The 57,671-nt window shown below is 26.1% G+C and carries 48 protein-coding genes and 1 tRNA gene (2 of these 49 cut by a window edge); 14 read left to right on the top strand and 35 right to left on the bottom strand.

All coding sequences use genetic code 11. The features are described from left to right. From ACA135_RS07880 to ACA135_RS07905, 6 genes are all read left to right on the top strand, one after another. Positions 1 to 293 carry the end of a tRNA pseudouridine(54/55) synthase Pus10 gene (locus tag ACA135_RS07880; RefSeq protein WP_409198201.1) on the top strand. Its footprint begins 979 nt before the window's first position, so the window shows 293 of its 1,272 coding nt (coding positions 980-1,272); the start codon falls outside the window, past its left edge; it ends in the stop codon at positions 291 to 293. A gap of 353 nt (positions 294 to 646) precedes the next feature. Then, complete coding sequence (locus ACA135_RS07885; protein ID WP_409198202.1) at positions 647 to 937, top strand: 50S ribosomal protein L21e; 291 nt, start codon at positions 647 to 649, stop codon at positions 935 to 937. A 5-nt stretch (positions 938 to 942) separates the two neighbouring features. After that, positions 943 to 1,281, top strand: a complete 339-nt coding sequence (locus ACA135_RS07890) for an RNA polymerase Rpb4 family protein (RefSeq protein WP_409198203.1) — start codon at positions 943 to 945, stop codon at positions 1,279 to 1,281. 293 nt (positions 1,282 to 1,574) lie between these two features. Beyond that, positions 1,575 to 2,222, top strand: a complete 648-nt coding sequence (locus tag ACA135_RS07895; protein WP_409198204.1) for a DUF655 domain-containing protein — start codon at positions 1,575 to 1,577, stop codon at positions 2,220 to 2,222. A 91-nt stretch (positions 2,223 to 2,313) separates the two neighbouring features. Then, positions 2,314 to 3,189 (top strand): 16S rRNA (adenine(1518)-N(6)/adenine(1519)-N(6))-dimethyltransferase RsmA, encoded by an 876-nt coding sequence (gene rsmA / locus ACA135_RS07900; protein ID WP_409198205.1) that lies wholly within the window; start codon positions 2,314 to 2,316, stop codon positions 3,187 to 3,189. A gap of 21 nt (positions 3,190 to 3,210) precedes the next feature. Next, positions 3,211 to 3,801 carry a HemK2/MTQ2 family protein methyltransferase gene (locus tag ACA135_RS07905; RefSeq protein ID WP_409198206.1) on the top strand — a complete coding sequence of 197 codons (591 nt, stop codon included), beginning with the start codon at positions 3,211 to 3,213 and terminating at the stop codon, positions 3,799 to 3,801. Positions 3,802 to 3,825: 24 nt separating this feature from the next. On the opposite strand, the gene dapF is transcribed toward ACA135_RS07905, so the two are convergent. Both dapF and lysA read right to left on the bottom strand, forming a co-directional pair. Next, complete coding sequence (gene dapF / locus ACA135_RS07910) at positions 3,826 to 4,686, bottom strand: diaminopimelate epimerase (protein ID WP_409198207.1); 861 nt, start codon at positions 4,684 to 4,686, stop codon at positions 3,826 to 3,828. A gap of 15 nt (positions 4,687 to 4,701) precedes the next feature. Beyond that, the gene (lysA, locus tag ACA135_RS07915) at positions 4,702 to 5,988 is read right to left on the bottom strand and encodes a diaminopimelate decarboxylase (RefSeq protein WP_409198208.1); all 1,287 of its coding nucleotides are present in this window, start codon (positions 5,986 to 5,988) and stop codon (positions 4,702 to 4,704) included. A gap of 438 nt (positions 5,989 to 6,426) precedes the next feature. On the opposite strand from lysA, the gene ACA135_RS07920 reads away from it, so the two are divergent. After that, a complete protein-coding gene (locus tag ACA135_RS07920) occupies positions 6,427 to 6,828 on the top strand; it encodes an NUDIX hydrolase (protein ID WP_409198209.1) in 402 nt (133 codons plus the stop codon). Between the two features lie 22 nt (positions 6,829 to 6,850). On the opposite strand, the gene ACA135_RS07925 is transcribed toward ACA135_RS07920, so the two are convergent. Next, positions 6,851 to 8,026 carry an aspartate aminotransferase family protein gene (locus ACA135_RS07925; protein WP_409198210.1) on the bottom strand — a complete coding sequence of 392 codons (1,176 nt, stop codon included), beginning with the start codon at positions 8,024 to 8,026 and terminating at the stop codon, positions 6,851 to 6,853. Positions 8,027 to 8,168: 142 nt separating this feature from the next. Here ACA135_RS07925 and ACA135_RS07930 point away from each other — a divergent pair, with 142 nt between their 5' ends. Then, positions 8,169 to 9,209, top strand: coding sequence for an aldo/keto reductase (locus ACA135_RS07930; protein WP_409198211.1), 1,041 nt, complete (start codon positions 8,169 to 8,171; stop codon positions 9,207 to 9,209). A gap of 77 nt (positions 9,210 to 9,286) precedes the next feature. After that, positions 9,287 to 9,715 carry a peptidylprolyl isomerase gene (locus ACA135_RS07935; protein WP_409198212.1) on the top strand — a complete coding sequence of 143 codons (429 nt, stop codon included), beginning with the start codon at positions 9,287 to 9,289 and terminating at the stop codon, positions 9,713 to 9,715. Between the two features lie 50 nt (positions 9,716 to 9,765). On the opposite strand, the gene ACA135_RS07940 is transcribed toward ACA135_RS07935, so the two are convergent. The 3 genes from ACA135_RS07940 to hisF are packed head-to-tail and all read right to left on the bottom strand — an operon-like array spanning position 9,766 to position 12,360. Beyond that, positions 9,766 to 10,530, bottom strand: coding sequence for a hypothetical protein (locus ACA135_RS07940; protein WP_409198213.1), 765 nt, complete (start codon positions 10,528 to 10,530; stop codon positions 9,766 to 9,768). Between the two features lie 15 nt (positions 10,531 to 10,545). Next, positions 10,546 to 11,520, bottom strand: a complete 975-nt coding sequence (locus ACA135_RS07945; protein ID WP_409199110.1) for a DNA glycosylase — start codon at positions 11,518 to 11,520, stop codon at positions 10,546 to 10,548. Positions 11,521 to 11,535: 15 nt separating this feature from the next. Continuing rightward, positions 11,536 to 12,360, bottom strand: coding sequence for an imidazole glycerol phosphate synthase subunit HisF (gene hisF / locus ACA135_RS07950; RefSeq protein WP_409198214.1), 825 nt, complete (start codon positions 12,358 to 12,360; stop codon positions 11,536 to 11,538). Between the two features lie 174 nt (positions 12,361 to 12,534). Here hisF and ACA135_RS07955 point away from each other — a divergent pair. Then, a tRNA-Arg gene (locus ACA135_RS07955) sits at positions 12,535 to 12,608 on the top strand. Between the two features lie 18 nt (positions 12,609 to 12,626). Here ACA135_RS07955 and ACA135_RS07960 read toward each other — a convergent pair. Further along, positions 12,627 to 14,405, bottom strand: coding sequence for a helicase C-terminal domain-containing protein (locus ACA135_RS07960; protein WP_409198215.1), 1,779 nt, complete (start codon positions 14,403 to 14,405; stop codon positions 12,627 to 12,629). 267 nt (positions 14,406 to 14,672) lie between these two features. On the opposite strand from ACA135_RS07960, the gene cobI reads away from it, so the two are divergent. Next, the gene (cobI, locus tag ACA135_RS07965) at positions 14,673 to 15,383 is read left to right on the top strand and encodes a precorrin-2 C(20)-methyltransferase (protein WP_409198216.1); all 711 of its coding nucleotides are present in this window, start codon (positions 14,673 to 14,675) and stop codon (positions 15,381 to 15,383) included. Positions 15,384 to 15,412: 29 nt separating this feature from the next. Here the strand turns inward: cobI and ACA135_RS07970 are convergent, their stop codons facing one another. Then, entirely contained in the window at positions 15,413 to 16,228 is an 816-nt protein-coding gene (locus ACA135_RS07970; RefSeq protein ID WP_409198217.1) for a V4R domain-containing protein, read from the bottom strand. Positions 16,229 to 16,608: 380 nt separating this feature from the next. Between ACA135_RS07970 and ACA135_RS07975 the strand changes: the two genes are divergently transcribed. Together ACA135_RS07975 and ACA135_RS07980 are read left to right on the top strand one after the other, a co-directional pair. Further along, entirely contained in the window at positions 16,609 to 17,841 is a 1,233-nt protein-coding gene (locus ACA135_RS07975) for an FprA family A-type flavoprotein (protein ID WP_409198218.1), read from the top strand. 71 nt (positions 17,842 to 17,912) lie between these two features. Then, the gene (locus tag ACA135_RS07980; protein WP_409198219.1) at positions 17,913 to 18,329 is read left to right on the top strand and encodes a ferritin-like domain-containing protein; all 417 of its coding nucleotides are present in this window, start codon (positions 17,913 to 17,915) and stop codon (positions 18,327 to 18,329) included. Between the two features lie 247 nt (positions 18,330 to 18,576). Here the strand turns inward: ACA135_RS07980 and ACA135_RS07985 are convergent, their stop codons facing one another. The 27 genes from ACA135_RS07985 to ACA135_RS08115 all read right to left on the bottom strand — a co-directional run bounded on the left by ACA135_RS07985 (position 18,577) and on the right by ACA135_RS08115 (position 56,476). Then, on the bottom strand, positions 18,577 to 19,734 hold the full coding sequence (locus ACA135_RS07985) for a site-2 protease family protein (protein ID WP_409198220.1): 1,158 nt from the start codon (positions 19,732 to 19,734) through the stop codon (positions 18,577 to 18,579). A gap of 45 nt (positions 19,735 to 19,779) precedes the next feature. Further along, positions 19,780 to 21,009, bottom strand: coding sequence for a gephyrin-like molybdotransferase Glp (glp, locus tag ACA135_RS07990; protein ID WP_409198221.1), 1,230 nt, complete (start codon positions 21,007 to 21,009; stop codon positions 19,780 to 19,782). 28 nt (positions 21,010 to 21,037) lie between these two features. Beyond that, complete coding sequence (gene purL, locus ACA135_RS07995) at positions 21,038 to 23,191, bottom strand: phosphoribosylformylglycinamidine synthase subunit PurL (RefSeq protein ID WP_409198222.1); 2,154 nt, start codon at positions 23,189 to 23,191, stop codon at positions 21,038 to 21,040. Between the two features lie 26 nt (positions 23,192 to 23,217). Beyond that, on the bottom strand, positions 23,218 to 26,544 hold the full coding sequence (gene ileS / locus ACA135_RS08000; RefSeq protein ID WP_409198223.1) for an isoleucine--tRNA ligase: 3,327 nt from the start codon (positions 26,542 to 26,544) through the stop codon (positions 23,218 to 23,220). 148 nt (positions 26,545 to 26,692) lie between these two features. Further along, on the bottom strand, positions 26,693 to 27,898 hold the full coding sequence (locus ACA135_RS08005) for a methionine adenosyltransferase (protein ID WP_409198224.1): 1,206 nt from the start codon (positions 27,896 to 27,898) through the stop codon (positions 26,693 to 26,695). 245 nt (positions 27,899 to 28,143) lie between these two features. Then, positions 28,144 to 28,851 carry a dihydromethanopterin reductase (acceptor) gene (locus ACA135_RS08010; RefSeq protein WP_409198225.1) on the bottom strand — a complete coding sequence of 236 codons (708 nt, stop codon included), beginning with the start codon at positions 28,849 to 28,851 and terminating at the stop codon, positions 28,144 to 28,146. A 41-nt stretch (positions 28,852 to 28,892) separates the two neighbouring features. Beyond that, on the bottom strand, positions 28,893 to 30,161 hold the full coding sequence (gene glyA, locus ACA135_RS08015; RefSeq protein ID WP_409198226.1) for a serine hydroxymethyltransferase: 1,269 nt from the start codon (positions 30,159 to 30,161) through the stop codon (positions 28,893 to 28,895). Positions 30,162 to 30,376: 215 nt separating this feature from the next. Continuing rightward, complete coding sequence (locus ACA135_RS08020) at positions 30,377 to 32,365, bottom strand: 4Fe-4S binding protein (RefSeq protein ID WP_409198227.1); 1,989 nt, start codon at positions 32,363 to 32,365, stop codon at positions 30,377 to 30,379. Positions 32,366 to 32,605: 240 nt separating this feature from the next. Then, a complete protein-coding gene (locus tag ACA135_RS08025; protein ID WP_409198228.1) occupies positions 32,606 to 33,511 on the bottom strand; it encodes an AEC family transporter in 906 nt (301 codons plus the stop codon). A gap of 199 nt (positions 33,512 to 33,710) precedes the next feature. After that, a complete protein-coding gene (gene radA, locus ACA135_RS08030) occupies positions 33,711 to 34,661 on the bottom strand; it encodes a DNA repair and recombination protein RadA (protein WP_409198229.1) in 951 nt (316 codons plus the stop codon). A gap of 35 nt (positions 34,662 to 34,696) precedes the next feature. Further along, on the bottom strand, positions 34,697 to 37,078 hold the full coding sequence (locus ACA135_RS08035) for an OB-fold nucleic acid binding domain-containing protein (protein WP_409198230.1): 2,382 nt from the start codon (positions 37,076 to 37,078) through the stop codon (positions 34,697 to 34,699). 309 nt (positions 37,079 to 37,387) lie between these two features. After that, positions 37,388 to 38,791, bottom strand: coding sequence for an undecaprenyl-phosphate glucose phosphotransferase (locus tag ACA135_RS08040; RefSeq protein WP_409198231.1), 1,404 nt, complete (start codon positions 38,789 to 38,791; stop codon positions 37,388 to 37,390). 132 nt (positions 38,792 to 38,923) lie between these two features. Then, complete coding sequence (locus ACA135_RS08045) at positions 38,924 to 40,030, bottom strand: acyltransferase (protein WP_409198232.1); 1,107 nt, start codon at positions 40,028 to 40,030, stop codon at positions 38,924 to 38,926. 161 nt (positions 40,031 to 40,191) lie between these two features. After that, on the bottom strand, positions 40,192 to 41,061 hold the full coding sequence (locus ACA135_RS08050; protein ID WP_409198233.1) for a glycosyltransferase family 2 protein: 870 nt from the start codon (positions 41,059 to 41,061) through the stop codon (positions 40,192 to 40,194). A 35-nt stretch (positions 41,062 to 41,096) separates the two neighbouring features. Continuing rightward, the gene (locus ACA135_RS08055; RefSeq protein WP_409198234.1) at positions 41,097 to 42,068 is read right to left on the bottom strand and encodes a glycosyltransferase family 2 protein; all 972 of its coding nucleotides are present in this window, start codon (positions 42,066 to 42,068) and stop codon (positions 41,097 to 41,099) included. A gap of 23 nt (positions 42,069 to 42,091) precedes the next feature. Continuing rightward, positions 42,092 to 43,120, bottom strand: coding sequence for a glycosyltransferase family 2 protein (locus ACA135_RS08060; protein WP_409198235.1), 1,029 nt, complete (start codon positions 43,118 to 43,120; stop codon positions 42,092 to 42,094). 27 nt (positions 43,121 to 43,147) lie between these two features. Continuing rightward, on the bottom strand, positions 43,148 to 44,173 hold the full coding sequence (locus tag ACA135_RS08065) for an alcohol dehydrogenase catalytic domain-containing protein (protein ID WP_409198236.1): 1,026 nt from the start codon (positions 44,171 to 44,173) through the stop codon (positions 43,148 to 43,150). 22 nt (positions 44,174 to 44,195) lie between these two features. After that, positions 44,196 to 44,900, bottom strand: coding sequence for a 2-C-methyl-D-erythritol 4-phosphate cytidylyltransferase (locus ACA135_RS08070; RefSeq protein WP_409198237.1), 705 nt, complete (start codon positions 44,898 to 44,900; stop codon positions 44,196 to 44,198). Between the two features lie 144 nt (positions 44,901 to 45,044). Beyond that, positions 45,045 to 46,160, bottom strand: a complete 1,116-nt coding sequence (locus tag ACA135_RS08075; RefSeq protein WP_409198238.1) for a CDP-glycerol glycerophosphotransferase family protein — start codon at positions 46,158 to 46,160, stop codon at positions 45,045 to 45,047. Positions 46,161 to 46,194: 34 nt separating this feature from the next. Further along, entirely contained in the window at positions 46,195 to 47,229 is a 1,035-nt protein-coding gene (locus ACA135_RS08080) for an ABC transporter ATP-binding protein (protein WP_409198239.1), read from the bottom strand. A 32-nt stretch (positions 47,230 to 47,261) separates the two neighbouring features. Continuing rightward, positions 47,262 to 48,044 carry an ABC transporter permease gene (locus ACA135_RS08085; RefSeq protein WP_409198240.1) on the bottom strand — a complete coding sequence of 261 codons (783 nt, stop codon included), beginning with the start codon at positions 48,042 to 48,044 and terminating at the stop codon, positions 47,262 to 47,264. 166 nt (positions 48,045 to 48,210) lie between these two features. Continuing rightward, the gene (locus tag ACA135_RS08090; RefSeq protein WP_409198241.1) at positions 48,211 to 49,263 is read right to left on the bottom strand and encodes a glycosyltransferase family 2 protein; all 1,053 of its coding nucleotides are present in this window, start codon (positions 49,261 to 49,263) and stop codon (positions 48,211 to 48,213) included. 8 nt (positions 49,264 to 49,271) lie between these two features. After that, entirely contained in the window at positions 49,272 to 50,378 is a 1,107-nt protein-coding gene (locus tag ACA135_RS08095) for a glycosyltransferase family 2 protein (RefSeq protein ID WP_409198242.1), read from the bottom strand. Further along, the gene (locus ACA135_RS08100) at positions 50,371 to 52,128 is read right to left on the bottom strand and encodes a glycosyltransferase (protein ID WP_409198243.1); all 1,758 of its coding nucleotides are present in this window, start codon (positions 52,126 to 52,128) and stop codon (positions 50,371 to 50,373) included. The genes ACA135_RS08095 and ACA135_RS08100 overlap by 8 nt, the downstream gene beginning before the upstream one ends. 23 nt (positions 52,129 to 52,151) lie before the next feature. Continuing rightward, on the bottom strand, positions 52,152 to 53,810 hold the full coding sequence (locus tag ACA135_RS08105; RefSeq protein WP_409198244.1) for a glycosyltransferase family 2 protein: 1,659 nt from the start codon (positions 53,808 to 53,810) through the stop codon (positions 52,152 to 52,154). 25 nt (positions 53,811 to 53,835) lie between these two features. Continuing rightward, the gene (locus ACA135_RS08110) at positions 53,836 to 55,416 is read right to left on the bottom strand and encodes a hypothetical protein (RefSeq protein ID WP_409198245.1); all 1,581 of its coding nucleotides are present in this window, start codon (positions 55,414 to 55,416) and stop codon (positions 53,836 to 53,838) included. A 34-nt stretch (positions 55,417 to 55,450) separates the two neighbouring features. Then, positions 55,451 to 56,476 (bottom strand): glycosyltransferase domain-containing protein, encoded by a 1,026-nt coding sequence (locus ACA135_RS08115; RefSeq protein WP_409198246.1) that lies wholly within the window; start codon positions 56,474 to 56,476, stop codon positions 55,451 to 55,453. A gap of 172 nt (positions 56,477 to 56,648) precedes the next feature. On the opposite strand from ACA135_RS08115, the gene ACA135_RS08120 reads away from it, so the two are divergent. Beyond that, on the top strand, positions 56,649 to 57,671 hold the 5' portion of the coding sequence (locus ACA135_RS08120) for a glycosyltransferase family 2 protein (protein WP_409198247.1). The gene runs 51 nt beyond the window's last position; 1,023 of the gene's 1,074 nt are visible here — the first part of the coding sequence; it begins with the start codon at positions 56,649 to 56,651; its stop codon lies beyond the right edge, outside the window.

A 57,671-nucleotide genomic window follows, 5' to 3' on the forward strand; every position in this document is an offset into this window, starting at 1 on the left:
TTAATAAAAATGATTTAAAAAAATTAAATAAATTACATATAATTGAACAAAGAACTCCTATTAGAGTAGCTCACAGAAGAGCAGACAAAATTAGAATCAAGGAAGTTAAAAATATTAAAACTAATTACATTGATTTTCATAGCTTTGAAATGATAATAAAAACTCAAGGCGGACTTTATATCAAAGAACTCATTTCAGGAGATGAAGGTAGAAGCCAACCCAATATAAGTGAATTATTAAATAATAAATCTATTTGCGAAGAATTAGATGTAATTGAAGTAGGAATGGAATGAAATAATTTTAAATATTTTCTTAAAAATGAAAAAGTTTTTATATAATTTGAACTAAATAAGAAATTGTTAAAATAGTAAACTATATTAACATGTTAATAACAATAATTTATTATTATCAATTTACTAAAATTTCATTTATTTTAATAATTTTTTTATTCTGAAATATTTTTGAAATTTATCTATTTACTTTATAATTTTAGAACTAAATTAATTAACTAAATATATTAGTCTTTTTAATATAAATTAAAATCTGCTGATAATTAATTAAATACTGAAATTATTTAAATTTATAAAAAAGTGATAATTTAGCTATAAACCCAATAAAGGGAATTAATATTATCGAGGTATGAAAAATGAAAAGATCAAGAGGATTTAAAAGTAGAAGTAGAAATAAATTAACAAAAACTGCTAGACCAGGACGTTCTAATCCTATTACAAAAAAAATTCAACAATTTGAAGAAGGAGAAATAGTTCATATTATTATTGATCCAAGTATACAAAAAGGACAACCACATTCCAGATTTCACGGGAAAACTGCTAAAGTAGTTGGACAAAAAGGTGAAGCTTATATACTTTCTTTAAATGATGGAAATAAAGCTAAAGAATTAATAGTTAGACCAGACCACTTAAAAGCTCAAGAGTGATCTCAATGATTGGGAAAAAAACTTTGGATGTGAATCCAATTCCTGCTGCTGAAGTGAAAGAAATTTTAGAAGAGTTTAGTGAAAAAAATGAACTTAGCTATGAACAAAATTTAACTTTAGCACATGTAACAAACTTCCAAAAACTTCCTTTAGAAGATACAGAAAAATTAATCAAAGAATTAGAATCTATTGTAAAAACAAAATATGCAATACGAATAGCTGATTTAATGCCAAAAGACCTAGCTGATTTAAGATTAATATTTGCTAAAGAAAAATTTCCAATGAAAAAAGATGAAATGGAAGATGTTCTCAAAATTTTAAATAAATATCAAGTAGAAGAGTAAAATCACTACTTAATATTACTATTTTTAAATTTTTTTAAAAAAATATTACTATTTTTAAAAATCCAAATTTTTAATAATTTGGTAGTTTTAACCAGCTTTAATAAAAGGACTATTTTTAAAAGTTTTAGAATTAAATCTTAATCTTCAAGTTTTAAGATTATAATTTAATAAAAAAATCTTAATATAAACAAAAAATAATAAAAGTAAATACAAAAATTATTATATTAGGTTAAATAAAAAGTAAATTAATTAAGATTAAAAATAAAGATAAAATATTACACGGTGGTGATTAAATGGATATTAATAACCCTAAAAAAGAAGATGAGGCAATAATACTGGATTATTTGAGTTTAGGTTATGTTAAACCAGATATGACATCTTTCAGAGGAAATGCAGTTGCTCAAGCCATTGGTACACAAAGATTCAATTTATTAGAGTTAAGTCCTAAAAAAGGTGAAGACTTAGAAATTTTAGAAAAAGTTTACATTGGAGCAGGCAAAAGAGAAAAAATTAGCACAGTGAAAAGAAAATTAAACTTAGATGACTTAACCGCAACAAGTAGAATTGAAATAGATTTTGCAATTAAAGAAATAATAGAATCACAAGAAGAGAAATATGTAAAATTTTTCAATGAAGCAGGACCAATAAGCACAAGATTGCATAAATTAGAATTAATACCAGGAATTGGAAAAAAACATAGAGAGGAATTATTAAAAGCAAGAAATGATAAACCATTTGAAAGTTTTGAAGATATAAAAACTAGAGTTCCATTACTAACTGATCCAGTTGGAATGTTAGTAAATAGGGTGAAATTGGAATTAGATAATACTAAAGTTAAAAGAGGTAAAAATAAGTATTATTTATTCACTCAAATTCCGTCTAAAAATCATGGAAAAAAAAGACACCCAAACAATAGAAACAGAAAATATAAACAAAGATAAACTTTAATGAAAAAAGAGTACAACCTTTTTTCAACCCCTTTTTCTAATTTTAAATAAAATTTTTCCTTAAAAATAAAAATGATGTGATTAATTGAAAATTGAAGAAAACAAATCATCATTAGCTAAAGAAACTAAAAAAATTCTTCAAAAAAATAAAATTCACTTAAATAATAATTTAGGACAGAATTATTTAATAGATGAATTCAAAAGAAATCAAATTATATCATTTGCAAACCTAAAAAATGATGACAATATCCTAGAAATCGGTCCGGGTATTGGAACTTTAACTATTGAACTAGCTAAAAAAGTTAATAAAGTAACAGCTATTGAACAAGATACTAATATTTTTAAGATTTTAAAAAAAAGATTAAAAAATGAGAATATTAATAATGTTGAATTAATTAACGAGGATGCATTAAAAGTCAAATTTCCAGATTTTAATAAAATTGTTTCAAACTTACCTTACCAAATTTCATCTCCAATAACATTTAAACTTTTAGATTACTCATTTGACTTAGGTATTTTAATGTACCAAAAAGAATTTGGAGAACGCATGGTTGCTAAATCTGGAAACAGAAATTATTCTCGACTTTCAGCAATGTTATATTTTAAAAGTTTGATTGAAATCTTAGATAATGTATCTCCAGAATCATTTATTCCAAAACCAAAAGTTGAATCAGTTATATTAAAATTAACTCCTAAAAAAAATATAAATTCAAAAATTAGTGATGAAGAATTTAAAAATTATGAAATTGTTTGTAAAACTTTATTTCAACACAAAAATAAAAAATGTAAGAATGCTTTAATCGATTCTCGTCAAATATTAGGATATAAAGACAAAAAATTATTGAAATCTAAACTAAATGAAATTGATGTTAATGAATTATTTCTAAAACGTGCCGTAAATATGAGTCCGGAAGAAATATTATTATTATCTAAAAAATTAGAAACTGTAATCAAAAAATAATTATTTTTTAGAGGAATAAACATGAAAATTGGAGAATTTGAATTGGAAACAGAAGATTTAGTATATATACCGTCAGATGATACTTTTCTTTTAGCTGAAAATCTTGATATAAATTATGGTGATACTGTACTCGAAATTGGAACGGGAACAGGATTAGTAGCTATGTATGCGTCCCAATTAACAAATAAAATAACTGTTACGGATATTAATTTTAATGCATTGCAATTAGCTGAAAAAAATTTTAAAAAAAATAATATTGATAATATTGAAATAATTTTTGGAAATCTATTTGAACCATTGAAAAATAGAAAGTTTGATGTAATTTTATTCAACACTCCATATTTACCTACTTCTAATGATGAAATTTTAGACAATGATTTAAATTATGCTTTTGATGGTGGACCAGATGGAAGAAAAGTCATAGACATATTCTTAAATCAGGTCAAAAATTATTTAAATGAAAATGGAAAATTACAGATGATTCAGTCATCTTTATCTGATATTGATAAAACATTGCAAAAATTAGACCATCAAGGATTTATATCTGAAGTAGGTGCTAGTGAAAAATTCTTTTTTGAAGAAATAGTTTTAATAAATGGATACTTAATTTAAAAAAAAAAAATAAAAAAATAATATTTATTGAATTTCACCATTAAATACTAATTTTGCTGGACCTTCCATGAAAACACCAATTTCATTATCTTCTTCATAAATCTTAAATTTAAGATCCCCTCCAGGCAAATGAAGGAGAATATTCTCATTAAAAAAGCCTAATTTATAACCTGCAATAGCTGTAGAAGTTGCACCAGTACCACAAGCTAAAGTTACTCCTGCTCCTCTTTCCCAAGTTTTCATTTCTCCTTCATTAGGAGAAAAAACTTTAACAAAGTGAACATTTATTTTTTCAGGAAATACTTTATGACATTCTATAGCTGGACCGAACCTATTGATATCAACATTATTTAAGTCATCAACAAAGATGATTGCATGAGGATTTCCAACATTAATTGCAGTAACATTAAAATGTTCCCCATCAACAAGCAAATCTTGATTTAAAAATTCTTCCTGATTTGAAATCATTGGAATTTCATTTGTTTTAAATGTTGATAAGCCCATATTAACTTTAAATGATACAGGCTCATTATTTTCAACTTGAACCTCTAAAGTTAATATATTACACATAGTTTCTATTGTCATGGATTTTTTGTTGATTATATTATTTCGGTATACATAATCTCCGAAACAACGAATTCCATTTCCACACATTTCTGCCTCAGAACCATCGGGATTAAACATCCGATATCTTAAATCTGCCTTTTCAGAGTTTGAAATAAATAGTAACCCATCAGATCCTACACCAAAATGTCTATCACAAAGAAATTTACATGCTTCGGGTTTATTTTTTTCTGAAATAATTTCTTCTTTTGTTTCATCAATGATTATAAAATCATTACCAATACCATGCATCTTTGAAAATTTTAATCCTTTTAAATCCATTGTTAACCTCAAATTTTAATTTTTTAAATGATCTGGAATAATCTGTTTATTAAATAAATCATCAAATTTTTCTTCTTCACGAACTAAGATAGGTTTTCCGTTACTTATAAGAACTTCTGCAGGTAAAGGTCTAGAATTATAGTTAGATGCCATTGTAAAACCGTAAGCTCCTGCATTTAATATTCCTAATATGTCTCCTTCATGAATTTTTGGTAAAAATCTATCTCTTGCAAATAAATCTCCAGATTCACATACATTTCCAGCAACATCTACTTTTTCAACTGGGTCTTCATTCATTTTATTAGCTAAAACTATATGGTGGTATGAACCGTACATAGTAGGTCTTAATAATGTGTTAAATCCTGCATCAGTTCCAATAAATTTCCTATAACTTTGTTTAACACTGTTAACAGATACTAATAAAACAGAAGCGTCTCCTACAATATATCTTCCAGGCTCTAAATATAATGTTGGTTCTTTCATATCATATTCTTGGAGTTTTTGTTTAAATAACTCTACATTTTCTTTTGCAAAATTATCAATATCTAATAATTTTTCATCAGGTGTATATGGTATTCCTATGCCTCCACCAAAATCTATGAATTCGAAATCAATATCTGCTTCTTTATGTACTTTACCTGCAATATCCATTGTAGATTTAATTGCTAGTTTAAATGGTTCTGGATCTAAAATTCCAGACCCTATATGAGAATGCATACCTACAGGATTAAATCCTAATTTTTTAGCTAATTTATATGCTTCAACTGCTTCAGTTTCCATTATACCAAATTTAGCCATTACTCCACCAGTAATACAATGTTTATGATGTCCTGCTTCAACCATTGGATTAACTCTAAAAGATATTTTAGTACCATTAGGATTTATAACTTCAGCTAATCTTTTAAGAGCAGACATAGAATCTATATTTAACACAACATCTTCATCTGCAACAAATTTCATTTCTTCATTTTTGATATTGTTTCCAGTGAAAAGAATTTTATCAGAAGAAAATCCTAATTTTTTACATGTATAAACTTCACCTGGAGATACAGTATCTATGCAGCAACCTTCATCTTTTAAAATAGACATTACCGCGAGGTTAGTATTCGCTTTACATGCATAAAATACCTTGAAATCTTTATAATATTTTGAAAATGCATTATAAAATCTTTGATAATTTTCTCTTATTCTGTTTTCATCAATAACATATAAAGGAGTGCCAAATTCTTTTACTATATCGCAAACATCTGCACCACCAATAGTTAAATGGTTTTTTTCATTAGTTTTAATATTTAAATCCATGATTTAACTCCAAAGTGTATTTAAATTAATTATTATTTTTTGAATATTTAACTAGATTCAATATAATATTCATTATTAAAAAAATTTATTGTTATTATTATATATAATTAATCTCGGAATAAATTAATAAAATTTATAAAAATTCAATTAACTTTTTCAATACGGTATGTTCTTAAATTTAATTTAAGTCATATTAAATTTCATATTAGAAATTTATTTCTCTATAATGGTTTAAATATAAATTTAATAAAAAAATATATTTTAGAACATCACATATAAACTAAATTTTTAAATTAATAATAAGTAAAAATAAAATATTCTAAAAATTAAAGATAATTTATCTATTTAACGAACAATAAATAAATCAATGAAGAGAATTGTAAAAATAAAATATGTGAATTTTTTTGAAAAAAAATGAATTATATAGTGTGATAAATTATGGTAAAACCTTACGGATTAACAATGAGAGGAATTGTAAAAAAAGACGATAAAATTTTACTCATAAAAAGACATTCTAAATCTAAAACTGGAGCATGTCAATGGGAACTTCCTGGAGGAAAAGTTGAAAAATGTGAATTCTTTGATGAAGCACTAATTAGAGAATTTAAAGAAGAAACAAATTTAAATGTAAGATTAGGAGATTTTTATGAGGCTATACAACAAGATTTTATCAATAGACGAACTGTACAAATAATTATTTATGTAATTCCTGAAAATTGGGAAGTTAAAATAAGTAATGAACATGAAGATTATACTTGGGCAGATATAAAAAAAATAAAAACATTAAATATTACAGAAGGATTAAAAAAGTTATTAGAAAAAAAGAATTGGGTAATTTAAAACATTTATATTTTTTTAATGTTTAATTAATATTTGAAAATACCTCATCTAATAATGGAATCATTTTATCAACATCAGATTTAGAAATTAAAAGTGGTGGAGCAAATCTTAAAACATTACCGGCAGTACAATTAATTAATACTCTTCTTTTTCTCATTTCATCAACAATTTCTCCACCAGGCATATTTAATTCAATACCTATTAATAATCCTAATCCTCGTACATCAGTTATAAAATCATATTTAGATTTTAATTCTAAAAATTTATTTTTTAAGTATTTTCCAACTTCCTCTGCATTTTCAGATAATTTTTTTTCAATAATTTCATCAACTGCAGCATTAGCTGCAGCACAAGATAATGGATTTCCTCCAAAGGTAGATCCATGATCCCCTGGAACAAAACCTTCAGACACTTTATTTGAGGTTAAAGTTGCACCTATAGGAACCCCTCCACCTAAACCCTTAGCAAGAGAAATTATATCTGGCTTAATATCAAAGTATTGTGAAGCTAATATTTTTCCAGTTCTTCCTAAACCAGTTTGAACCTCATCAATAATTAATAAAACATCTTTTTCTTTACAATAAGCATCCAATTCTTCAAAATATCCTTCAGGAGCCATGTTTAACCCGCCTTCACCTTGAATTATTTCAATCAATACAGCTGCAGTATTATCATCTATAGCTCCTTTCATCGCATCCATATCACCAAAATTTACATGTTTAAAACCAGGAGGTAATGGTTTAAATGGTAATTTATATTGATCTTGACCAGTTGCAGTAACTGTTAACATTGTTCTTCCATGAAAAGAATTATAAGTTGCAACAATATCCCCTTTTCCGGTGTATTTTCTTGCTAATTTAATAGCAGCTTCATTTGCTTCAGCACCACTATTTGAAAAGAATACTTTATCTAATCCTGAAAATTCTGCAATTTTTTTAGATAAAATAGCTGCAGGTTCATTATAGTATATATTAGAACAATGAATCATTTTTTCAGCTTGAGTTTTAATAGCATTTACCACTTTATCATCAGTTTGTCCAACATTATTAACTGCTATACCTGCAAAAAAATCTAAATATTCATTCCCATCTATATCATAAACAAATTGTCCATGACCATGATCTAAGGCTATAGGTTGTCTCCCATAAGTATGCATTATATGTTTATCATATGTATCAATAATTTCATCAGTATTCATATTATTCCTCTTAAAATATTTTTTTTAATATTATTAGTAAATCATAAAATTAGTTTATTATAATAAAATGTGATTATAAATTATGTTTTTTAAAGTATAAATAAGTACAATTATAAATTTAAATTATGTATGAGTTGATTTTATGGTGAATGTAAGATTAGGTAAATCTGAAATAGTAGTAAATAAAAATGGGTTTGGAGCATTACCAATTCAAAGAGTTCCAATGAAAGAAAGTATTAAAATAATTCAAAAAGCTTACCAAGGCGGTATAAATTATTATGATACTGCCCGTGCTTATACTGACAGTAAAAAAAAGTTAGGTATAGCTCTTAATAATGTCAGAGATAAAGTTGTAATTGCTTCTAAAACAAGGGCTTTAAATGTCGAAGATTTTTGGAAAGATTTAAATCAAAGCCTTAAAGAATTACAAACTGATTATATAGATTTATACCAGTTCCATAATCCCCCATTTGTCCCAAAACTTAATGATAATACTGGTCTTTATGAAGCAATGATTGAAGCTAAAGAAAAAGGATTCATAAAACATATAGGAATTACATTTCATAAGTTGAATTTGGCAGATGAAGCTATAAATAGTGGTTTATATGAAACATTACAATTCCCTTTTTCTTATTTAAGTGGAAAAGAAGATTTAAATATAATCAAATCATGCAAAAAAGAAGATATAGGATTCATTGCAATGAAAGCTTTTTCAGGTGGATTAATTACCAATGGATATGCTAGTTTTGGATTTATGGAAAAATATGATAATGTTTTACCAATTTGGGGAATACAAAAGGAAAAAGAATTAGATGAAGCCCTTAATAATTTAAAATCTCCTGTTAAATTAAATAAAAAATTAATCGAAGATATAAATAATGATAAAAAAGATTTAATTGGGGAATTTTGTAGAGGATGTGGATATTGTTCCCCTTGTTCTGTTGATATCAAAATATTTATGTGTGCAAGAATGTCATTATTTTTAAGACGTTTCCCCCCGGAGTTATATTTAACTGAAGATAATCAGAAGATGATGAAACAAATCGAGGAATGTACACATTGTAATAAATGTAAAGAAAGATGTCCATATGAATTAGATATTCCTACTCTCCTAAAAGAAAATTATGAAGATTACAAAAACATAATAGCTGGAAAAACAAAAGTCAGTTATGTAAAAGAATAAAATTAGATTAATTTATATAGATTAATTTAATATATAAAAAATATTATTAAAAAAAAATATTTAAAGAGTTAAAAAAAATGAAAACTGCAACTATAGAAACCGAGAAAGGAAATATTATATTAGAATTATTTCCTAATGAAGCACCAGGAACCGTAGCAAATTTTGAAAAACTTGCAAATTCAGAATTTTATGATGGTTTAACTTTTCATAGAGTTATTCCAGATTTTGTAATACAAGGTGGAGATCCAAATGGTAATGGAACAGGTGGACCTGGATACACAATTAAATGTGAAACTGAAGGGAATCCACATAAACATGGCGTAGGAGCTCTATCTATGGCTCATGCAGGTAAAGATACTGGAGGAAGCCAATTTTTCATAACTCATTCTCCTCAACCTCATCTTGATGGTGTGCACACTGTATTCGGAAAAGTTATTGAAGGTATGGATGTAGTGAATGCTATAGAACAAGGAGATGTCATGAATAAAGTGAGAGTTAAAGGATAAAATCCTTTATAAAACTCTTTTTTATTATGATAAATTTTAAAAAAATGTTTTTATAAAAAATCTTTTAAATCCATATTAATTAATTTATAATAAGTTTTATGTGATTGAACAACATCTTCCATAGTTATATTTTTATGTTCTCTTTTTACTGCACTAGAAGCAGCCAAAAATATTAATAAATAATTTTCTGTTAAATTAAACCGAGTATTGTACATATCCATATTCTTAGAATTAACATTTGTAATATTATTTCTAATATTTTGAATTTTACTAAAAAGTTTTTTACTTTTTTTATCCCATCTTATAGTTTTTAATTTGTCATAAAAATTTTGAGTAGGTGGAGTGTAATCTAAATCTTGATTAAATTTATCAAATAAAACCATTACTTTATCCATTAAATTAAATATTCTTTCAACTCGAACTAAGTGAGATGATTTAACATTACAGATAGTAGATAATAATGTAAATGTACTAATAAACATTGTATATATTATCAAGTCCCCGTGTAATGAAGGTAAATAAATTAAAGGCTTATCCAGAACTGAAGCATAAGTTAACTGAGGATATTTATTATAGAGAGATTCATTATTATATGAATTTTTATCATCTGAAATATTTAGTCTTTCATAATCTTTTTCTGCAGTATTTTTAGCTTCTTTAAAAATTTTTAAATAAATTTCACAACCAAATAATTTTTTAGTATTTTCTAAAATATCAGATAAACCTTGGATATTGCCAAATTCCTGTTCAATTTTTTTAATTTGATTTTTAGTATAATTTTTTTCATCTGAAATTGAGTAATTAATATCTTTCATATAATTCCTACTTAATTAAATTTTAGTTAATTTATCCATTAAACCAGATTTACGAGCATAATGAAAAAGGTATAATTGTGCATATCCTGCATAATCTCCAAATTTATCCATTCCAAAATCACGGACTTTATTGGCAGAAATATCTTCACCATTAAAGTAAAGATTAGATATTATTCTTTTTATCCATACATCGGAAGGAAAAGCTTCTTTAAAACCAAAACCATATAATAAAATACAATCTGCAACTTTAGGGCCAACACCTGGAATTTTTATTATAGTTTGAAATGCTTCATCATACTTCATTTTAAATATATCATTATAATTTAGTTGATTTGTAAATATATCTGAAGTTTTTTTCATATATTTAGCTCTATAACCCACACCACATGATTTAAGATTATTAACACAACATTCAATCTCTGTATGATGGTTTAATGCTTCATATTCTTCTAAATCATTTTCATAAACTTTAGATAAAGTTGAGGGAGTAGGAAATGTGAAAAAATTTCCAGAAGGAAATAAGATTTCTTTACCCCATTTGTAATTGATTTGAGAAATAGATTTAGTCCAACGATTAATTGAATTATTAGCACTGCAAATAGATGAAATAATACATTCAAAAGGATTTTTAGCTAAAAATAGGCGTAACCCATTACAAAATTTTATAGAATCAATTAATTTAGAATCCATCATTAAAAACTTGTAAAATTTATCTAAATCAAAATCTAAATTATATATTCTAACAATTTCAGAACATATTTCTTTTTCTAAAGATTTTTTATTAAATAGGGATGAATCTAAATTTAATGGTAATTCATAATCTAAATTTAATGATTTAAAATTCTTTTGGGATAATTTTATAAGCACAGGAGATTCTTTTAAAATTAATAAACTTTGATACTCACCTTCCTCATTTATAACCCATGGAGGTTGTGAAGTTTGACCAGATGATTGAGTTAATTCCAAATTTATTAATTTATTAAATTTCATCATTTTAACATCCCATTACATACGAACATTAACACCATGTTCTTTTAAATATTTTTTTACAACTGGAACAGGATATTCATTAAAATGAAATATACTTGCAGCTAAAGCAGCACTGGCATTAGCAATTGTAAATGCTTCTTTAATATGTTCAGGTGTTCCAACTCCTCCAGAAGCTATTACAGGAATATCCACACTATCATTTATCGCTTTTGTAAGATCTAAATCATAACCATCTTTAGTCCCATCACCATCCATAGAAGTCAATAATATTTCACCTGCCCCTTTCTCCTGACATGTTTGAGCCCAAGAAATTGCATCAATACCAGTAAATTCTCTACCTCCATATATACTACAATCAAACCAACAAAGACCTTTATCTGTTTCTATTACATTCTTATCAAGTGCTTGAGTTTCATCATCAATATATCTTCTTTTAGCATCTATACCAATAACTACTGCTTGGGAACCCACAACTTCAGCAGCTTCAGTTAAAAGATTAGGATTATGAATAGCCGCAGTATTTGTAGAACATTTATCCGCTCCAGCTTTAAGCATATTTACATAATCTTCTACCTTACGTATTCCTCCACCTACACATATAGGGATGAAAACATTCTCAGTTAATCTTTCAATAACTTCTTTCATGGTCCCTCTTCTTTCATGAGAAGCTGTTATATCCAATATAACTATTTCATCAGCACCATCTTCATAATAACGAGTAGCTAATTCTACAGGATTACCTGCATAACGAATTTGTTTAAATTCAACCCCTTTAACAACCCTACCTTCTGGAACCTGCAAATCACAATCTAAACATGGAATAATTCTTTTAGTTAACATTAAATACTCCCTTAATAATATCTTTTTATACATTTAATTTTAAAAAATTACAATCTTTATAAAAATTACAGTATTATATAATATGTTTTGATATTTAAAAAATACTAAGGATTTATTAATAATAAAAATTAAATTATTTAATAGTATTATATTTTTAATATAATATTAAATAATGGTCCTATGGTCTAGCCTGGAATGACGCGGGACTTCGGATCCCGAGATCGGGGGTTCAAATCCCCCTAGGTCCGTCTTTTTTTATTAAATATTCAAAAATTATCATCAATGATTATTGCATCTTTAAAAAAGTCAGGAATTAAAGATTTATATAATGGACTTTTAAGTAACATTTTTATATCACTATCAAGGATGTAAGTTACACAAGAATCATCTTCAGCACGCATTCCCCTACCATATGCTTGCATTAATGTCATGACTGTTTTATATGCATACCAACGTTGATCTCTTTTTCTTCTCATATTAACTTGTTTATCTCCCAAATAAGGAAATGGTATTTTGTATATAACTTGGAATCTACATTTATCATATGGTAAATCCACACCTTCACTCATAGATGGAGAAACTAAAACTAATGGCTCCTGATTTTTTTCAAAATATTTTAAAACTCTTTCTCGATTAGCAGAATTGTGAGAAATCAACCGTGAATTTGGTAAATTACGAGTTATATAATTTTGACATTTATAACTGTTTGTGTGTATTAATCCTTTATCGTTCTCATGTAGTTTAAGAATTTTATTAAGTATTGGGAGAGTTTTTGGAGCAGTGTGTTTTACTCTATTAGCAGACATTTTTCCAGCCAATTTAAGCTCGATTGGCCTTTTTTCAGGAGGAAAAGGACTATCTGCTTTAATATGGTAAACTTCTTTTGGATTAAGTCCTAACCATTTAGAGAACATTTTATGAGATAAGATAGTAGCACTTAAAAAAATTACAACATCCCCATATTTAAATAAATAATCTTCAGCATAGTGATGAATTCTAAGTGGTTTAAAAGAAACTCCTTCATCTGTAGGATCTATAACCCAATTTTGAGGTTCTTTTTGAAGATTTTCTTTTAATTTCTTCAATCTAAATGTGGTAGATTGAATTCTTTCTATTTTATTTTTTGGAAGATCTTTAATATCTATATCTTTATATGCATCATAAATTGCATCAATTTCATTTATCCAATCTTCAATTCCACCATTATAAATAGTTTTAGGACTTATAACTTTATGAATATCTTTTTCTAAACGTTTATTATAAAGATTTAATTCTAAAATTCTCATTAATTTATTTTCTATATTATGGGCTTCATCAAGGATTAATAAACTACGTTGACCGAAATGTTTGACATAATTTAATTCTAAAATAGCATAATCGTAATTCATTAAAGTTATTGGAGAATTTACAGCATTTGCTTTTTGTTGCCAATAATTACAATGATTTTCAGATTGATAAAATAAAACACCCCCATTAGAATCTTCAAAAGCTTCAGTAGCATCAAGAGTTGGATTTTTTACTACACCAAATGGACATGTAAATTTAGAGGAAGAAGGTGATGTTTTACATGTCCCCATATCACAAGTTGTGTCTAAATTTTCATTCAAACAACCAAAATTGGATCTCCCTTTAACAAGAGGAAAATGAAATTCATTCATATATTGAGATTGTAATTGTTTAGTCATTGTTAATATATATGCAGATTCATACATCCTAGCTAATGTTGTGGCAATAGCTGATTTACCTGTTCCGGTACCTGCTTCTAAAATTATATATTTATAACCCTTAGAAATAGCATCTTCTATATCTTCGATTATTTCAAGTTGACCTGGTCTAGGGTTATTAAATGGAAAATTTTCTATAATATTTTCATTAATATTGGGATATTTATTTTTTAAAAAATCAATTTGAATTTTAGGTAAAGAATTATCTTCAAATGAATAAGATTGAGGTATTTTTACTTCTTCTAATTTTTTTTTAGTTTTAGATTTTTTAAAATTATCTAATTTTATATATTCTGTTTCGGAACTCATATTATTACTCATATATGTATTTTTAAAATGTTTAGCTATTTTAATATCTTTTATTGATTAATTTTGCAACAAATTAACTTTTTTAACATCCACTTAAGACAAAAAATAGAATTACTCTTTTACTAAAATATTGAATCTGATAATATAAATAAATAAACCTAGAGTATGTGAAAAGTAATATAATATATTAAATTTAAAATAAAAGATATTTATTAAATGAAATGTATAATAAAAATTTAATAAGATGAGTAATTTAAAATAATTATTAAAGTGATAAATTTGGTAAAAAAAGGAAAACTAATTGGAATTGGAGTTGGGCCTGGAGACACAGAATTATTAACTATAAAAGCAGCAAATATCTTATCAAAAATTCCTGTGATATGTTCCCCAAAATCCTCAAAAGAAAAAGACAGTATAGCTTTATCAATAATTAAACCTATTATTGAAGATAGAGAAGATAAGGATACATTAAAAATTTTAGATCCTATTTTTCCAATGACTGAAGATAAAAATATTCTAGAAAAACATTGGGATGATGCTTCAAGAATAATATCCAATTTTTTAGATAAAGGACTGGACGTAGCATTTATAACATTAGGGGATCCTGCTATTTTTTCAACATTTTCTTATGTGCAAAAAAGATTATTCACAGATTACACTGTTGAAATGGTTCCAGGAATTACTGCATGTACTGCATGTGCATCAAGTATTGGTAAGCCATTAGTTGAAAAAAATGAAGTTCTTAGTATAGTCCCTAAAATTGATAATAGAATAGAATCAATATTAACAGAAGGTGATTCTATTGTTTTAATGAAACCTTCAAGAAATACTGATGAACTTGAAAATATTATTAATTTTAAATCTGAAGAAAAAGAAGTATTTTCTGTTGAAAAATGTAGTATGAAAGATGAGAAAATTATAAAAGGATTTTCTAAAGATAAACCTTATTTAACTACTACTTTAATCAAATTTAATAAAAAAAGTAATTAAATAACTAAAATTTTTAGTTATTTTAAAATTTATTCTGATTCAACTAAAGGAATGAATTCTTCATCAGTAGGTTCGACTAAGAAAGTACAGCAATTATCTCCCATAGTATAACATTTAATTTCTGTCACTTCAACTACTTGTTTTAAATAAGATGCTAATAAAGATTCAATTATTCCTGCGTCTAAAAAACATGCAGGTTTTCCGGTTTTTGGAAGTAAACCACATTCAAAACAATCAACTGAAGTAATTTCAATTGTATCACCTAATTTAATACTTAATTCTCCAAGACCATTATCTTTCCAGAAATTTATAATATTTTCAGCAAATACATTAACATCATCATCTTTTAGTTCTTCATATATTGTTTCACCAATATGTCTTCCAGTATCCAATAATATAGGGTCAATATTTATTCCTTCTTGAATTAAAGTAGATCTTAAAGTATGGAATAATAAAAAAGAAAATTGAAAATTAGTTTCATTAAGAATGTTATCAATCAAGAAATCTATTTTTCGTTCTTCCAATTCTACAGGTTCAGCAGCTTCAATTTCCCCTAAACATCTGGATTTAATATAAAATATTTTTTTTCTATGATCATTTGGATCAAATTTGTAAGATACAATACCATCTTCTCTTAATGATTTTAAATGAACGGAAATGGTGGATTTAGATTTTCCTGTGTTTTTAACTATTTCATCAAATTCCATTTCATTATTTTTAAGCATTGATAATATTGTAAGTTTTACAGGACTTTTTACAACATTGACTCCAATTTTTCCATCAATTTTTGAAAAAATTTGGATAGGAGGTTCTTTCTCTTCTAATTCTAAATTATTATTATCCATTATTAGCCTCTATTTAACGACTTTTATTAATTAATAAAAAAAATTTTAATTTTATAATTATAAGCTTATAATTAATTTTAATATTTATAATATTTATACTTGTTCCTATAATTACTAATAGTTTTAGCATATTTTTAATATCAATGAAATCTTATTAAATAGATAGACTTAACTTGAAATAATAATTATTTTATTTAATAATATTTTTAATTTTTTTTGGATATTTTTTACTTAATTTTATATTTCATTGAAAAATAATGATATCAAATATTTTATTAAAACAATACCTTTATATATTATAAATTAATAAAATAAAACTAATGTTCTAGTAAATACGAACATGTTTTTAATAATTTCTAAAAAAATATTAGAGGGAAAAAATGAAAGCAAAAGCTCAAAAAATCGCTGAAGGAGTATACTGGATAGGTGTACTTGACTGGGACTTAAGATCTTATCATGGATACACATTAGATGGTACTACTTACAATGCATACTTAGTATTTGGAAAAGATAAAACTGCATTAATTGATAATGCATATCCAGGAAAAACCGAAGAAATTATGGCACGTATAGATGATGCATTCGAACAAGAAGGAAAAGATGTAAACATAGATTATATCATACAAAACCATGTTGAAAAAGATCACAGTGGAGTATTAGTAGATCTCCATAAAAGATTCCCTGAAGCTCCAATATACTGTAGTGAAATAGCTGTAAAAGGATTAGAAAAACATTACCCCGCACTTCAAGGATTAGATTTCCAAACTGTAGGTACTGGAGATTCATTAGATTTAGGTGGAAGAACCTTTGCATTTTTAGATGCATTTTTACTTCATTGGCCAGACAGTATGTTCACTCTCTTAGTAGAAGATGGAATTTTATTCCCAAATGATGCATTTGGACAACATTTATGTTTCACCAAAAGATTTGATAAAGATATTCCTGATGAAATACTTATGGATGGGGCAAAAAAATTTTATGCAAATTTAATTACTCCTCTTTCTAAAAAAGTTCTAAAAAAATTTGATGAAATTATAGAATTAGATTTATTAGATAAAATTAAAATGATTGCACCATCACACGGTCAAATATGGACAGACCCTATGAAAGTTATTAATGCTTACAGTGGATGGGCTACTGGAAAATTAGCAGAAGATAAAATTACTATAGTATATGATACAATGCATTACTCAACTCAAACAATGGCACATGAAATTGCAGAAGGTGCAATTGCCGAAGGATATGATGTTGAAATGTTTTATTTACATGAAGATGAAAGAAGTGAAATTGTTAAAAGTATTTTAACTAGTAAAGCAGTAGCATTCGGTGATCCAACAATAAATGATTACCCATTCCCAAGTATGGGAGATATTTTATTCTATTTAAAAGGTCTTCATTTCAACAGAACAGGATTTAAAAGACCTGCTGTAACATTTGGATCCATGGGAGGAAAAGGTGGATCACCAGATATATTAGCAGAATATTTAAATGATTCTGGATTTGATGTAATAGAAAAAGATGAAATTTATTATGTACCTAATGAAGACGAAAAAATAGCAGCATATAAATTAGGTCAAGACTTAGTAGCAGCTGCAAAAAAATTAGAATTATAAACATACCCAAAAATTAATATTAATGTAAAATATATATTAAAATGAAAATTTAAATTATTGGAGGAAAAAATATGGCAGAATATGAACGTAAAATAGGAACTACAGTTAATACTGATGTAGAAAAAGAAGTAGCAGGAAATTTCAAAGGAGAAACTGCTGAAGTAGGTATTTATATGGCTATGGCTAGACAAGCATCAAGTGAAGGTTATGGAGAATTAGCTGAAGTATTTAAAAGATTAGCATTTGAAGAAGCTGAACATGCAGCAAGATTTGCTGAAATGAATGGTGTTATTAAGCCTACTTTAAGTGAAAATATTGATATGATGCTTGATGGTGAATTAAAAGCTAATGTTGAAAAAAGAGAAGCTTCTGATAAAGCAAAAGAAGCTGGTCTTGAAGATGCAAGCGATTTCTTCCGAGAAAGTTCTAAAGATGAAGGACGCCATTCAAGAATTTTAGAAGGAATTAAAGAAAGATATAATTTATAAATTTCTTTAACCTTTTTTTATTTTTAATAAAAAACTTAAAAATCAATAATCTATTTTTTGAATATAAAATAAAGTCCTTTAAAATAAAAAAACAATACATTAAAATAAATGATTACAATAATCATATATAAATAATTAATCATTTAACCTTAAATATAAAAGTTACTAATTTTAAATCATGATTTCAAACGAATCATGTACATGTAAATTATATTTTATAGAAAAATAAAAAAATTAAAAAATTTTTTTATAATAATGCTGCACTAAAACCATAAATTAAACTTATTATAATTATCATTAGCATTAAATAAGATGAAAATTTTGTCAACAATTGAACTGTTTTTTCAGACAATTTATAACTTAATAATGTTTCAAACATCAAACCCCCATCTAAAGGTTTCATAGGCAATAAATTAAATGAACCTATTGCAAAATTTAGGAAAAAAATCCAATTAAATAATTGAATCATTGGAAATATTACCCAAAGAACAGGACTTAATTGATTACTCCCTAAATCATTATTAAAACTATAATGTTTAACTGTTTGAACACCCATATAACCTAAAGTTTTATTATTTGGATTTTCTCCTAACTTAAAACTATAAATTCCTTGATCCGTCGATACATGAACCGTTTGATATGGTCTAAATGTTTTTATTGTATTTATGTAACCTTGAGAATTATCAAAACTTTGATTATTTATTGACTCTACAACCATTCCAGATTTTAAAATCCCATCTGCAGGAGCATCAGAAACAACCCTATCAATGCTTACCCCATCTTCATGAAAATACATTGGAACAACAGCAGAAGATAAAACCAAAACAATGATTAAAGAAATAACTGCAAGAACCATATTACCCATTGATCCTGCAGCATAAATTCTTAACTTACCAGATTTGGACAAATGTTTAATTTCATCTTCATCAGGTTCAACAAAAGCCCCAGGGATTATCGCAAACAATAATAAACCAATAGAATTAATTTTTACATTTTCTACTCTAGCTAATATTCCATGAGAAAATTCATGAATAATAATCACTGTGATTAAACCAATAATACCATAAAGAAATGGTATAAAAATTGGTGATCCTGGGATATCAACTCCAGGAATAACTAGTCCAACTGCAGGAGTTTGAGATATATTGGCAAATGAGTAAATTAAACTTACTGCCATGAAAATCATTAAACCAAATGAAATAATGATTCCTATATTCATATACCATTTCCAAAACTTTTTAGATTTATTAGCTATTCTGTCTATAAATCCCCTAAGTCTTTTTGTCTTCCATAATAATACTGGAAATTCAACTTCCACATCATGTTTGACTAAATAATCTTTAAAAATTAGAGCGAATAACCAAATAATAATAAAAGCTATAACATAATACCAAATTCCATTCATGTTTTCACTTACAAAAATTAAATTAATAAATATTAAAAATAGGAATTAATATTTATCCCATATCATTGAATTAAAAAATACTAAATTTACAAGGTCCCCTTTTTCTATTCCTTCATTATTTTCATCAATGATTATATAACTATTTGCTTCAACCATTGATCTAATAATTCCTGAACCTCTATTTAATATATGTTTTGCATATTTTTCATCAGCATAAGTTCTAATAAAATCAGTTCTACCTAAATTTGATGGAATTTTTAGTAAGGATTCTCTTTCAACAATTTTAAAATCAAAATTAAGCCCTTGCATTTGAATTAAATATTTTCTTGCAAAAATATCAAATTGGGCCATAGCTGCAACTGGTTGACCAGATAATGTGAAAACAATAGTATCATTAATTATACCAGACCCTACAGGTTTTCCAGGTCTTATAGAAACACCATGAAATAATAATTCTCCAGAATCTTCTACAGCATCCACAACAACATCCCCTTTACTAATTGCAGTTCCACCTGTAGTTATGATAACATCAAACTCTTTTGAATTTTCAATAAGAATAGATTTAACTTCCTCAAAATTATCATGAGCATGTTCTACTTCAACAGTAGCGCCTGTACTTTGGATTAAAGAAGAAATTGTATATTTATTTGAATTAATTATTTTAGCTTTATCTAAAGTAGAAGAAGGTTCAACTAATTCATTACCTGTAACAATTAGTTTTACTTTAGGTTTTTTATAAACTTTTATTTCTTTAAAACCAGCTGAAGCTATCAAACCTAACTCTTGAGATCTAATAAATGTATTTGAATCTAAAATTTTATCTCCCTTTTTTAAATCCTCACCTAAAGGTGAAATATTATCTTTAGGACTAACTTGAGAATGAATATCTAAATCATTACCCTCATGTGAGGTGTACTCTTCCATTAAGACCGCATTAGCCCCTTTTGGAATTGGAGCTCCTGTAGCTATCCTAATTGCTTCACCCGATTTTATTGTTTTTTCAGAAAAGTCCCCCGCACCTATAAAATCTATTAATTTAAGATGTTTATGATTATTATTAGATGCTCCAAATGTATCTTCCGCCAAAACAGCATAACCATCCATAGCAGATTTATCAAATGGTGGAGAATCATGAAAAGAATATATATTTTCAGCCAAAACTCTATTATGAGCATCTTTAATATCTATTTTTTCTATATCCATAATTTTTTGAAAATTATCTACTTTTTCTAAAGCATCATCTAATGGCATTAATTTTGAAAAAAAACCTTTCATATAATTTCTCCATCTCATCACATATTTATTATGACATATATTGTTCTATTACTCCATTGTAAGAATCATTTAATTTTTTAATTGAGATATTTATATCAGCTGATATTAATGATTTTCCTTTAACTTCCCCAATACAACTACAAGGAACATTAATTTTTGATAAAATATCATTTAATGCATCTGGTTTTACAGTGATAATATATCTTCCATGAGATTCAGAATAAATTAAATTATTAATAGTTAGTTCATCCTCTTTCGGAATTTTTGATACATCAATTTCACAACCATATTCTCCAGAAATTGCCATTTCAGATAAAGCTACTGCAATTCCTCCTTGAGAACAGTCATGCACTGCAGTGATAAATTCATTTGAATCCTCTTTAATTAAATTTAAAACAGCATTTGCATTATCAAATTCTTCATCAATTCTAACTTTTGGTGCTTTTCCTTGTTCTATGTTATGAACAGATCTATAATATTCAGAACCTCCAACTTCATCATAAGTTTTTCCAATTATGATTATTTTATCATTTTCATTTTTGAAATTCATAGTTCGAATATTCTTTAAGTTTTCAACACCAATAACTCCCACAGCAGGTGTTGGATTAATTTTTACACCTTCCATTTCATTATAAAAACTAACATTTCCACTAATAACTGGAGATTTAAATTTAGAAGCCATATCAGACATTCCCTTAATACATTCTTGGAATTGCCATAAAATTTCAGGATTTTCAGGATTTCCAAAGTTTAAACAATCAACAATAGCATAAGGAGTGGCACCCATAGAAACTACATTACGTATTGCTTCAGCAACTGAACCTGCCCCACCATCATAAGGTGATAATTTTGTGTAAATAGGATTTGAATCTGCAGTTAATGTTACAGCTGTATTTTCATCTACTTTAAGAACTGCTGCATCATCTCCAGGTTTAACAACTGTTCTTATTTGTACCTCATGATCATATTGTTTATAAACCCATTTTTTACTTGCAATATTTGGAGAAGATAAAATTTTTATTAAAGACTCAGATAATTTTGGATCATTAACTTTAACGCAAACATCATTTTTAATTGGTTCTTTAATCTCACGATTAAGAGAAGGAGGATCTGCTAACAATAAAGTAGGTAAATTTGCAATTTCTTGATTTTCATCAAAAATAATCATATTATCTCCATCAGTAACTTCTCCAATTACTTCTGAAATAATTTCATGTTTATCACAAATAGATTTAGCTTTAGCCACATCATCAGGATTCAATACAAAAACCATTCTTTCCTGTGATTCTGATAACATTATTTCATATGGAGTCATTCCAGTTTCACGTAGAGGTATAGAATTTAAATCCACTATAGCTCCATTGTTAGAAGAATCAGCTAATTCTGAAATACAGCAAGTTAATCCTCCTCCACCTAAATCTTTTACTCCTGAAACATTAATTTTTTCAATTATTTCATAAGAAGCTTCCATTACTCTTTTTTTTGTAAAAGGATCACCTACTTGTACAGCAGGTCTATCCTCTGTTTCTGAATCAGAAGTTAATTCTTCAGAAGCAAAAGTAACACCATGAATTCCATCTCTACCTGTGCTGCCCCCCATCAAAAAGAAGACATCTCCAGGATTAGGTGCAATTCCATAAACTAGTTTATCTTTATCCACTAAACCTGCACAAAGAACATTGACTAATGGATTAGTTCTAAATGATTCATCAAATTCAACTTCTCCTGCAACAGTAGGTACTCCAACTCTATTACCATAATCAGAAATCCCTTTTACAACATGTTCAAAAAGATATCTAGATTTTTGATCTTTATCTATTGGACCAAAACGAATAGAATCTAATAAAGCAATCGGTTTTGCACCCATAGATATTATATCTCTAAGAATTCCACCAATTCCAGTACCTGCACCCCCATACGGTTCAATAGCAGAAGGATGATTATGACTCTCCATTCCAACAGCTAGTGCTAATTTATCAGTTATTGAAACTATACCCGCATCATCTCCTGGACCTAAAATTATGTTTTCACCTTCAGTCGGAAATGTTTTCAAAATAGGTCTACTACTTTTGTATGAACAATGCTCTGAAAACATAACATCTAACATACCTTCTTCTAAGGGATTCATTTTTCTCCCAAGAATTCCCTTAATATATTCCATTTCAGAATTTTCCAAAGTCATTTAAACACCTACTAACAATAGTTTTCTTATTTTTTAACTATAGAAATCATGATTTCTTCATCTTCTATTTTCCATTTCTTTGTATATTCATTTTCAATAGCTTCAGATTCAGGCACACAAACAGATGTATTCCCTTCTACTAATGTAAAAGTAATTGCTCTGACTTCATTTTTAATTAAATCTGACTGTTTTTGTACTAATTCTTTGAATTTTGAACTTGAATAAACTAAAACTCCAATCATAGATTCTACATCCAAATCCATATCTTTTCTCATATCTTGAATTCTTCTAATAAGTTCACGAGACATAGCTTCGGATAATATTTCCTGAGTAATTTCTGTATTTACAAAAACATTTCCACCATCAAATTCAGAACTAACTACATTATCAGGGAGTTCAGTATCATATAAAACTTCTTCAGAAGAAAGTTCTATTTCTTTTAAATTTCCTTCTCTATCTTCAGTCTTTACAATATATTTACCATTAGATTCTAATTCTTTTTTAATAATATTACCATCAGCATTAGCAAAGTGTTTTTTTACTAATCCTAAATCTCCTTTAAGTTTAGGGCCTAATATCTTTAAATTTGGTTTAGCTATAAATGATAAATCCTTAAATTCTTTAGCTGTTAAAACATTTTTTGTATTAGATTGGTCTTTAATAATATCTTCAAAATAGTTAACTGCATTTATAATTTTTTCATCTTGTGAAACAATTGTGATATCATTTACTGGCCATCTTAATTTGTATCTAACTATATCTCTTGCCCTAGCAGCTGCTTCAATGATATTTCTTACTGAATCCATCATTTCTTCAAGGTTAGTATCTATAAGATTTTCATCAAATTGCCATTTTTCCATGTGTATACTTTCTTTAGATGTTTGTTTAACATTAACAACTAAATTATGATAAATTTCTTCACTTAAATGTGGTGTTATAGGGGCCATTACTTTAATTAATATTTCAAGAGCTGTGTAAAGACTGTAATAAGCTCCTAATTTATCAGGATCATTACTTTCAACCCAAGTTCTTCCTCTTATTAATCTTACATACCATCTACTTAAATCTTCTAATATAAAATGGTTGATTTTTCGAGTTGCTAAATGGAAATATAAATTATTTAAATCTTCACCTACTTCTTTAGACAATGTATTTGCTCTAGATATTATCCATTTATCTTCTTTTCTTAAGTTTATATTGTCTTTAGTACAATTTTCAGGATTAAAATTATCTAATGACATATAAGTAGTTGAAAATACATACACATTCCACAGAATATTAAACATTTTTTTAACATTGTTTAATTCATCCCAGACAAATTTAAGATCATCCCAAGGTTTACATGCCCAAAGAAGATAAAATCTTAATATATCCGCACCATATTTTTCGATAACTTCTTCAGGTCTAACAACATTACCTAAAGATTTACTCATTTTTTTACCATCTTCATCTAATACAAAACCATGCATTAAAACTTTCTTATAGGGTACTTCATCTAAAGATATAACACCTGCACCTAATTGAGAATAAAACCATCCTCTAGTTTGATCATGACCTTCTGTTATAAAATCATAAGGATACCATTTTTTAAAGCCTTCTTCTTTTTGAGGATAATATAAAGATGCCCATCCTGCAACTCCTGAATCAATCCAAACATCTAAAACATCTGGTATTCTACTCATCTCATGTCCACAATCACATTTAAATTTTATTTCATCAACATAAGGTCTGTGGACTAAATCATCATCATTAGCTTGAATTTCATATATAGATTTATTCTTTAATTCATTTACTGAACCAATTACTTCAATTTTACCACAATTTGGGCATTCCCATATAGGAATAGGTATTCCCCAATATCTTTGTCTTGAAATTGTCCAATCTTTAGCATTTTCAACCCAATCTTTAAATCTTTGTTGTCCTGCCCATTCAGGAATCCAATTAACACGATTTAATTGATTAAGCATTTCTTGTTTTATTTCAGTAACTTTTAAAAACCATTGTTCAGTAGCTAAATAGATTATTGGAGTTTTGCATCTCCAACAAGTTCCATACCTGTGAGTTATTGTTTCATTTCTTAATAAAAATCCTTTGTTTTCTAAATCATTTAAGATTTTTTCATTAAATTTTTTAACAAATCCCCCAAGATATATTCCAGCATCCTCAGTGAATTTTCCTTCTTCATTTACTGGACAAAATATTGGTAAATCAAATTCTTTACCAATTTCAAAATCATCAGGTCCATGACCTGGTGCTGTATGTACACAACCTGTTCCTTCTCCCAATTCTACATGATCACCAGGCAATATTTTATGGACATTTTCAATTTTGTCCATTTCTAATTGTTTTGGGATTTCATCAAATAATGGGTAAACATAATCTAATCCTTCCAGATCTGTACCTTTAACTATTTTGATAATTTGATAATTTATAGTTTCTATAACTTCTTTTTCATATTCAATATCTTCATTTTCAGCATAATCTTTTTCAATTTTATGTTTTAAAACTTTTTTAGTGATAGATTCTCCGAATATAGGTTCAACTAAGTCTTCAGCTAAAATTAATATTTCATTATTAATCTTCACAAATGCATAATTAAAATCAGAATTAACACAAATAGCTAAATTTGCTGGAAGAGTCCAAGGAGTTGTAGTCCATACTAATACGTATTCGTTAAGATTCTCATTATTCTCTTCTTTAGATAAAATATTATTTTTTAAAGGAAATTTGACATATATAGAAGGGTCTTCTTTTTCTTCATAATCTATTTCAGCCGCTGCTAAAGCTGTTTCACAATGAGGACACCAACTTATTACTCGTAAATCTTTAGTGAGTAAATTTTTTTCATTAGCTCTTTTAAGAGTCCACCATGCAGATTCCATATACTTAGGATCCAAAGTCATGTAAGGATTTTTCCAATCCATCCATACACCTAAACTTTGAAATTGTTTAGTCATAGCTTCTTTATTTTCCATTGCAAATTCTTTACATTTATTTACAAAACTAGCTATTCCAATCTTATTTTCAATTTCTTTTTTACTTTTTATACCCATTAATTCTTCTACTTTGTGTTCAATTGGAAGACCATGAGTATCCCATCCTGCTTGTCTTCTTAGAGAATACCCATTCATAGATTTATATCTTAAGTGAGTATCTTTTAAAACTTTATTCCAAGCTGTACCTAAATGGATTTTACCACTACAATATGGAGGCCCATCTAAAAATGAATATTGTGGACCATTTGCATTTAATTTATTGACTTTAGAAAAAATTTGATTTTTTGACCAAAAATTTTGGATTTTATCTTCAATTTTTGAATATTGATATGATTTTTCTGCCTCTTTTAATGGCATGTATTATCTCCTGTAAATGTTATGATAATGTTTTCATATGATTAAATAAGTGTATTAATTTGAAATATTTAATAAAAATAATTTATATTCCATCTTTAAATCATGGACGATTATTTTAAAAATAAAAAAATGAAAAATTAATTAGTGTTTAGAAAGTTCTAGCTTTACCTTTTACAACATCTTCAGTTATAGAAGAAATATTTTCAAGCCAATCATTCATAATATTTTCAACTTTTTTATCAACATCTTCTAATTTATAACCGTCATCTAATATAACTTGAGAAGTTGCTGCTTTAGGTTGATCTATAGGTTTACCAATTTGACTTAAAATCATCAAATTAATTTCTTTAATTCCTTCCACATTTTCTACAACATCTTCTGCGATTCTATTAGATAATATATTGTAAATTTTTCCAACATGATTTATTGGATTTTTTCCAGAAGTAGCTTCCATGGACATTGGTCTACATGGGGTAATTAAACCATTTGCTCGGTTACCTCTTCCAACAGAACCATCATCTCCCATTTCAGCAGAAGTCCCAGTAACAGTTAAGTAATAACCAGATTCATCAGTAGCTTCATCATTGTCGGCAGTGTTCACAAAAACATTAATTTCTCTATTAGTAAATTTAGTTGCGTAATCTGCAACAATTTCTTTTAATTCTTCACGGATAGATTTGTATTCGTCTACATCAGAAATATATTTAGAAACCATTGCACAAGCAATAGTTAAGGTTATTTTTTCTCCTTCTCTTAATCCCATTACTTTTATATCTTCACCGATTGCAGGATGTTGTTTTTTAAATGCTTTTGAATTTAATAATTTTTCAACATTTAGAACGATAGTTTCAGTTTCAGAAAATGGAGCATAACCTACACCAAAAGAGGTATCATTAGAAGATGGAGCACCAGCTCTTCCGAAAACATCAACTAAATCTCCAGATCCATGTCCGATTTTACATTCAACAACAGCATCAGATTCTACATTGAGATTAATAATAGCATCATCAATGAAATCTTTAGCAGATTCGATTGCCACACGATCTAATGGGAGTTTTTCACCATCATATTCAGATACACCTCTTCCTGTTAAAAGTATATCTATAGGTTTTAAAATTTCTCCACCCCCAAATTGAGGGTCTGATTCTCCAGCAGTAATTTGAACTTCATCAGTATTATGGTGAAGAACACCTCCGAATCTATCTAAATATAATTCACAAAGAGCTTCACTAACAGATTCCCCTATACCATCACTGATACTATCTGGATGACCAATACCTTTTCTTTCTACAATTTCAATATCAATATTTTCTATATATGTTTGATTTAATTCTTTTACAATTATATTTCTCATAATTACACTCACATAAATGATTAGTAAATATTAATTAAATTAGGAAATTTATAGTAATTTTCCATTTATTAATCTATCAAAAAATTGGAATTAAAGATAAGATTAATATTATTTAACTTTTTATAATTTATTTATTATTAATTTAGATAAATAAATGTTCTTATTGAAATTTGAAAAAAACCATTTTTCATGAAAAATAGTTAAAAAATTTAAAAAATGGTAAAAGAGGTAAAAAAAAAGTAAAATTAAGAAATAATATCTTCAAGATAAGTTAATATATCTTTTGGTTCTTCTAAAACTGTTATATTATCCATTGTGACTAATTTCTGAGTGTTTTCTATATCAATTGGTCTCATGTGAATAGTAATTATTTTTCCGGATTCTATTGCATTAAATGGGCATACATTTTCACAAGTTCCACAACCAGTACATTTTAAAAGATCAATTTCTTGTTTAGGTATTATTGCTTTATTAGGACAAGCTTTATAAGCTTGACATTCATCACAGTCTTCACATGTGTTAATTTCTAATTTAGCTGGCAGTACTGTCTTCACATCACCCTTTTTAATATCTACAGGAATGATAATAGTTTTTACTCCACCTTTTCCTGCTTGAGAAACAGTGTTAGTAACTAAAGTATCAGATATACCATGAACTATTTTAGCTACAGTATTGGAAGTTGTTGGAGAAACAATTAGCATATCATATTTGCCTAAAGAAAATCGACCTGAAATAGGAAAACTATATTTTTGATCTGATTCTTTAGTTAATTCTTTATAACGTCCTCCAGTTATAGATGATACCCTTTCAAAAAGGCCATACATTTTTAATACTTCTTCTCCTGCATTAGATAAAAATACTGTAATATCATTAGTTTTAGCTAATTCTTCTAAAACTTCTACACTTTCACTTAGTAAATGTCCTGCTCCAGTAAATGCCCATCCAATTTTCATAAAAAAATCTCAACTTTTTTTTAATTTCTTAAATAAAAAATTTAAAATTGGATATATTGATATCCATCATCTTCTTTAAAAGCGTAATGAACATTAGTAAAATCTTTCATAAATTCGGTAACATCATCTTTGATTTCTTCATTATCTATAGCTACTCTTTTAATAAATTCTGCTACTTCATCCATTTCAGATTCTTTCATGCCTCTTCTTGTTAATTCTTGAGTTCCCATTCTTATACCAGATGGATCGTCACTATGATTTACATCGTCTCCAGGTATTAAATTTTTGTTTAATATGACATTGTTAGATTCTAATTCTTTAGCTAAAATAGTAGCTTTTTTTATATTAGAAACATTCATTGCAACTTGATGAGATTCTGTAAAACCTAAGTCTTCGCACATTACGTTAAATCCTCGTTCATATAATGCTTGAGCTAATGCTTGAGCATTTTTAATGGTTTGTTTAGCGTATTCTTCTCCAAATTCCATCATTTCTGCGGTTGCTATTCCTAAACCTGCTAAGTGGTGTAAATGATGATTACTTACTATACCAGGGAAAACTGCATTATTAATATCATTAGAATATTCTTTTTTAGAAAAAATAATACCTCCTTGAGGTCCAGGGAAAGTTTTATGAGTACTACCCATTAATGCATCAACTCCATCACCTATAGGATCTTGAAATTGACCTCCAGCAATTAAACCAAGTACATGAGCTCCATCATATAAAACTTTTGCTCCAACTTCTTGTGCCGCTTCGACAGCTTCTTTAACTGGGTGAGGGAAAAGGAATAAACTTCCACCTAATAAAACTATATTTGGTTCTTTTTCTCTAATTTGTTTTTGCATTTTATCTGCATCAATATTCATGATTTCTGGGTTAAATGGATAAAATACATTCTTTAATCCTCGTATCCCTGCTGCACTTACGTTTTCATGACTAATATGTCCTCCCATTGGAACTGACATTGTCATGATTTTATCTCCAGGTTTAGTAAATGCAAAAAATGTTGCTAAATTTGCTGTTACTCCAGAAATTGGTTGAACATTAACAAATTCTGCATTAAATAATTTTTTTGAAAGATCAATTGTTTTTTCTTCAATTTCATCAATATATTTACATCCTTCATATAATCTTTGACCTGCTAAACCTTCAGCATATCTATGAGATAAATCTGACGCTAATGCGGTTTTCACTTGAGAACTGGTTATGTTTTCACTTGCTATAAGATTTATACTATTTTTCATCCAGTTTGTATGGTCTTTTATTAAATTTTCAAAAGTTTTAACATCCTCTTCATATTGAGACATATAATTACACCTAATTTATATTTTATATTAATTTTTAATTAAAATTGAAATTTTATTAAAATAGTTGATTATAAAAAATTTCTTAATTATATATTATTAGTTTTATTTTTTATTAATTTATAGTTTAATATAATTTAATAAAAGTAATAATTTTTATAAAAATAGTATTAATAAATATTTAAAAAAAATAAAAATTTGGAGAGTAATCTCCAAAATTATTTACCAATATCTTCAAGAGCTGCATCAATTTGTGCCATAATTTGTGAAGTTTTAAAGTGATTTTGATCCATTGCTCCAGAAGGACATGCACCTACACAAGTACCGCAACCTTTACATAAAGCTACATTGATTACAGCATGAGCTTCTCCTTCTTCACCTTCAATACTAATAGCACCGAATGGACATAATTCAACACATACTTCACAAGCACCACAAACTGTATCATCTGTACTTGCAATAATTGGTTCAATTTCAACTTCACCTTTAGCCATAGGAATAGCTGCTCTAGCAGCTGCAGCTGATCCTTGAGCAACAGAATCAGGTATATCTTTTGGACCTTGTGCTACACCAGCAATGAAGACACCATCTGTTAAAGTATCAACAGGTCTTAATTTAGGGTGTGCTTCAAGATAGAATCCATCAGCGGATTTAGATATTCCTAAAGTTTGTCTTAATTCAGTTGAACCTTCAGGTGCTTCTAAACCTACACTTAAAACAACTAAATCATAAGTGAATTCTGTAATTTTTCCAAGTAAAGTATCTTCTGCTCTAACAGTTAATGTTTTATCATCATTTTCAAATATTTGTGCAGGTCTACCTCTTAAGAATTCAATTCCATATTTTTCTTGTGAATTTTTATAAAATTCTTCGTATCCTTTACCAAATGCACGAATATCCATATAATAACAAGTTACATCAGTATCAGGTTCGTGATCAATACATAATTGAGCATTCTTCATAGAGTACATACAACATACTCTAGAACAGTATGGTTTACCTATTTGTTCATCTCTTGAACCTACACAATGGATAAATGCAACACGTTTAGGAGCTTCACCATCAGAAGGTTTAACTACATGTCCTTGAGTTGGTCCAGATGCATTAATCATTCTTTCTATTTCCATACCAGTGATAACATTATCAAATCTACCATAACCATATTGGTAAATTCCAGATGGGTCGAAAGGATCATAACCAGTAGCTGCAATAATAGTACCTACATTAAGTTCAATTTCTTCAGGTTGTTGATCATGATTTATTGCTCCACGTTCACAGACTTTATCACAGAGATGACAATCAATACAATAATTTTTATCAATTGTTGCACATAAAGGAACTGCTTGAGGGAATGGAATATATGCTGCTTTTACCATACCTATACCCATATCGTAGTAGTTAGGTATTTCAATTGGACATACTTCAGAACAAGATCCACAACCAGTACATAAATCTTCTTCTACATATCTAGGTCTCTTTTCTACTTTAACCTTGAAGTTTCCTATATAACCATCTACTTCTTTTACTTCAGCATAAGTAATTAAATCAATATTTTCGTGTTTATGGGTATCTACCATTTTTGGTGCAAGAATACACATTGAACAATCTAATGTTGGGAAAGTTTTATCTAATTGTCCCATTCTTCCCCCAATAGTAGGGTTTCTTTCAACTAAATAAGTATGGTAACCCATATCTCCTAAATCTAAAGCAGATTGAATACCAGTTACTCCTCCACCAATAACTAAAGCTGTTTTTTCAACACTTACTTTATTAGCTTCTAAAGGTTCAAGTAATCTTGCTTTAGCAACTGCCATACGGACTAAATCATTAGCTTTACTAGTAGCTGCTTCAGGTTCATTCATATGTACCCAAGAATCTTGTTCTCTTAAGTTAGCAAATTCAAATAAAAATTTATTTAATCCTGCTTCTTCAACACATCTTCTAAATGTTGGTTCGTGAAGTCTAGGAGAACATGCTGCGACAACAACTCTATTTAATCCATATTCTTTAATATCATTTTGGATTAATTGTTGACCTGGGTCAGAACACATATATTTATAATCTTTTGCAATAACTACATTAGGTAAAGTACCCGCATATTCTGCAACGGCTTCAACATCGACAACACCTGCAATGTTTACACCACAGTGGCAAACATAAACTCCCACTTTTAATTCTTCGTTTTTTATATCTTTTTCTTCTGCCATTAAATCACCTTGTACAAGTTGATGAAATATAATCTAAAATTTATTATAAATGTTAGATATGATTTTATGTTTATGATATAAATTAATAAAGGTTTCTATTAAGGATATGGAGTAAAGTTTATATATGATAAAAAAATTTATCTTGAAAAAGATTATTATAGAGAGAATATGCCTAAAATCAACAAAAAAGTAAAATTAAATTATTAATTGGAAATAAAAACTTGTATAAATAATCAAATTTTATAGCAATGAGACTAAAATTGGTATACTAATAAGACTAAGTAAAGTATTTGTAAAAATACAATCTGAAGTTAGTTTGTAATCTAAACCATAGGAAATAGCTAATACTAAAGCAAACATTCCTGAGGGCATAGCTGCCTGAATTAATGAAACATTGAATTCTAAACCATGTAATCCAAATATAGTTAATATAATAAATGTTACAAATGGATAAAAAATTAATTTAATAATTGAAGTTAAAGTTACAATACTTTTATGGGTTTTAATACCTTCAAATTTTAATGAAAGACCTAATGCCAACATTATTAAAGGGATAGTGATTGCTGAAAATGAGGATATAATATTAGTTGCTACTTCACCAATTGGAATATTCATCAAGTTAAAAAGTATTCCTAAAATTAAAGCCCATAGTGGAGGCAAAAATATTGCTTTTTTAGCAGCTTGCTTAAAAGTTCCACCAAAAACTAATATTAAAACAATATTCATAATTAAGAAAGTTAGGGTTGTATTGATATCAAAAAATATTGCTCTTACGAATCCTGGATTACCAAATGCCCCTAATATTATAGGATAACCCATAAAACCAGTATTACCGATAATTACGGTTAAAAGGATGCTCCATAATTTTTTTCCCTCAAATTTTTTAATTTTAAGAATGAGGTAAACAACAGCACCAACAATAAAAGAGGATAATAATCCAACAATTGGTAAAATACTTAGTGTAGGTAAAAGATTCATATTAGCTGCATATAAAGCTTTAAAAATCATACAAGGCAAAGCAATATTCATCACAATTTTATTTAAAGTACCTACATCAGTTGATTTAAGAAAATCTATTCTTTTAAGGAAATAACCTAAAAAAATCATGAAAATAATTGTTATTAATGTGACAAAAAAGGGATCCATTATTAAACCTAGAAATTATTAAATAAAAAAAATTTTAAAAAAATCAAACCTAAAAAAATTATATGAATAAATATTGAATAAATAGTCAAAATAATATAATAAATTGATTTTTTAATTAAACTATTATAACAAGTAATAATAGTATATTATTCAAATTATTTAAATATTGTCAATGAAAAAAAAGAAAAAAATAGATTATTTAATCTATAATACCGTCATTAGTAATTTTAAATACACATTCTCCTTCTGGAAGGTGAGGACTATCTACTAATCTTGCAATTCTTTTACCTGCTAAACCTTTTTTAAGCCAAACTCTGTAAGTTGAAGCATGTCCTAAAACATGTCCCCCTATAGCTTTAGTCGGACTACCAAAGAAAGCATCAGGTCTTGCTTGAACTTGATTAGTAATAAAAACAGCGACATTATATGTATTTGCTATAGTTTGTAAAACATGTAAATGTTGATTAAGTTTTTGTTGTCTTACAGCTAATGATTCTCGTCCAACATATTCTGCTCTGAAATGTGCCATCAAAGAATCAACAATGACTAACTTAATATTAACTCCACTTTGTATTAACTCATTAATTTTATCAGCCATTAATATTTGATGAGAAGAGTTAAAAGCTCTAGCAATATGAATTTTTTGTAATGTTTCTTCAGGATCTAAATCGAAAGCATTAGCTATTTGTTCAATTCTTTCAGGCCTAAAAGTGTTTTCAGTATCAATAAATACACATTCACCATCTAAACCGCCTTTATCTTCAGGTAATTGAACTGTTACAGCCAATTCATGAGATATTTGACTTTTACCTGAACCAAATTCACCAAACACTTCTGTTAATGATTGGGTTTCAATACCTCCACCTATGAGCTCATCAAAACCTGAACTTCCAGTAGTAATACGTCCCACATCTTTTCTTCTTTCCATTACTTCAAATGCAGTTTCAAAATCAATATCTTCAGCTTTACGTGCCGCTTCTATAACTTTTTCTGCAACACCCTCACCAATTTCTGCTTTTACAGATAATTCTTTTGGAGTAGCAGTTGCTAATCTCATCATGTCTGCAAAACCCGCATCTTGTAATTTTTCAGCTGTTTTTTCACCTACACCTGGTAAGTCCTTAAGTTCTATATCTTCCATAATTATCATTCCTAATTAATATTTTATTATTTTAAACTCATAATCTAAAGTGATTTAGATAAAATTTTTTTAGGATTTAATCTAATTGATTCATTATATTCATCGAAATTAGCATCTGCAATAATTTCTATGGATATTCCATTTAAATCTTCAATTTTAGTTTCTAAAACACTTAAATCTTCACTATTTTCAAAAATTTGAACAATTTCAGATTCTGTCATTTCTAATAATTCCTCAACTAATTCACCAAAGAAAGTTACGGATATTTCACCAGTATCATCTACAATTCTAGCCGGAATCATTAAAAGATATCTTGGTTTTTCTATCTCTTCACCACAATAATCACATATATATCCATTATCTTCATTTTTTTCTAAGGTATTATTACAGCTAGGACATTTTAAAAGTACTAATTTATCACCGTAAGGATCTTTTAATGTTCCATTAATTCTTACATTTATATCATCATCTTCTAATGATTCTATAGTTTTTTCTTGATAAATAATATCTTTTAATTCATCAAAGGTAGGTAAATTATCTAATTCTTCCTCTGTTGGAGATATTAAATTTGTATTATTTCCAATACTTAATATTATTCTATCATCCCTAAAGGATACACGAGGATTTTCTATTTTAACTGCACTTCCAACATCAAATTCTTGTAAATTTGTTTTAGCATCCCATAAACTAGCTTTAATAGAACCTGTATCATCAGCTAAATCTATACTTCTAACCATTCCAGGTGTGCCATCTGGTTTTTGAAATTCATGAATATCTTGTATATCTAAAATTCTTGCTACAACACGAATATTTTTATCATCTTCATTTAATTCATCAATTTTCTTTTTTTCATATAATATTTCTTCTAATTCGGCAAATGAAGGTAAATCTTTGACTTCATCCTCTTTAAGTTCAATTACTCTTGCAGTTTTACCTATATTTAGTTCAATATCACTAATGCCAAGCTTAGTTCTAGCATTCTCAAGTTGAAAAGGTTTACCTAATTGAAGATTAGAATTTACTGCTTTATCATCCCAAAAAGAAACACGAACACTACCAGTACTGTCAGCAAAATCTGCAGATCTAACAGTACCTACACTTCCATCATCTCTTTGAAATTCTCTGGAATCATTTAATGATATAACTCTTCCTAAAATATCTACTTCTTCACCATCATCATCATCGAAACTTTGAACTTGTTCAATTGGTAATGGTCCAAGTTTTGATTGTGATTCTTTCAAAGTGCTAACTAAATCATCATATCCTTTTGGATCTATAACAAATCGTGTGTTCCAATTTGTATTAATTCTGTAACCAGATTTAGCATAATCATCATATTCAATATTTCCACCAATAACTTCTATAATATCTCCTTTATTAAATTCTAAATTAGTATCATCATTCCATAAAGTCACTCTAATAGAACCGGTATCATCAGCTATTTCTATTGATTTAACATGACCATCACTACCATCTTTTCTTTGAAATGAAATTGTATCTTGTATTTTAGTAATTATCCCTAATATTGTAACATCTTTTTGCTCATGAGCTTCCCCTAACTTGAATAATGTTTCTTCAAATTCAGGAACATCAAAATCGCCTTTAATTGTTCGACCATCCCAATGAGACAATGATACTTCACCATTTCTTTCTCTAACTTGAGCCCCTAATATTTTTATAGTATCATTCTCATTTAAACCAAGAGTTTCTATTAATTTAACATCCTTATTCCATAAGGTATAAGATATTTTACCAGTAGAATCTTGAATTTCGATAGAAGTAACTTCCCCTTTTTTACCATTACTATTATATTTTCTAATTGGAGGTATTCTTATTATTCTACCGATTATATTAACTGTTTCATTAGGAACTATATCCTTAATCAAGGTTATAGGTTCCTCATATTTTGGAAAATCTGGAAAATCATCTGAATTTAAAACTTGTATAGTAGATCTGGGTTTTAAATGTACTTCTAAACCTCTATAACCATCTTTAGATTCAATATTATCTATTTGTACAACATCTCCCTCTTTGAAGTTTTTAAGATGTTTTATGTTATCTGTCCATAAAACAACTCGTACATTTCCAGTATCATCAGCAAGATTCAGGTTACATAACTTACCATCATTCCCTTTTCGAGAAGTAAATTCTTTAACATCTGATATTCCCATTACTCTACCAATAATTGTTAATTCATTAATATTTGGTTCTAATTCCCTAATTTTATACATTTTATGTTTTTCATCAGAAATTGGATCATTAGTTTCATCAATAAATGTTCCTACAACCATTCGTGCCACATCAATGTCTTTAACAAAACTAACATTTTCATAATCTTTTTTTAATGATTCCATTTTCTCTAAAAATTCTTTTTCAGAGACTTGGTCCTTAACTTTTTCATATTCATCTAATATTTCTTGATCCATACCAAACCCTCAATTGTAATTAAACAATAATTTAAAGTTTTTATATAATATGTTTTTTCTAAGAGCATTTGAAAAATAATATATTTAATTAATTTTTAATGAATAAAAAAATATACTCTTATTACAAAACCACTAAAATTACTGTTCTCTTTTTTTAATAATCTAAAATGATAACATTTTATAATTAATAAAAAAAATTTAATAAAACATATTTAATATTAATATATTTTTTATATATTTTAATTTTATTTATTATTAAAATTAATCTAAATAAAAAAACATCCCAAAAAAATAGAACAAAACAGAAAATTAATATGCATTTTTATTACTTTTAAAAACGGTTTTGAAAAGTATAAGTACATCTAAACCAAAATGCCAATTTTCTACATATTCAATATCATATTGTATACGCTTGTTAATAGATGTATTACCTCTACATCCATGTATTTGAGCCCAACCTGTTAATCCTGGACGGACTTGATGTTTTACCATATATTTAGGTATTTCTTTTCTAAATTTATCCACAAAATATGGTCTTTCGGGTCTTGGACCCACAACACTCATATCTCCTTTTAATACATTGAAAAACTGTGGAAGTTCATCAATACTTGTTTTCCTAATAAAATCGCCAACTTTAGTTTTTCTAGAATCATTAGGAGTAGTCCATCCCGTTTCTTCATCTTTTTCACTCTGAACTTTCATGCTACGAAATTTATACATTATAAAAGGTTTTCTTTTATAGCCGATTCTTTCCTGTTTAAAAATAATAGGTCCTGGTGATTCAATTTTAATTGCAATAGCTGTTAATAACATTATTGGAGAGGTAATGATGATTGCTATTATAGAAATCAAAATATCTTCAACAACTTTTAAAAACTTATTAAATGTATCATCTAAAGGAACATAGCGAATATTTATAATTGGTAAATCATCAATCATATCCACAGAAGGTTTAGCTGGAAGATATTTATAATAATCTGGGAGAATTTCCGCTTTGATTCCAGCATTTTCACATATATCAACTAATTCTGTTAATTTAGGGAAATATTCTAAAGATATAGCTATAACAACTCTATCAAAATTATGTTTTGTTAATATAGGTTCTAAATCATTGAAAGTCCCTACAAATCTGGTTCCTTCAATTTCTTGACCCAAATGTTCTTTTCGACCTAATAATCCTCTAACAGAATATCCTAAATATTTTTTCGCCTTGATTTTTTTAATAAAAGTAAAAGCTAAATCATTATCGCCAACAACTAGAATATGTTTCAAATTATGATCTTTTGACCTAATCAATCTTAACATTGCACGAATTAATGCTCTTTCAATAATACCATAAATTATGCCAAATATACCTAAAAGAAATAAGAGTATTCTTGAAAAATCAGGTTGATTAATAAGAAATAAGAAAGCTACTAAGACCATAAAAGACATTAAATTTGCTTTAATTATAGATGTTGCTTCTGAAAAAATTGATTTTTGATTTCTAAATGGTTTATATAATCCAAAAAAGTAGAAAAATAAGAGATAAACTGGTATTACTGCAAATAAAGTAAATATGAAATAAGATCCAAATCCAAGATATCCTCCAATAGGTCCAAATATGGTTGTTTTAAATCTAATATAAAATGCAGTGAGTAATGCAAATAAAATTATTACAACATCTGTTAAAACTAATATTGCATTTAAAAATTGTTGATTTTGTTTAATCATCGAATAATTCCACTTTTTTTATAATTTAAATTAAATCAATGTAAAAAATTTATACTTATCTAATTCTATATAAAAACATTTATTTTAATATATTTATTTATAAAAACCTAAAAATTTTAATAAAAAAATAGATTAAATAGCACCTGTGAATTTTTTGAAAAATGGAATCTTACTAAGCACTAACATTGCAACCCAAGCTACTAAGAATAAAATTAATGACAATATTGGAATTGAAACTAGTGCATTCATAGAAGCAAAATCCACATTCATTACCCATAACAATTTAAAGAGTAATAAATGACTTAAATAAATACCAAAAGAGAAAATACTAATAGATAATATAATATTTGCTGATTTTCCTTCACTAAAATAAGTTGTAATATTTTTTCTAGTATTTGAATTAAAATTAATATTTTTAAATATTAAAAATAAACTTATAGCTTGGAAAACGGTTGTTAAATCATAATAATCTATTCCTTGGAATGAACCTGCGATAAGTGAATTATTATATATCATGAAAACTTTAAGAATTGTTGAAATAATTAATACAGCAGTCCATAGATAATTATTTTGGGAAAGTTTAGTTTTTGTATTGTGTAAATAATATCCTAAAATAAAATATCCTAAAGGTCCGGCAAAATATCTTAAATCTATATTAACATAAGGTAACTTGAATGTTGTGAAAACACATGTTACAAGCCAGATAATTAAAAAGTATTTCACTTCATCAAATGATGAATTTTTAATCCATTTATTAATAATTGGAGTTATAAGATAAACACTTAATATCATCCATACAAACCAAAAGTGATTTAAATAACCCGGTCGTCCTAAAAACATGTTAATTATAAATGATACAATAGAAGTAACAGAATTATAATCTGGTACTTTACCTTCAGTAAAACCAAAGACGAAACTAAAGATTACATAAATACTTCCCCAAAATAAAAATGGAATTAATATACGGGAAAATCTTTTTTCGATGAATCCCTTAAAATTATAGTCCCGATTAAGTAGTAATGTTCCAGAAATCATTATAAATATAGGTATTGATATTTTTGCAAAAGTACTATAAAAATCCGCGAATAACCAATTAATATTTACGGAAGAGTGTATTAATGTTTCAGCAGAAACATGACCCACAACAACTAAAAATATTGCAAAAGCTTTTAAAAAATCTAAATAAAAAATTCTTTTTGAGCTAACTTTACCTGGTAATAATATATTTTTCAATTGCATGGAAATCAGTTTATTAAAAATTTTAGAAAATTAAATATTCTATTATAACTATTAAAGAGGATATAATATAAACATATCGGATTTAAACATTATTAAAAATGAGGTAATAAATTATTTATTATTCATTGAAAAAAAATTTAAGGATAAGTAAACATTCCAAATTAATTTCTTTTAAATAAATTTAAAATTAATTTTACAATAAATTGTAAAAAAATTCCAATATATACAATAAAATTTACAATAATAGAATATTTTTTTGTATAATGTTTTTTATAAAATATATACATTGATTTATGAAATTCATATACCAATTTAAAACTTTTTTTACTGCTAGAACCTTTATAATGTATAATTTCGCTTTTACCAAAATAAATTATTTTCCAACCGGATTCTTTAATTCTGTAACACCAATCGATATCTTCACCATACATAAAATAATCTTCATCAAGAAGACCAACTTGATTTATTACTTCCATTTTAACTAACATGAAAGCGCCGACTAAACAATCGATTTCATAAACTCCATTGTTATCTAAATCATCTAAGTTATAATTATTTATATCTGAATTTTTATTAGGAATGTGAAATAATTTATAAAATGAGTTTATTGGATTTGGAAAACTACGTTTACATGCTTTATCTAACTCTCCATTTGGAAGAGAAACTTTACATCCTAAAGCCCCAACATCAGGATAGTTTTTAATATAATTTAAACATTGATTTAAAACATCCCCCTTGATTATAGTATCCGAATTTAAAAGCAATACATATTTAGAGGTGGATTTTTTAATAGCTAAATTATTTGCATATGCAAATCCCATATTAGAATTATTTTTTATAAAAATTATTTTATGATTTTTTACTTCTTTAAAGAAAGTTTTCTCTAATTTTTCTAAACTACCATCATCAGATTTATTATCTATTATTATAATATTATAAGTAAAATTGGGATTACTAAGCAATATTGAATTTATTGAATTTTTTGTTAATTCATATGTCCTAAAATTAACTATTATTATTGATAAATCCATTTTTTCCCCAACCTTATAATATTTTTAAAGAAAATTTATTTTTTAAATAATTTAATAGTGTTAACTATTAATTTCCACTCAATTTTAAAATAATTTTTAAAATTTTTATTTTGATAATGAACTTTTCTTATTTTACTTTTATCATTTAATCCTTCTTTAATACCAGTTAAATAGACCTTCCCAAAACCTTTTTTAACAAAAAATAAATATTTTATTAAAAAACCTAAAAAAATAAATGCTATGTTAATTATTTTTTGAGGAATTGGAAGATTTTTATAAATTACTAAAACATTATTTCGAGCAGATAAACGAATTTTAAATTCATTATATTTAGATCCACTACTTCCACTCCCAATATGATAAACTATTGATTTAGGACAATATACATTTTTATATCCATTAATTTGTGCTCTGTAAGCTAAATCAACATCTTCCATGTAAGCAAAAAAATTTTCATCAAAACAGCCTAATTTTATTACTAAGGATCTTTTATATAAAGCTGCACCTGCACAACTACTAAATGTCTCTCTTTCTTTAGTATATTTATTTATATTTTGACCATTACCTACTTTTTTTGTATAAGCTAATAAAGTATATTCATCTCCAGCATCATCTATTAAATTCCTATTATTAAATTGAATCATTTTTGATGCTGATGAAAATATGAAATCATCTTTTGTAATACAATTTATCAAAGGAGATATAGAGTTATTATTTAATTCAACATCATTATTTAAGAATAATAATAATTCAGATTGTGCTATTTTTATTCCCTGATTTGTTGCCTTTGCAAAACCTAAATTTTCTTTATTTTGGATTAAAATAATTTGTAAGGGATAATCTAAATTCTTTTGATAGTCTTTTATAATGTTCACACTATTATCTGTTGAACCATTATCAACAATGATAACTTCTCTTATATGTTTATTTTGACTGATTAAAGATTCAAAATATATATTTAAAAAATTTTCACCATTATAATTTGGGGTTATAATTGAAACTTTCATTTAATTAACCTAATACTTAAATTTTAGATGCTGTTTTTAAATGTTTTCCATAAAATATAATAAATTTTAGGACTTATTAAAAATATTTCTGTTTTAAATAAAAACAATAAGTCAGTTTTTTCATAAGGCTTAAAACCTCTAAGTTTTTTAACATAATCTATTTCTTTCATTTTATCCATTACTTTATTAAACGGATAATTTTTATAAAATAAATACATTAAATTTCCAAATATAGCTTTGGGTATCCTATAATTAGTGATTAAATCTATTAACTCTTCAACATAAGGATAATTAATTAATTCTTCTTTTGGCATATTATAATCATGATAATATATTGCTAAATTTTCTAATATTTTTATAAAATTAAATCTTTCAAGAAAACTTTGAGATGTTGAAGATGAACTATTTTGTAAATAGAAATAACTTGGTTTAGCAGTATAACCTACTTTTTTAACATGAATTAATGATTTTAATGCAAATTCAGTGTCTTCACCATAGGATACATTAGCAGTGAATCTTAAACCATTTTCATCTAAAATTTGTTTATCATACATTATCTGACAAAATCTAAATGGGATTTTCATCATTAATTCTTGTTTTATTAAATCATAATTCCCTATAATAGATTTACCCTTAATAGAATCATATGCTGTTGGTTTGGTTAGTACTACTCCATCTTGACTAATTATTAACATTTGAGTAAAAGAAAAATCGCAATCTTTTTCTATTATTGATTCATATAACCATTTAATATGATTTTTACCAATATAATCATCCCCATCCAAAAAAACTATATATTTTCCTTTAGCCAAATCTAAACCTTTGTTTCTAGCTGTACTAACTCCTTTATTTTCTTGATAAAAAATTTGAAAAGGAATATTAGATTGAGATAGTAAATTATCAACTTTTTCTATACTATCATCATATGATCCATCATTAATAATAATAACTTCAAAATCATTGAAAGTTTGGTTTATAAGAGATAATAATGTATTTTCTATGTAATTAGAATTGTTAAAAACTGGTATTATAACACTAACTTTTGGATTCATTAAATATCTCCTTTTATTTCATGATTTTTATTTATTCCAAACTAAAACAGTTTTACCAAAATTTGAATTAAAATCTTTATCAAATGCTTTAGTAATATCATTTAAATTATTTATCTCAATTGTTTCATTGATAATATTTTCTAAGTATTCTAATATTTTTGGATTTTCTTTAAATAAATTAATAGCCCCTAAGAAATCTTTTCTACCACTACGTGTTGTTCCAAACAATATTAATCCTTTCTCTAAAATCATTCTAGTGTTAATTTGAATAGGATATTCAGATACTCCAAGTATAGAAATAGTGCCTTCCGGATTTATTAAATCTATAATTTGGGATATTGCGGACTGAGAATTTAATCCCCCTACAGCTTCAAATGCATGATCAATAGTTAAATCCTTTGGTATTTCATTGATTTTATAAGTTTTATCAACAAATGAAAACATTTCCAATTTTTCATCATTAACCCCAAAAACTATTATCTTTGAATTGGGAAATATAATTTTTAAGAGAAGAGAAGTGATATAACCTAAATTACCATCACCCCAAATACCTATAATATTTTTATTTTTATTAGAATGTTTTTTAAATCTCAATATTGCTTGATAACTAACTGTAACAAGTTCAGTGAATGCTAAAACATTAAGATTACAATTATTAGGTATTTTAATTAATCTATCTGGTTTTAATGATACATAATCTTCCATGAATCCATCATAACCACTAGATCTAAATTTACTAGAAGTTAAATAATTTTCAGCAATAACTTTATCATTTTCTATGGGAATATTAGGAATCATAACCACATTATCACCAACATTAAAATGACCAGTCCCATCTTTAATTACTTTACCTACACCTTCATGTATTAAAGCCATTGGAAGTTTATTATTTAATACTTCTGGAACTCTACTACCTTGATAATATCTTTGATCTGCATTACAAATTGACAAGTGAGTTGGACGAACTATAACCTCATTTTCCAAATCATTTATTTCTCCGTAAACCTCTTCAAATAACTTTGGAGAAACAAGTCTATATATAATATTAATCATCAAATACCACCAATATTTTATATTATTCTTCATTAAGAATTGAATTAGCTACTTTTAAATCATATGGATATGTAATTTTAATATTAGTTACTTCCCCATTAACTAAAAAAACATCCTCATTATTCATGATAAAAATCTTTGCAGCATCAGTTAAAATTGATTTTTCATTATTAGATAATTTATTGTAAAGTTCTTTCAATTTGAGAATTTTAAAAGATTGGGGTGTTTGACCTTGATACATATTTATTCTATTTGGAATATCACTAACAAATTGACCGTTTAAACTTTGAACAATTGTATCAGATGCAGGAATTATAGTATCACACGCACCATACTTAATTACAGCATTAATATTATCTTCAATGATCCTATGTGTAACAAATGGTCTTACTGAATCATGAGTAACAATGATATCTTCAGAATTAATTGAAAAATTAGATTCAATGTAATTAATAGCTTTCATAATAGTTTCATTTCTTACATTTCCTGCTTCAATAACTATTATATTTTGATTATCCTTTATGTATTTATTAATAAGATCTTTAGTATAATTAATCCATTGCTTTGGACATAAAACAATGATTTTATTAAAATTAGGATTAATATAAAATTTTTCTATAGTGTGAATTATTATAGGTTTATTTCCTAAGAAAAGAAATTGTTTAGGTTTATCTACATTTCCCATTCTAATTCCAGTTCCACCTGCTAAAATAGCCGCAAATATCATGTTTTTCACCATTAAATAAAAAGTTCTTTAAACTCAAAATAACAAAGTTTATAGAATATATTATCTTAATTATGTTTTTCATTATAAATAATATTTATATTTATTATATTGAATCCTTAAAAATAGGGTTTTAAAATTTTGTAATTAATTTTTTAATACATAATCAAGAATTCGTTTAGAAGACATATCATCAAAATAATCAAATTGATAGTTTGCAAAACTACCAATTTTATCAAAATCAAAATTTAAAGATTTAATTGTATCAATTAATTCTTGTGAATCATAAACGATAGGTCCCGGAACATTTTTTTTATAATTATAATAAAACCCTCGTTCTTTAGTTTCATAATCTTCTAAATCAAAACTAAAGAAAATAGATGGCTTTTTCAAGAAACTAAACTCAATCATAATAGAAGAATAATCGGTAATTAATATATCTGACAATAACAATAACTCTTGCTCATTTTCATAATGAGTGCAATCTATAACTTCATTTGATTTTAAAATTTTAAATATATTAGAATTTTCACTAACAACTTCTCTTATTTTTGGATGTAATCTTACAATTAAAGCATAATCTTTACCTAATTGATTATTAAATTTTTTAACATCGAAAAAATTAAAAATATTAGCATATTTCTCATTTTCCCTAAATGTAGGGGCATAAAGTATAATTTTCTTATTTTTAATTTCTGGATGTTCTTTTTCAAAATTAATTCGTATTTTATTTAAATTTTTTTCAGACAAATTTTCCTTTGAATAAAAATCAGTTTTAGGAATTCCAAGAGGTAAAATTTTATTTTTATTAATATTAAAAGCATTTTTGTAAAAATCAATTATATTATGAGAAGTAACTATAAGATATGTTGTTTTTCTAGATATTTCACTTAATAATTCTTTTCTAGATTCATCTTTTAGTATAGAATAACCAAATTTCTTAAAAGCCCCTGGTGCATGCCATAATTGGATTATTTTAACATCCCTATTAAAATTCATAAATGCCATTGGAAAAAAGTTATCATTTAAAAAAATATATTTAGAAGTTGCTAAATTATAAAAATTTAATAATGAAATTTTATCTTTTTTAAAAAAAGTATAATCATAATCAGATTCTTCTTTATTTAATTCCTTGATAATATATTTAAAATTATCTTCAAATGACTTATTTTTATCTGTTATGAAAGTTATTTTATTTGATTTTAATGGAAAAATTCTACAAATATTAAAAAAAAATCCCATTAGCTTGTGTTTAAAGTACATACAATGACCTAAAAGTTTTAACAAAAATTTTTAATTAATATAATTCAATATTATGTAACTCCTCTGCTGATGCTTCTTTAGCTGTTTCAATATAAGCATCACAAACTTCATCAACATCCCCATCCATAACAAGATTACCGTGATCTAACCATAAAACTCTTTTACATAATTGTCTAATTTGATCAACAGAATGTGAAACTAAAAATACGGTTACTCCAGAACCCATCATAGATTTAAGTTTATCTCCACTTTTTTTCTTAAATTTTACATCCCCAACAGATAAGACTTCATCTAAAATTAAAATATCTGGTTCAACTATAGTTGCAACTGAAAAACCTAATTTAGATAGCATACCTGAAGAATAATTTTTAATTGGAACTTGAATAAATTCACCTAACTCGGAAAAATCAACTATTTCATCATATTTTGATTGTAAAAAATCTTTTTGATATCCTAAAATTGCACCATTTAAAAAAATATTTTCTTCACCAGTATAATTATAATCAAAACCTGCACCTAATTCAAGTAAAGGTGCAATTCTACCATGAGACTCAACATTACCTTTAGTTGGTTTCATAACCCCTGCTAAAATTTTCAATAATGTACTTTTTCCAGCTCCATTAAATCCTATTATACCTACTCTTTCACCTTTATGAACTGTGAAAGAAAGATTATTTAATGCTAAAAAATGTGTTTTAGGTTTAATCTCGTGTTTAATCCTTTTTATAACATATTCTTTTAGATTATCTACTTTTTCTTGATTTAAATTAAATTCCATTGTTAAATTTTCTACTTTTATGGCTATTTCATTAGAAATATTATAAGGAAGTGATTGAAATTCATTATCTTCTTCTTTAGTGTTTATATCATTAATTGTACTTCCTAAACCTTGTTCATCTAAAAAATTATCAGAATGATTTTTATCCCTTTCTATTAATTGACCAGAGGTTTTAGAGAGACTATAATTTTTATTTACTTTAATAAGATTTTTATCTTTCTCAGCTTTTTTCTTTGCATCTTCAATAGATTTTTCTATGATCTCATTATTTGATTCAATATCAGCACCCATTATTTAACCTCCTCTTTAATTTTGTCATTTTTTTATAAATATAATATGAATTTATCTTGGTATTTGTAAAAAATATACATTCCTATAAATAATAATACAAATGCAACTATTCCCAATACAATCATGTATTTTATATTAGGAAATATTCCTCCTAGAATAGCATCCCGTGCTCCAGCAATAGCTAAATAAACAGGATTTAATTCAAATAAAAATTGATATTGTTGAGGTAATACTTCAACAGGATAAAATATTGCTGATGCATACATTAAAGTCATAGTGAAAACACCATACAAATATCTAATATCTGTGAAAAATGTTGTTAAAGTAGCTAAGATTAAACCTACACCAATCGCCATTATAACTAATAAGAATACTGGAATTATTGTAAATATTATAGTAGGATGGAATGGTGCATTTGTAACAAGCATTACTAAAACTAGTACTACTAAAGATATTAAAAAATTAACTAATTCCGAACAGGTTGTCCCAAGTGCAAACATATACTTTGGAAGGTAAATTTTTTTAATTATGCCAGCATTCCCTTTAATTGATTCCATTGCACCATTAGTAGCAGCATTAAATAAGTTAAATATTAAAAATCCTGTTAAAAAATAAACTGGGAAATTATCAATTGACATTTGAAAGACATAAGAAAAAATAAAGGTTAATACAACCATAGTTAATAATGGATTTAAAAAACTCCATAATAAACCTAAAACAGAATCCTTATATTTACCTTTTATATCTCTTTTCACAAGTTCTACTAACAAAAATTTATATTTAGTAAAATTTGAAATAAAACGTTTATCAAACATTGCAATACCTAATTAGTTTTTAATATTCTTTCTTAAGATTTTAAAATTAGATTAAATAAAATTAGTAATCTAAATATTAAATTATTAATTTTATTATTTATTTCTTCTTTTATAAAAATTACCATTTAAAATAAAAAAATTTTATGAAATTTTATAAAGTATATAATTAAATTTTAAGTTTATGAATAAAATTCTTAATTTTCATTCTTCTTTTTCTGGATTTTTTGATATTATTAGAAGCTTTGACAAATTCATCAAAATTATTATCTTTAAGTGGTTTAACTAATGGAATATAAATTATTTCACCAAAATCAGGAGTATATTTTAATTGTTCATTTAATATAGGTCCCATTCTTTCTGCAAGATCTTTTTTATCCCTATTTGAAATATTACTAGCAATGAAACTTGTTAACCAAAATACTAAATGAGCCCGGAATACATTTGAAAAATATTTCTCTTGATTTAAATTTTTTAACATGTCCCATGTTTCATAATAGCCTGAAATCATAGCACCTAAATATTTTTTATTTCGAACATGAATAGTTGATTTATCTTCATCGGTATCACGTATCTTATAATTATAACCAAAGTAATTATCCAAATAGACAATAGATTTAGATTGTAATAAGACATTTATGAAAAAATTTAAATCTTCAGCTAACATTCCTTCTAAGAATCGTATATTATGTTCTTTAAGAAAAGATTTTCTAAACAATTTTATCCATATTGCAGGACCTATGTCAAAAAATCTTAAATCTTCATCTATTGAACTAATTTTTATTTTATCGAAATCCGGACCGAAAATATATGTATGTTTTTCTTTTATACCATTGTATTCTTCAAAATAATTGGAAGATACCATATCTGCATTTTCTTTAGTTATGGTGTTATATAAATGTTCGAATGCATCTATTTCGTAATTATCATCATGATCCATTACAATTACATAATCACTAGTAGAAGCATTAATACCAACATTACGAGGACGACCGGGAAATCCAGAATTTTCTTCTAAATAAATAACTTTAATATTAGAATATTTTGAAACATAATCATCAATAATACTTAAAGTTAAAGGATCAGAAGACTTATCATCAACCAATATTACCTCAACATTCTCAAAACCAATAGACTGATTAATAATACTACCTAAAGACTCATGCAAAAAAACACCAGTATTAAAAGTAGGAATAATCACACTTAACTTATACTTAGACATTGTAATCATTAATTTTTAAATATTTTTTTCAAGGATTTTTTAAATTTATTTTTTGTTTTATTAATTAATTTATTATTTTCTTTTATTTCATTTACTAATTTAACATTCATATTTTCTTCTATAGATTTTAATTTAATACTTTCATTTACTGCTTGATCAAATTGATTATTTTGAATATAATTAACTAATTTATTGTAACGTCCTTTAAAATAGGGGTCATCAACATATCTTTTTTTATATAAAGTAGAAGCCTTTTTAAATAGTTGTTTTCTTTCTTCTTTATTTGTATTACTTAATACTATTGTGTATAACCAAGATGTTAAATGTGGTTTAAATATATCATCAGAATATTTTTCTTTATTTTGTTCTTCGATCATGGAGGAGATATTTAAAAAGCCGTTTAAAATTGCATCAATATATTTTTTATTTCGGATGTGAATTGTAGATTTATCTTCATCAGTATCTCGTGTTTTATAATTATAACCATAATAACTATTTAAATAAACTATACCTTTTGCATTTAATAATGAATTAACCCCAACGTATACATCTTCGGCTAACATTCCTTCTAAAAATCGTATATTGTGCTTTTTAAGAAAAGATTTTCTAAATAATCGGGTCCAAATTGCTGCAGGAATTTGTAGTAGCTTTTTGTTTTCTTCAATATTTTCAACTTTTATAGAGGATACATCTCCAAAAAGAGATTTAAAAGGTATGCTTCCATCTTTAAATACTTGATTAAAGTTACATATAACAACATCTGCATTTTCTTTAGTTATGGTGTTATATAAATGTTCGAATGCATCTATTTCGTAACTATCATCATGATCCATTACAATTACATAATCACTAGTAGAAGCATTAATACCAACATTACGAGGACGACCGGGAAATCCAGAATTTTCTTCTAAATAAATAACTTTAATATTAGAATATTTTGAAACATAATCATCAATAATACTTAAAGTTAAAGGATCAGAAGACTTATCATCAACCAATATTACCTCAACATTCTCAAAACCAATAGACTGATTAATAATACTACCTAAAGACTCATGCAAAAAAACACCAGTATTAAAAGTAGGAATAATCACACTTAACTTATACTTAGACATTGTAATCAATCTCCTTGTGAGATGTTAATTCATCATATACATTTTTATATTCATCAGTCATCTCTTTTTTTGATTTGAATTTTATTTTAGAGATGTTATCAACAACTTTTTCATATTCTTTAGGATTGTTAGCAATTTTTATTATTTGATTGTATACTTTTTGAGGAGATTTATAATCTACTAACCATCCCCCACCTGTTTTATTTATTCTTTCGGATAAAGCTCCTAAATTTGTAGCTATAACTGGTACTCCTGAATTCCAACTTTCTGTTAAAGTATGGGAATAAGTTTCGGGTATTATTGAAAATATTCCAATAAATGAGGGTTTAATATTATTTACAAACTTTCCAAAGTCTTCTCTTGAGTAACGACCATGATTTTTCCCATATTGTTTTAATGAAGGGTAAGTAGTGCCCATAAAATGAAATTCTAATTTATTATCTTTATCAATTTCTTTTAATTTACGTATTAATAATGATCCTTTGTGTTTACTTATATGTCCCGGGAATAATATTTTAATTGGAGTGTTTTTAGGGGTTAAACTGCAATTTAATCTTTTTGGTAAGTTACGTCCATGTTCAATGATTTTTATATTGTTTTTAATTTCAGGGTATTGATCTTTATAAACTTCAGTGGAATAGTTTGAAGGTGCTATTATTAAAGAACAACGATTTAAAAATTTAAGGGACTCATTTCTCCATAAATTGATTGTATTTTTTAAGGAAATCTCATCACTTGAATTAACACATCCACATGTCCATTTATTTTCTCTACAGATTAACTCACAATATTCTTGGTTTTTATTTAATAAATGAATTGATGGACAAATATAATAAAAATCATGTATACTTAATATGATTGGGATATTTAACTTTTCAGCTACTTTTGATATATCAAATGAATGATTTATTAAATGATTAATATGAATTAAATCTATATTTAAATTGACGAGTATTGTAAAATAAATTGCCATTAACTCTTTAGAATATAAGAGTTTAGAAAAGTTTACATTCTTATCCAAAGATAAATTATCAGATAAATGTACATCCCACTGACCTAATTTTTCAAAATGATCTATCTCTTTCCTCCATAACTCTAATTCCAATCCATTTGAAGTTAAAATATAACATTCATATGAATCCTGAATATTATCTATAATATCATTAGTTGTAAAACCTGTCCCGGCAAAACTACCTATTTTTTCATGGACTAAATAAAGTACTCTTTTTTTATTAGATTTACAATCTTTATTTATAGGATAATTTGAATTAAGCAAATGTTTTTGGATATTTTCTATTAATTTATTTTTTGGCAAATTATTATTTAATTTTTTAAGAATATTAACTACTTTTTCATAAGGGATTATAGGAAAAAGATTTTTATCTAATTTGTATTCCCTATTCTCTTGAAGTCCATATAAACTATAATGGACTAATGGGCTTAATTTGCTACTTAATGCGTCACCGTATTTATGAGAATAATAAACTCCATCAAAATCTTTATTTGGATCTTTACCTTCTTTATACCCATAAATGATATAATGAATTATAGGATTCATCCCTGAAGCTTTAACATCCTTATAATTACTTAAATAAAACTCTTCATCAAAAAGATTATTTTTCTTAATAGATCTAAATCCTTTAATATTTTTAAACATCTGCTTATTAGGTTTAAAAAGTAAATATACAATAGGAAAATGATATTTAATTTTTTTACTTAAATTTTGTTTGTTTAAATTGTTTAATCCCATAATAATAACCTTAAACCTATAAATTAATATTTATTTAAAATGCATTCTTCAATAATATTCATCATCTCTTCACAAGAATTACTATTTAAATTAACTAAAAAACTACTTTGTGAAAAACTTTTCTTTAATTCATTATAAACCTTATTTTTTTCAGTTAAAATTATATCATAAAAATTCAATTTATCATTAAAATCAAAGTCTTCATCTAAATAAAGAATTTTTACAGAGTTTTTTCTACAATTTACTTTTTTAATATCATATTCTTTAGAAAATGATATTAAAACATCAGTATCATCACCGGCATCCTGTTTATCAGATGAAGTCAACAAATCAACATTAAAATCTTTTTTATTCAAATTTTTAGCTAAATTAGATATTAAATCATAATTTTTTAAATTTATATTAAATTCTTCAATTAAAAATGTGAATTTGAGTGGTTTTTCTGTGAAAAATTTTATATGATGAATTTTATCTAAAAAAATCTTTTGAGTAATGTAACTACCTTGTTTTTCCCATAAAGTTCTTGTATTAAGTTCATTGTTTTTTAAATATTCTTTTTTGTTATTTATACGTGTACTTGATTCATGATGGAATAATAATGCAGCGGAACAATATAAAATATCATACCCTGCTTTATTAAGGTTTAATGAGAAATCAACATCTTCAAATCCATAAAAATATTCTTCATTCAGTCCATTTAAATCCTTATAAATAGATTTTTTGATTAATATTGCTGCTGCAGTTACAGCTACCACTTGATTTGATTTATTTACTTTACTTTCATATGGTTGTTCAAATTTATTTTTGTTATAAGCATAAGCACAACATGGTTTGATTCTTTCATCAAATATATCACCTACATGTTGTATTAAAAATGATTTATAGTTGTTTTTTTCATCATAGTAATAGGGATAGATTAATTTTGCTCCTACAGCCCCTACATTATCATTATAAATCATTGCACCCATCATTTCATTTAACCAACCATAAGTAGGTTCCATGTCATTATTAAGCAAAAGAACATAATCACCATTACAAACATCAACAGCCTGATTATTAGCCTCAGAAAAAGACTTATTCTCACTATTTTTAATAACCTTAATTGGTAAATCCCCAGACAAAGATTCTAAAAACTCAACAGAACCATCACTAGAACCATTATCAACAACAATAATCTCAAAATTATCATAATTAGTATTAACATTAAAATCCTTAAATAAAAGCTCTAAATGTCTTAAACCATTACGATTAAGAACAATGATAGAAACTAAAGGCTCAAAATCAAAAACATAATTATTTAAGAATAAAGAATTGATTTCAAATAATTTATTATAAAAATTTAATGTTGGAGATAAAAATGATTTTTTCCCTTCTTTTTTACCGTACATTACATAATGAACCAATGGGTTAATATTTAGTTTTTTTACAGAAGGATATTTATCTAAATAGATATTACTGTCAAAATTTAATGCTGGAATTTTATGTTCTTTATATCCATAAAATAAGTAATGTAATAAAGGGTTAATCCCTGAATTTTTTATATTAGGATATTTTTTGATGTAAAATTCTTCATTAAATAAATTTTCATCTAATATTTTAGCATAAGCTTCTTTATATAAAGAGGCCTTACTGTAATTGAATTTAGATTTAATTAAAAAAGTTTTAAAAGATGGCACACTCATTATTTTTACTCCATTTATAAAGAATTTATTTCCTAATTTTTTGACCTATACTTCTTAAAGGTTTAGTAACTTTCCAGGAAGAGGAATTAATCATTTTATCAATTTCTTCATTATATTTTGAGTTCAATATCTGTTGATCATTTAATTGAACTTTATAAGATTTTAAATCATTTTCTAATTTATTAATATAAAATTGTTTTTCATGATTTAAATTAATAACATTATTTAAATCATTAGTTAAACCAATATTTCTCTTTTTTAAGTAATTAATTACTTCATTTAAATTAGATTCTAATATATCATTCTGTTCCTGAGTTTCTACTCCGATTTCTGAATCTGAATTATTAAATTCTTCCCTATTTTCTTTTAAATTTAATTTTTCTTGAATTATTTTGTTAACAATAGTTTTAGAAGATATAAAATCCCCTAATCTAGATTTATATTTAATTATTTCATTTGAATCTAATATACTACCCAATTCAGAAATTCCCCAAATATCGCTTCCACTTCCAACATAATCAGATAATTTTGAAGGTAAATATGGATTTATTTCAAAGTAATCTTCTGTGTTAGCATCAGTAACTATTAATACATCGAATTTGGTTGTGAGATTTAAAAAATCTAAAAATGAACGACTTTCATTAATAATAATGTTATCTTTTATCTTTAAATCTGAAGTTGCTCTTTTAACAAATTCAGTTTGAGATGTGAAAATATGTAATTTATATTTACTTTTAAAAAATGGAGAAATATTTTCAAAGGCATAAAAAACATCCTCAAAATTTCTATTACCATAAAAAAGTCCAAAGTATGCAAAATTTATATAATTATGATTGATTTCATACTTACTTTGAATAGATTCATAAGCACTTTTCTTTAAAATTGGTTGGGGTTTTATTAAACTTTTATTATCAATAAACTGTTTAAAATTTTTAAAATTTCCTTTATTTTTTAAAAGAAATTTATTTAACATGAGTTTTTTTTGATTTTCATTTGTAAAAATAATTTTATCAGCAAATAAAAAAGGTAATAACTCGCATAAAAATTCAATAGAGGTTAAATTAGAATCAAGCGTAATATTAGGATTCAATTCCTTTAAATTTACATCATGAGAGATAATTGAATTGACTTTTTTTATGTATTTTTCATCAGGTAATTTAGTATTTCTTTCTTTACCATAATTATCAAATAAAACAGGATCAGAAAATTCAGCAATCCATTTAGTATTCGGATTTTGGGTTTTATACTCAAAAGCTAAAAAATGAGCAGGGGTAGGCATAGCTCTGGAATATATTGATTTATAAACACCTTTTTTAGATTTTTGATTGTTTAACTCTATCATACCTTCTTCAATAAAAGGTTTTATTACACTCCATTCCCATTTTTCTGTATCGAATGCATGTAAAACTATTTTATCTTCAATATATTCATTAATTAAATCATTTAAAGAATCATCTAATGCAACATTTTCAATATGATTTTGGATTACATCCACTTTCTTCCCATTTTCAATTATACGTTTAGCTACTACAAATCCACCAGTATCAACATATTCTGGGAAAAAATATGAAATAATTAAATCTTTAGAATATTTTTCATTAACCATTTTAAAAAACCACATTAATTAATTACTCAAAAGTTTATTTCTTAATTTTATTACTTATACTTCGTAAAGGTTTAGTTACTTTCCAAGAGTTTGAATTAATCATAGTACTAACCTCTTTCTTAATTCTTGAATTCATTATCTCTTGATCATGTAATTGAACTTTTAAAGTATCAATATCATTTAACAATAAATATATCTCCTCTTTTTTAAGAGTCATTTCTTCTTTCATATTATTTTCAATATAATTTATTAAATTATCACTAGATAATGGGTTAGGTGATTCGAATTTATGGTGATATTTTTCCCCACTAGTTTTACTCCAATATTCATTATCCCAGTAATAAACAGGACTAACAGAAGGATGAAAATTATTTTTCCATGCCACATATGCAAAACTTAATTGGTCTTGATTTGTATATTTAATTATTTCATTCCACCAATCATCCATTAATTTTGAAACCTTTGGATTATTATGTTGTCTAAATATAGAGCCCATAACTCCAAGTCCATAATGTTTAGGAAAACCTTCATCTCTATAATGACTTACTTGCTTATTCATAATCGCTTTAGGGTATCTAGCAATATTATAAGAAGCAACTAGTTCATCATAAATACAGTCACGTTCTGTATGTACCACACAAAGCATTGGGTTTTTTATATATTTGTAAATATATTCTCTTAAACTGCTTTTAATTTCAAAAGTTCCATCTAACCAAAAACTATACTTATAATTAGAAAGATATTTATGAGGTAAAACTTTGTACTGTTTTGCTTTACGATTATTATCTAAATTAGAATCTTCCATAGGTATAATTTTATATAAATCAGACTCAACATTCGGATTATCTGTGAAACATACATAATCACAATTTTCATCAATGAATTTAGGTTCTTTTAAAGTATCATAATCACCAGTAAATGCAGTATAAATAACAATCTTATTATTCTTAATATCATTAATTAATTCATTATCTGGATTAGCATCAGTATCCATGAATAAATTTCTATGAATATGTTCATCTACAGTATTTTGATAAGTTTTATAAATTTCTTCATACATGATTTAATATCCCTTTATAAAAGAATTTAATTTAAATAAAATATTTATTATGAATAGTTATATTACTTTTTTTATTAATAAAATTTTTTTCAATAAGCTTAAAAATTTTTAAAAATCTCTTTTTAATTTTGGATTAATTAAATTAATATATAATTTAATCAATAGTAAAATTATGAAGTATAAAATTAGTGTTATAATACCTACTTTCAATTCTGAAAAATTTTTGGATGAAACTATAAAATCCGTTCAAAACCAAAGTATAGGGTTTGAAAATATTGAATTAATTCTAATAGATGATTTTTCAACAGACAATACTCAAAATATCATTAAAAAATATGTAGAAAAATATGATAATATTTTATCTTATAAATTAAGTGAAAAAGCAGGTGCTCCGGGGAATGCTAGAAACATTGGGATAAATAAAGCAAATGGAGAATATTTAATGTTTATGGATCATGATGATTGTTACCCTAAGGATTCTTTGAAGTTATTATATCAAAAAATTAATGGAAGTCAAGATTCAATTGTGATTGGTAGATTTAAAACTTTTGGAATTGCAGACTGGGTTTCTGATGAATGGGTAACCAAAGAAATGAGTATAAATTCATTGGATGAAAATACTAATTTTATAACCATAAATAATATTTGGAGAATGATTTTTCCAGAAAAATTAATTAGAAAAAACAATATTTATTTTCCAGAAAAAATGTTTGCTGAAGATTTAGCTTTTATGATAGAAACCTTTTTAAATGCTAAGAAAATTACTTTTTTACCAGATTATGTTTACTGTTTTAGAATAAGAGAGAGTGATAATTCTTCTACAAGTTACTCAAAAAGTTTCCATTATATAAGTAAATTATTAGATGGATATTTTTACACTAATAATATCCTTAAAAACAATAATGGTTGTAAATATTATGATTTATTGTTTAGTATGCACTTAGGTAGTTGGATAGATAATATAATTAATAGTGAACTTACGGATAATGAAAAATATCAATTACTTAAACAATCCCAACCCTTATTTAAAGAATTAAATATGATTGATTTAAACATTAATCCTAATTTTGAGTTATTTAGAAATATTATGGAAAAATTAAGAGATGATAAGTTAGAAGAAGCATTTAGTAACTTAAAGGAAATTAGCAATAATATTAAAAATCCTAAATCTAATATTTCTCTAAATAAAAAAAAT

The sequence above is a fragment of the Methanobrevibacter acididurans genome, from assembly GCF_046197875.1.
GTDB lineage: Archaea > Methanobacteriota > Methanobacteria > Methanobacteriales > Methanobacteriaceae > Methanobrevibacter_A > Methanobrevibacter_A acididurans.

Excerpts from the sequence above, each read along its gene's own strand:
- ACA135_RS08045 (WP_409198232.1), bottom strand. The coding sequence starts at position 40,030 with ATGCAATTGAAAAATATATTATTACCAGGTAAAGTTAGCTCAAAAAGA.
- hisF (WP_409198214.1), bottom strand. The coding sequence starts at position 12,360 with ATGTTAACTAAAAGAATTATTCCATGTTTAGATTGTGATTTGCAGGTT.
- purL (WP_409198222.1), bottom strand. The coding sequence starts at position 23,191 with ATGACTTTGGAAAATTCTGAAATGGAATATATTAAGGGAATTCTTGGG.
- ACA135_RS08055 (WP_409198234.1), bottom strand. The coding sequence starts at position 42,068 with ATGAAAGTTTCAATTATAACCCCAAATTATAATGGTGAAAATTTTTTA.
- ACA135_RS08095 (WP_409198242.1), bottom strand. The coding sequence starts at position 50,378 with ATGTCTAAGTATAAGTTAAGTGTGATTATTCCTACTTTTAATACTGGT.
- ACA135_RS07890 (WP_409198203.1), top strand. The coding sequence starts at position 943 with ATGATTGGGAAAAAAACTTTGGATGTGAATCCAATTCCTGCTGCTGAA.
- ACA135_RS08035 (WP_409198230.1), bottom strand. The coding sequence starts at position 37,078 with ATGGATCAAGAAATATTAGATGAATATGAAAAAGTTAAGGACCAAGTC.
- ACA135_RS07975 (WP_409198218.1), top strand. The coding sequence starts at position 16,609 with ATGAAAGCAAAAGCTCAAAAAATCGCTGAAGGAGTATACTGGATAGGT.
- ACA135_RS07885 (WP_409198202.1), top strand. The coding sequence starts at position 647 with ATGAAAAGATCAAGAGGATTTAAAAGTAGAAGTAGAAATAAATTAACA.
- ACA135_RS07960 (WP_409198215.1), bottom strand. The coding sequence starts at position 14,405 with ATGAGTAATAATATGAGTTCCGAAACAGAATATATAAAATTAGATAAT.
- ACA135_RS07985 (WP_409198220.1), bottom strand. The coding sequence starts at position 19,734 with ATGAATGGAATTTGGTATTATGTTATAGCTTTTATTATTATTTGGTTA.
- ileS (WP_409198223.1), bottom strand. The coding sequence starts at position 26,544 with ATGCCATTAAAAGAGGCAGAAAAATCATATCAATATTCAAAAATTGAA.
- glyA (WP_409198226.1), bottom strand. The coding sequence starts at position 30,161 with ATGTCTCAATATGAAGAGGATGTTAAAACTTTTGAAAATTTAATAAAA.
- ACA135_RS08110 (WP_409198245.1), bottom strand. The coding sequence starts at position 55,416 with ATGGTTAATGAAAAATATTCTAAAGATTTAATTATTTCATATTTTTTC.
- ACA135_RS08005 (WP_409198224.1), bottom strand. The coding sequence starts at position 27,898 with ATGAGAAATATAATTGTAAAAGAATTAAATCAAACATATATAGAAAAT.
- ACA135_RS08100 (WP_409198243.1), bottom strand. The coding sequence starts at position 52,128 with ATGGGATTAAACAATTTAAACAAACAAAATTTAAGTAAAAAAATTAAA.
- ACA135_RS08020 (WP_409198227.1), bottom strand. The coding sequence starts at position 32,365 with ATGGCAGAAGAAAAAGATATAAAAAACGAAGAATTAAAAGTGGGAGTT.
- ACA135_RS08040 (WP_409198231.1), bottom strand. The coding sequence starts at position 38,791 with ATGATTAAACAAAATCAACAATTTTTAAATGCAATATTAGTTTTAACA.
- ACA135_RS07905 (WP_409198206.1), top strand. The coding sequence starts at position 3,211 with ATGAAAATTGGAGAATTTGAATTGGAAACAGAAGATTTAGTATATATA.
- ACA135_RS08010 (WP_409198225.1), bottom strand. The coding sequence starts at position 28,851 with ATGAAAATTGGATGGGCATTTACTGGAGCAGGACATTTACTAAGTGAA.
- ACA135_RS08085 (WP_409198240.1), bottom strand. The coding sequence starts at position 48,044 with ATGTTTGATAAACGTTTTATTTCAAATTTTACTAAATATAAATTTTTG.
- ACA135_RS08050 (WP_409198233.1), bottom strand. The coding sequence starts at position 41,061 with ATGGATTTATCAATAATAATAGTTAATTTTAGGACATATGAATTAACA.
- radA (WP_409198229.1), bottom strand. The coding sequence starts at position 34,661 with ATGATAATTATGGAAGATATAGAACTTAAGGACTTACCAGGTGTAGGT.
- ACA135_RS07940 (WP_409198213.1), bottom strand. The coding sequence starts at position 10,530 with ATGAAAGATATTAATTACTCAATTTCAGATGAAAAAAATTATACTAAA.
- ACA135_RS08025 (WP_409198228.1), bottom strand. The coding sequence starts at position 33,511 with ATGGATCCCTTTTTTGTCACATTAATAACAATTATTTTCATGATTTTT.
- ACA135_RS07945 (WP_409199110.1), bottom strand. The coding sequence starts at position 11,520 with ATGAAATTTAATAAATTAATAAATTTGGAATTAACTCAATCATCTGGT.
- glp (WP_409198221.1), bottom strand. The coding sequence starts at position 21,009 with ATGAAAGGTTTTTTTTCAAAATTAATGCCATTAGATGATGCTTTAGAA.
- ACA135_RS08065 (WP_409198236.1), bottom strand. The coding sequence starts at position 44,173 with ATGATTAATATTATATATAGACTTGTTTCTCCAAAGTTATTTGAAGAG.
- ACA135_RS07935 (WP_409198212.1), top strand. The coding sequence starts at position 9,287 with ATGAAAACTGCAACTATAGAAACCGAGAAAGGAAATATTATATTAGAA.
- dapF (WP_409198207.1), bottom strand. The coding sequence starts at position 4,686 with ATGGATTTAAAAGGATTAAAATTTTCAAAGATGCATGGTATTGGTAAT.
- ACA135_RS07895 (WP_409198204.1), top strand. The coding sequence starts at position 1,575 with ATGGATATTAATAACCCTAAAAAAGAAGATGAGGCAATAATACTGGAT.
- ACA135_RS08115 (WP_409198246.1), bottom strand. The coding sequence starts at position 56,476 with ATGTATGAAGAAATTTATAAAACTTATCAAAATACTGTAGATGAACAT.
- lysA (WP_409198208.1), bottom strand. The coding sequence starts at position 5,988 with ATGGATTTAAATATTAAAACTAATGAAAAAAACCATTTAACTATTGGT.
- ACA135_RS08105 (WP_409198244.1), bottom strand. The coding sequence starts at position 53,810 with ATGAGTGTGCCATCTTTTAAAACTTTTTTAATTAAATCTAAATTCAAT.
- ACA135_RS08075 (WP_409198238.1), bottom strand. The coding sequence starts at position 46,160 with ATGTACTTTAAACACAAGCTAATGGGATTTTTTTTTAATATTTGTAGA.
- ACA135_RS08080 (WP_409198239.1), bottom strand. The coding sequence starts at position 47,229 with ATGGGTGCTGATATTGAATCAAATAATGAGATCATAGAAAAATCTATT.
- ACA135_RS07925 (WP_409198210.1), bottom strand. The coding sequence starts at position 8,026 with ATGAATACTGATGAAATTATTGATACATATGATAAACATATAATGCAT.
- ACA135_RS08070 (WP_409198237.1), bottom strand. The coding sequence starts at position 44,900 with ATGATATTTGCGGCTATTTTAGCAGGTGGAACTGGAATTAGAATGGGA.
- ACA135_RS08090 (WP_409198241.1), bottom strand. The coding sequence starts at position 49,263 with ATGTCTAAGTATAAGTTAAGTGTGATTATTCCTACTTTTAATACTGGT.
- ACA135_RS08060 (WP_409198235.1), bottom strand. The coding sequence starts at position 43,120 with ATGAATCCAAAAGTTAGTGTTATAATACCAGTTTTTAACAATTCTAAT.
- ACA135_RS07980 (WP_409198219.1), top strand. The coding sequence starts at position 17,913 with ATGGCAGAATATGAACGTAAAATAGGAACTACAGTTAATACTGATGTA.
- ACA135_RS07970 (WP_409198217.1), bottom strand. The coding sequence starts at position 16,228 with ATGGATAATAATAATTTAGAATTAGAAGAGAAAGAACCTCCTATCCAA.
- ACA135_RS07930 (WP_409198211.1), top strand. The coding sequence starts at position 8,169 with ATGGTGAATGTAAGATTAGGTAAATCTGAAATAGTAGTAAATAAAAAT.
- ACA135_RS07920 (WP_409198209.1), top strand. The coding sequence starts at position 6,427 with ATGGTAAAACCTTACGGATTAACAATGAGAGGAATTGTAAAAAAAGAC.